This is a genomic window from Kosakonia sp. 1610 (genome assembly GCF_050435845.1).
GTDB classification, from domain to species: domain Bacteria; phylum Pseudomonadota; class Gammaproteobacteria; order Enterobacterales; family Enterobacteriaceae; genus Kosakonia; species Kosakonia cowanii.
Genome location: NZ_JBNDKZ010000005.1, coordinates 230687 through 286985 on the forward strand (window position 1 = coordinate 230687; position 56299 = coordinate 286985).

Below are 56299 nucleotides of genomic sequence, written 5' to 3' on the forward strand. Positions count from 1 at the left end.
AAAACGGGTGATGATCGGCAGCAGCACGTTGCGCCCCAGATCGGATGGCACCGCCATGCGCAGCTCGCCCTGCGGTTCGTTATCGCCGCTGTGCAGGCTCTCTGCTCCGGCACGCACCACCTCCAGCATCTCCTGGGCGAAGGGGAGATACTTTTCGCCTTCGGCGGTTAAGCGCAGGCTACGGGTCGAGCGCACAAACAGGCGCTTATCGAGATCGCGCTCCAGGCGGTGCACCGCTGCGCTGACCTGGCCGGGGAGCAGCCCGGCTTCGCGCGCGGCGTTAGAAAAACTGCCCAGCAGCGCCGAGCGAACAAACAGCGTGACATCTTCCAGCCGAATCATCATCTCTCCGAACGGCAAATAACAAGCGCTTCTGTTGTGCCAGAAAAGCGGGCGCAGGCAAACCGCATTTTCACTTTGCGAGTGAAAGTGTTGCCGTTTTTCACTAATTTATCTTCGCTGGCGTTGCGTTTATCCTCGGCGACTCTACGGGACGGTGCGCCCCACGTTATTTGAATGTTCGCCAGGAGAGAAAAATGACCCTTGATGAAGCCGTAATTTCCCGCCATACCGTCAAAGCCTTCGACCCCGCTCAGCGCGTGCCGCAGGAGAAGATCGACACCCTGCTCAACGTGCTGCAAAACAGCCCCTCTTCCGTTAACTCGCAGCCGTGGCACTTTGTTGTTGCCTCAAGCGAGGAGGGACGCGCGGCGATGGCGAAATCCGCCACCAGCAACTTCATCTATAACAAACCGAAAATTGCCGATGCCTCACACGTGATTGCGCTCTGCATGCGCAGCGATCTCGATGAAGCCCACCTGCAAGAGGTGCTGGCACAGGAGGAGAAGGATGGCCGCTTTGTGGCTGACGGCGCGAAAGCGGGTCAGGATAAGGGCCGCCGCTCCTATGTCGATCTGCACCGCTATGAGCAGCGCGATCTGCCGCAGTGGATGGAGAAACAGGTCTATCTGGCGCTCGGCGGCCTGCTGCTCAGCGCAGCGATGCTCGGCATCGATGCCACGCCGATGGAGGGATTTGACGCGCGTGAACTCGACCTGGCGCTGGGCCTGCGCGAGAAAGGGCTGACCAGCGTCGTGCTGGTATCGCTCGGCGTGCGCAGCGAGCAGGATTTTAACGCCGCGCTGCCTAAATCCCGCCTGCCGCGCGACGAGATCTTCACCTTTATCTAAAAATGGAAGCCCGGTTCACCGGGCTTCTTATTTGTTGCATTCTCTTGCAGGCCAACCAGTCCATCACCCGCATTTCCCTACTTTCCCGCTTTGACCAGGACATTGCATGCGGTAGTTTTTTACCCTATTTGCATAATTTAACGTTCAGTCTGGAAGAGGCAGAAACTCTATCTGAAGTTAATCGTCTCTGACGATGTACTGATCGTGTCGTTTAAGGAGAGATAAATGAAATGCCCTGTTTGCGGCGCTGCGGGACTCAAACATGACACCCGCAACATTGAATACCGTTACAAAGGGAAAGTGACTACGCTCACTGCCATCGCAGGCGAGTACTGCGACGCATGTGGAGAGATCATTTTTGACCGTCTGAACGGTGAACATTACTCAAAACAGGTTGCAGCTTTTGTCCGCAAAGTTAACGCCGAAGAAGTTGATCCTCAGTTTATTGCCACCATCCGAAAGCGGTTTAATCTCGATCAGCGCCAGGCGGCAGAGATGTTTGGCGGCGGCGCAAACGCCTTTAGCCGATACGAAACCGGGCGTGTTGCCCCGCCAAGACCTTTAGTTTTGCTCTTTAAGGCGCTGGACAAGCATCCAGAGCTTTTCGAGGAACTAAAACATGCCTGAAAGCCCGGTTCACCGGGCTTTTTGCTTGTCTGCCCGGCGAACCGGGCATGAACGGGGTTAGATCGTCGCTTTCGCGGCGTTGAGCCCCGGAACGAGGATCACTTTGCGGCAATCTTCTGCATGCTTATCGAAGATCTCATAGCCGCGGGCGGCCTCTTCGAGCGGCATATGGTGCGTTACAATCTCTTCCGGTTTGAGATGGCCGGACTCAATCAGCGGCAGCAGGTCTGGCAAGAATGAGTGGACGTGAGTCTGCCCCATTTTGAAGGTCAGCCCCTTATCGAAGGCGTCGCCAAACATAAAGGCGTGAATAAACCCGGCGTAGACGCCCGGCACGCTGACAATCCCACCGCGCCGCACGGCGGCAATCGCCTGGCGCAATACTTTGCCGCTGCTGCCCTCGATTTTCAGGGTGCTGAGCACCGTTTCGGTGGTGCTGCCTTTGGCTTCAAAGCCCACGGCATCAATCACCGCATCAACGCCGCGATGTCCGGGCGTGTTTTCGATAATCCACGCCGCCGGATCGTCATTCTTATCAAAGTTGATGGGAATAACGCCGTAGCGGTCGCGGGCGAAGGCGAGCCGGTAGTCGCTGTCATCGATCATGAAAATCTGTTCAGCCCCTTCCAGACGGGCGCACGCCGCCGACAGCAGCCCGACAGGGCCCGCGCCGTAAATCGCCACGCTTGAGCCCTGTTTAATTTCGGCGTTTTTTACCGCCTGCCAGGCCGTGGGCAGAATATCGGAGAGGAACAGCACCTTCTCGTCAGAGAGCGTATCCGGCACTTTAAACGGCCCGGTATTGGCCTTCGGCACGCGGACATACTCCGCCTGGCCACCGGGAATACCGCCATAGAGATCGCTGTAGCCAAACAGCGCCGCCGGCGGAGTAATGCCTTTTCGGTTTAGCGCTGCACCTTTGCCTTCGTTCGTTTCCGAACAGGCGGAGTATTGATGGAGCTTACAGAAAAAACATTCGCCGCAGGCGATAACAAACGGGATCACCACCCGGTCGCCCTTGCTGACCGCATGCACGCCAGCCCCGGTCTCGACCACTTCGCCCATAAACTCATGGCCGAAGATGTCACCGTGATGCGTACCGGGGATTTTGCCGTGATAGAGGTGCAGATCCGAGCCGCAAATTGCCGTTGCGGTCACGCGGAGGATAATATCATCCGCCGCCTGGATAATCGGATCGGGGTGGTTATCGACGCTGACTTTATGTGAACCGTGATAAGTAAGTGCTCTCATGTACCGTGTTCCCCATGATTTCAGACAGGACTGATAAGCATAGAACAGCCTGGGGAAGCACGGCGAAGCGGCACTACATCTTATCCACCCAGTGGCAGGCAACATGATGCCCGGAAGCCACTTCACGCAGCGCTGGTGCCTGTTCACGGCAGATCTCCGTGGCGTGCGGGCAGCGCGACGAAAAGCGGCAGCCCGGCGGCGGTCGCGAAGGGTCAGGGATCTCGCCCTGCACCGCCGCTACCGGCTCACGCAGCGGATCGAGAGTCGGCACAGCAGCCAGCAGCGCACGGGTATAGGGGTGCAGCGGCTGGTTGAAGAGCGTGTCGCGGCTGGCGGTCTCCACCAGTTGCCCGAGATACATCACCGCCACGTCATCGCACAGATGTTCGACCACGCCGAGATCGTGGGAGATAAAGAGAAACGTGACGCCGAAGTCGTCGCGAAGATCGGCGAACAGGTTAATAATCTGCGCCTGAATGGAGACATCCAGCGCCGAAATCGGCTCGTCGGCAATAATAAAGTCGGGGTTGAGGATCAGCGCGCGGGCAATGCCAATTCGCTGGCGCTGGCCGCCGGAAAACTCATGGGGAAAGCGGTTGTAGTGCTGCGGTGCCAGCCCGCAAATCTTCATCACCGCAATAACCTTGTCATACAGCTCTGCGCGGGTGCAGAGCTTATGCTCCAGCATCGCTTCACCAATCGCATCGCCGATGCGAATGCGCGGATTGAGCGAGCTGTAGGGATCCTGAAACACCAGCTGAATTTTCGGTCGCAGGGCGCGCAGCGCCTTCGCCGGGAGATCGCCCAGCTCCTGGCCGCGATATTTCACGCTGCCCGCGGTTTTGTCGTACAGCCCCAGCAGCGTACGTCCGACGGTAGTTTTGCCGCTGCCGGATTCGCCGACCAGGCCAAAAATGGTGCCAGGGCGAATGTTAAAACTGACGCCATCAACCGCGCGCACCTCTCCGGTCTGCTGACCAAACAGCCCGTCGCGCAGCGGGAAGTACTTCTTCAGGTCGTTAACTTCAATCACATACTCTGCGCTCATGCCTGCGGCTCCGTTAACGCACTGTGAATACAGGCCGCCTGCCGGGTCTCGTCGCCCACCAGCGGCGGAATGCCGCGCCGACAGGCGTCGGTCGCGCGCTCGCAGCGATCGTAAAATGCGCACCACGGTGGCAGTTCAGCCAGATCGGGCACCTGGCCGGGAATCGAGTAGAGCCGACGCCGCCGCTCGCCCGGCACCGGACGCGAGGCGATCAGCCCTTTGGTGTAGGGGTGCAGCGGATGACGTAACACGTCGGCGGTTGGTCCCTGCTCAACAATCCGCCCGGCGTACATCACCACCACATGCTCCGCCATCTGCGCGATCACGCCCAGATCGTGAGTGATCAACATCAGCGCCATATCGTGCGCCTGCGCCTGGTCGCGCAGCAGCCGCAGGATTTGCGCCTGCACGGTGACATCCAGCGCGGTAGTTGGCTCATCGGCGATTAACAGCTTCGGCTGGCAGCTCAGTGCCATAGCTATCATGATGCGTTGCAGCATGCCGCCGGAGAGTTGATGCGGATAGCTGCTCATCAGGCTCTCTGCCCGCGCCAGCCCCACTTCAGCAATTAATTGCGTTGCGCGCTGCCAGGCCGCTTTCGGCGACAGTCCGCGATGGCGGATCAGCGGTTCGCACAGCTGCTCACCGATGGTCAGCACCGGGTTGAGGGCGGTCATCGGCTCCTGGAAAATCATCGCCAGCTGGTTGCCGCGCAGATCGGCCATTTTCGACGGCTTCAGGCGCAGCAGATCCTCGCCCTGAAAGCGGATTTCCCCGCCGTCGATGCGCGCCGCCTGCGGTGGCAGCAGGCCCATCAGCGACATCGCCGTGACGCTTTTTCCACAGCCGGATTCACCGACCACGCCGATAGTCTGCCCGGCCTGAATGGCAAAGGAGACCTCCTGCACGGCGCGTACGCGCCCCTGCTCTGCGGCGAAAGAGACGGAAAGTTGGTTAAACGTGACCAGCGGTTCGCTCATTTCAGGCTCCGTTTCATTTTCGGATCGAGCGCATCGCGCAGGCCATCGCCCAGCACGTTAATGGCAATCACGGTAATAAAAATGGCGATCCCTGGCGGCATCCACAGCCACGGACGGCGTTGAAAATCGATCAGGCTGTTAGCGGCATCCATCATATTGCCCCACGATGGCGTCGGCGGTACTACGCCCATGCCAAGGTAGCTGAGCGCCGACTCCATCAGAATGGCGTTCGCCACCGCCATGGTCGCCATCACCACCAGAATCGGCACCGTGTTGGGCAACAGGTGACCAAACAGACGACGGCGCGAGGAGAGGCCCAGCACTTGGGTTGCCAGCATAAAATCGCGCTCGCGCAGGGAGAGGATCTGCCCGCGCACCAGCCGCGCCAGCTTCGGCCACTCCAGCAGGCTGAGCATCACCACCACCATGTAAATACGCGACTCGGCGGGGAAATCGAGCTCCGACAGCATCGCCCCGGCGACAATCAGCAGCGGCAGGCTTGGGATGGTCATCACCAGATCCGCCAGCCGCATAATCACTTTATCGGTCCAGCCGCCCGCATAGCCCGACAGCGCGCCAAGCAGGTAGCCGAGCGCCACGGAGAGCAGCATGGTCAGCAGGCCAATAATCAGCGAGATACGTCCGGCCAGCAGCAGGCGGGTATAAACATCACGCCCGAGGAAGTCGGTGCCCAGCCAGTGCTCAGCACCAGGAGGTTTGTTGATCATCAGCGCATCGGTGGCGTCGTTTTTCCACGGCGACCAGATTGGCCCGACAATGCACCAGACAGCCATCACAATCAGCGCCAGCAGGCAGAGCATCGCCAGCCGGTTGTGACGCAGCGCACGCCACGCCTGTCGCCACGGTGACGGCGTCGCCTGAGCCAGCGCCGGGATCTCTGCTTTGCGCAGACGGCGGTTGGTTGAGAAGAGTGAACCCAGCATCATCACCTCACCCGGATACGCGGGTCAGCCCACGCGTAGAGCACATCGGCAATCAGGTTGCCGACAATGGTTAATACCGCCAGGAAGAGGGTGAAACCCATCAGCACGGGGTAATCCCGCGCGGCCAGCGAATCGATATGAATATGCCCGGCACCCGGCCAGTTAAACACTTTTTCAGTGATGATCGCCCCGGAAAAGAGCCCCGGCAGCTCAAAACCGAGCAGAGTGATAATCGGCAGCAGGGCATTGCGCAGCGCGTGTTTGAAGATCACCGTGCGCTCGCGCAGCCCTTTGGCGCGGGCGGTGCGGATAAAGTCCATCTTCACCACATCGAGCATGCTGGCGCGGAAGTAGCGCGTCAGGCTGCCCGCCTGCAACATCACCAGCGCCAGCACCGGCAGCGCCAGATGCGCGGCAACCTGCATCACCCACGCCCAGCCGCTTTCATCGCTGCCGGTATTGGTCATGCCGCCCACCGGCAGCCAGTGCAGATCGACGGCGAACCACTTAATCAGCAGCAGGCAGAGGAAAAAGGTCGGAAAGGACATGGCGGCGAAGACCACCACGCTCACCACGTGGTCAAACAGCGAATTGGGTTTCAGCGCTGAAGCAATGCCGACCGCGAGGCCGATCCCCCAGTAGAAGACCAGCGCCACGCTTGCCAGCAGGAAGGAGTTCCAGATGTACTGGTTCAGCAGTTGGCTGACCGGGATCTGGTATTGCAGCGAGAAGCCGAGATCGCCGCGCAGCAGCTGGCCGAGCCAGTGCAGATAGCGGGTAAAAAGGGGCTGATCGAGGCCGTAAATCGCTTTCAGTTCAGCGGCGCGGGCGGCGGTCAGGGTGATATTGCCGTCGATAAAGTCGCCGGGTGTTTTGGCGAACAGCATAAAGATGATCAGTGAAGCCAGCAGCAGCATTGGCACGGTTTGCAGCAGCCGCCTGAGGATAAAGTTTCCCATAACGCTCTCATGCCCGCCGCCGGGCAGTCCCGGCGGCGGTGAAGGTCTTACTTAACGATTTTGACATCCGGCAGGCTGCCGGTCAGGCCGTTATAGATGTCCGGTTTGAAGCCGGTCACGCGGGCGCTGCTCGCCGACAAAATCTGGCGGTAGCCAAGGAGAATCACCGGCGGATCGTCGGCCAGCACTTTATAGAGCTGGTGGTAGATCGGTTTGCGTTTCTCAACATCCAGTTCGGCGTTGCCTTCGTTAATCAGCTTATCGACCTGCGGATTGTTATAGCCCGACTCTTTCGATTCCGTGCTGTAGTAATCCCAGACGCCATCATGGGGATCGTTCAGCGTGCTGGTGCTAAACGAGGCGAGATCATAGTTGCCCGCTTTGCGCTGGGACATCAGAGCGTTGAAGTCCACCACCTGCGGTTTCAGCAACACGCCAATCTGCTGCCAGTTCTCTTTGGCGATAGGGATCAGCGCATCGTTGAGCACTTTTTTGCTCACCAGCAGCGTCAGTTCGAGGCGTTTGCCATCTTTTACGCGGATGCCATCCGGGCCCGGTTTCCAGCCTGCTTCATCAAGCAACTTTTTCGCCTGTGCCGGATCGTACTTGTAGGGGTTTACGCCATCGGCGTTATAGGCCCAGGAGATAGGCGCGATCGGCTCAATCGCCACTTTGCCGTAGCCCTGATAGACCACATCAATCAGTTTCTGGCGATCGAGGCCATAAATCAGCGCCTGACGCACTTTCGCATCCTGCAACGCCGGGCGATGCACGTTGAACTCCACTTTGCTGTAGTCGCTGGAGCCGTAGAGGTTGATATTGGCGAAGCCCAGCATTTTGAGCTGCTCAATATCATCCGGGCGCGAGGTAAAGGCGTCGTAATCGGTCTCGCCGGTCTGGAAAAGCTGGAAGTTGGTCGACGGGTTGGTCACGCGATAGATAAAGCGCGGCGTCGGCGGTGTACCACGGTAGAAATGGGTATTGGCGTGGAAGCGGATCTCCTGGCCCGGAATGTATTTGTCGTAGACGTACGGCCCGTTACCGAGCGGCTTGCCGTGCAGCGTGCGTAAATAGTCGAGATTGCCGCGCTGATACCCTTTGCCGTAATAGGCTTTCGACAGCACTGGCCCGCCGATTTTCGCCAGCGTCGTCGCGCCCGGCTGGGTGGTGGTCACTTGCAGCGTGTGGGCATCGATCACTTTCAGGCCGCTGACGCTCTCCGCTTTGCCCGCTTTATACTCCGCGCCGCCCGCGATATTCGCTAACGTGATATCGGTATCGCCGTCATATTTCGGGTCATAAAGCACGGTTAAGGTGAACGCCACATCTTCTGCGGTGAGCGGTGAACCGTCGCTAAAGGTCAAGTTGGGGCGCAGCTTGATGGTGTAGACCTTATTGTCCGGGCTGATGGTCCAGCTCTCAGCCAGGCCCGGCACCAGCTTGCCGTGGCTATCCCAGTCGATCAGGCGTGAGAAGATGACGTTAGTGACGTTCTCATCCCAACCGTTAACGAAAAAGTAGGGGTTAAAAATGCCCTGCGGCTCAGAGATGCCGGCCACAACGGTATCTTTACGTAATTTCGCCGCCGTCGGGATCTGGCTGGCATCCGTTGCGGGTGTGATGCCCTCTTTTAAGGGTTCATCGGCGAAAGAGGCGGTGGAAAACGCCACCATGCCGCTGAGCAACGCAATTTTCAGCGCAAGGGTGAAGTGCGTGGGCTTTGTTGTTAAGCGATTCAGTAACCTGGCCAAAATTGCTCCCTCATCAAGTCATTGCATGTAATTTACAAATCATGACGAAAGATAAGAGTCGCACTTCAACCTGTCTAACAACGAAAACGTATGGCTTATAGCAAACTGACCTTAGCAATCTTATGGCTAACCAGCTGACTTTTTTAGCTAAGGATTTACCTGGCTATCCTCTATAAAGACCACGCAATAAATCACGCGGATGGTGCCCGGCCGACCGGTGGGAGAGTGTGACAATGGCTTAGCAAGCTGGTTAGTCAGCCAGGCGTAATAAAAATACCCGCTTGAGATTATTTATTGAACAGGCCATTATTATTTGCAGACAAAAAGAAAAAACAGAAGAATATTCTTAACGAAAGCGCAATTCCTGCTAATTATCTACAGAGAGATTATTATCACTAAAAGCTTTTTTCCATGAGATAATAAATTCCTGGTTTTACTTATCGCTTTATTACTGCCTGAATCACGCTATTCTGGGGCTGAATACACAATTTTATGTGACACAGATCACATAAAATTGTCTGTTTGCCGCTAACCCTTTTTTTGCCGATTTGAAAAAAGCAGCAACAAAAAATATCTTACTTAATAGACCAGGAGGTTGCTTTAACCATTTAACGATGAGGGTTAAATAAATGGCATCACAACAGTGCCGCATGGGGAATAGTAATAAAAACAATCACACTTCAGGAATATTAATTACTCTTTATCATGCCCGCCGCGACATCATTTGCTTTGGTATAGTAGGTTTTATGTTGGCGATACTGAGTACATTTTATTACCCTCAACAATGGCTAACATCACTCACCATCAGCTCTGCAGAAAAATTTTCTCTTTATCCCCTGATGGCCTGTATACAAAACTTTTATGGTGCTGAAGTGGTAATTGAAGCTGACGATTTTTTTAATGACTACCTTATTTACTTAAAAAGAGTTATCGCTCGCGGTGAGTGGCAGGATATCTATCTTGATGATTCCAACCCTAATCAAATTAGAATATCCCTACTCTCGTGGTTTGCCGGCGCGCAGAATACGTCAATTCAGTTGGTGCTGCAGCAAGCGAACAATGAGCAGCAGAGCATGATTAACGAAATCAGTAAATGTTATTTAGAAGATATTAACCACACGTTTTACCGTATAGATAAAGAGTCTTATCAACTCTATCCCGTGCGAATGCGCTACAGCATCAGGATGTTTGTTGCTACTGCCATGGGAGTGATTGGCGTCAGTTTATTTGTTCTGCTCAGGGAAAAATGGCGGCAACTTGCCAGAGACTTTTACTATCAAAGAAACGAGGACGTTATGGAACGGAATAGCCATGAGCCGGATCGGTTCAAAGAAAATTGTACTGAAGAGAAATACTGGCAAGACGAAGAAGGCAATAAGAAAAAAAGGGTTGCAGACGGAACTATTGCAGCAATAACCATCTATTTAATCATGTTGGTCGTCAGCTTAATTTGGCTCGGTCTGGAAATTTACACCGGGCTTTAAAAAGGAAATACCTCTCATACTTGCAGGTATAAATAAAGGGAGTTTTTGTATGTCTGCTGAGATCATCGTCTTTAGCTATTCCTGGCCTGCGCTCCTGGCCATCACCGCATTTTTTGAAAAAAACAGTTTTATCGTTATAAAAATATACCAGGATGAGCAAAAGCTTTTAGAGGCCCTGCATAAAAACACCTCACTCCCCTTAATCATTGATGCGTCACCGCACCGCAAGGTATTACTTATTGCAGCGGTCGCCTCAACGTCACGCCTGCGCGCCGTTTTCTTTACCGCGCGTAAAATCCATCTCAATGACAAAGTCGTTGCTGAATTTTATTTTGAAGAGAAGCGCTGCATAACGCATTCGAAACTGATTACCCTGACGCGTGCAGAGATAGAGACAGCGATGCGTGTGGATCGCTCACCGGTCTGCCTCTCGCCGGGTATTATGCGACCAAGAATGATGAATCTGCTCTATGACAGGCAAACGTTATATAAAGAGATTCAAGACAAAATCTATCACCGGCTTTATTTGCTGGGTGCAACGCCCAATGAGATTAATACCCTGCGACTGCTTATTGCTGGTTTCTCCATACAAAAAATAGCGGAATTAAAGAACCTACAGATTAAGACCATATATGCCTACAAATCACAACTCGCGCAAAAAATTGAGCACACCATGTCTTCCCGTGAGTTGATTCGCGTATTAAGCGTTGAGGATAAAAATCAGGATAACGAGTGCCTTAACCATTTGTATAAGACCCGCTGTAATAATGAGAGAGCGCTCTGCGAAACCTGCCCGCTTTACCATTTCTGCTATGACTCAGAATCTGACAAGTGTAATTTACCCTGCCATGAAGGATGTAAAACAGGGACAGATGAGAACCCTCCCTGATCACGTTATTTAATCTGATAGTGAAATCAGGGGCTTTATAACTCACGGGCATCTCGCTATATTCCACTCATTATTTCTGCGCTTTCAGAACGCATTCGCCTGGGCATTAGGGATTATTCCAGCCTTCTTTTTTGCATTGAAGGTAGTGCCCAGACGAATGCTTTTTATTTTCTGCACGCCTGCCTGTTTCAGGTTTTCTCATCAGCATGATTTTTAATCAGGCTGACCGCCACCACCTCTATCTCGCGCAGCGTCATATATTTCAGCCGATCCCCATCAAGCTCCAGTCGGACTGTGCGAAATACACGCCCATCCGTCAGGGAGACCAGCGGACAATAGAGGCGGCTGGCGAGGTTAGTAATGCCAGCGACTTTCCAGAGGCTCTCTCTCTTTTCCACGGCTATTCTCCTTGGCTCTGCGGCGGCCTGCCAAAAAAAAGCCGGTCCACAGACCGGCAAATCTAACAAGTCGTACAAGTCAGACCATCAACGCAGGGGTATATGAAAAAACGCACTCTCAATTCAGTAACAGGCTGCCATTTGCATGGTGTGGCAGCAGGGTGAGAACCATTCAATATCATCGGAATAACGTCGGCTTTCTGGCTTAAACGGCACGCTGTAGCTGGTCAGCCGTGAACGGTTATCGCTAAGCCCCATAAAACAGGTGCAGCAGGATGCACACAGATCGCAAGAGAGGGGGCACTCTGACAGGTTGCGGAAATAGTCGTGATGCCGCAGCCCATCAGGGTCGATTCTTTTTTGCTTTTCGCCGGCGATGCGGACGAAATGTCTGGCCACAGCATTGCGGCCAGTGGGAAGAAGGGGGGTAAATGAATCCGTCGACACCTGTACGATTGCAGCGGATATTGGCTTCTGAATATGTGAATCCGCAGGCATGGCGACCATCATAATAATAAAAGCGAACAGGATTTTTATCCCTGAATCACATATATTCGAGTGCCGCATAGCTACCTTCCTTATTAAAAGAATGGATTTTACAGGTACGACTCGATACCGATTAAGCTCCCTTAAAATCGATGTATGATAGGTTTGTTTATTTTCTATTACATTTCAATAGCGAAGGATGAGTTTGGGAAAGGTTAACCGCCGAAGAGAGTATTCTTATCCGCTATAAAATAAAAAGCCTCCGTCTGGAGGCCCATTTATTTAGCGTTTTCTTACGTCCGGAATAATTAAATCCCCACGAACGCGATATGTCCCTAATACGCTCTGCGTTTTTTCATTGAGCCACGACACAATACGCGCGGCCATTGCATCCATTGAATATTCAATCGCCGGAATCGTCGGAATACCCGGCAGATGCAGCGAGCCGGCGAGGCTGAAGACCATAATATCTTCCGGCACCGACTTATTAAACGCCTGTAACTGCGGGATCACGCGCTGCGCTTCCTGCTCATCGGCAACCAGTAAGGCGTTGAAGTTAAGCGTGGTGGCATTGTTCAGCAGCACCTGCAGCGCCACGGATGATGAGGTGTCATCCATAAACACCAGGTTGCGGTTAAAGGGCAGGAAATTGTTTTCCAGCGCCAGTTTATAACCGTGCAGCACCTGTTCGGCGGCGGCATTATGCGGGTGAATAAGCGCGATCTGACGACGGCCCTGGCTTGTCAGGTAGTTGCAGGCGGTTTCGGCGGCAAAGGCGCGATCGAACTGAATGCTGTTAAGGGTGGTATCGGCAGACTCGACGCAATCCACGAGAATCACATTTTCGTCGTCAATAGATAGCGGAAAACGGGCACCAATAATCAGCACGTCGTCACACAGCCCGCAGGTGAGTTCATCCAGCGCGCTCATCACCTCCGTTTTGGTGTTAGCAAAGCGCAGCAGCAGGTGCTTCTGGCTCTGGCTGAGATGCTTCTCTAGTGCGTAAAGATAACCAGTGGTCTGGTTAACGTTCTCCTGAGCGCAGATCACGCCGATGCAGCCTGTCGACTGGCTGAGCAGCGACTGGGCGATAACATTGGGCCGATAGTTCAGCTCGTCGACCGCTTTCAGTACCGCGAGACGGCTGGCTTCCTTCACGCCGCGCGAACCGCTCAACACCCGTGAGACTGTGGCTTTCGACACCCCAGCTAAACGTGATACGTCGTTGATTGTAGACATCTTTCTCCCCTGGCAGGCGCAAGGTGCGCCCGCAAAAAACAGACACTGCAATGGCTAATCTATAACCACCGCGAGTATAGCCGTTTCTTTTTTTCATGGAAACCGATTTTCCATTTGCGCCGTTTTGCCTGTTCAAATGGCGCAATTTCGTGACGGAAATCCAATAACTCAGCCTTATTATTTACAGATATTGACAGCTATCACACTTCTATGGCGAATCCATGGAAACCGGTTTCCATATGATATCCAATCGTCTCCGCAATAACTTTTTACACTTCGAGGACGGTTAACGATGTTCAGGATCATGTTGTGTTGCTCAGCCGGTATGTCCACCAGTCTGCTGGTCAGAAAAATGGAAGAGGCGGCGAAAGCCCGCGATATCCCGGTTGAGATCGACGCGTACGGCGTAGCTGAGTTTGATCTGCAGTTTCCACGCTACCAGGTCGTGCTTCTCGGTCCACAAGTTAAATACATGTTAAAAACACTGGCAGAAAAGGCCGCCGCCCAGGGCATTCCGGTACAACCCATCAACCCGATGGATTACGGCATGCAACGTGGCGACGAGGTACTGGACTATGCTCTGTCGCTGATTGAAGCGGCACATTAAAAGGTGTTCTTATGAGTTCCCTCTACCAATCCATGATTACGGTGATTGAGCAAAGCATCACGCCGCTGGCCGGTCGTCTTGGTCAGCAAAAGTACGTTATCGCCATCCGCGACGGCTTTACCGCCGCGCTGCCGTTTATGATCATCGGCTCGTTTATGCTGGTGTTTATCTTCCCGCCCTTTTCAGCGGATACCACCGTCGGCTTCGCCCGCGCGTGGCTTGATTTCTCGACCGAATACCGTGAACAGCTGATGTTGCCATTTAACCTCAGCATGGGGGTGATGACCTTTTTCATCTCTGTCGGCATTGGTGCCAGTCTCGGTCGCCAGTTTAATCTCGACCCGGTAATGACCGGCCTGCTGGCGTTTATGGCCTTTCTGCTGGTCGCCGCGCCTTACAAAGATGGCACCATCTCGACGCAGTATCTCTCGGGGCAGGGTATCTTTACGGCGCTGATCACCTCGATCTACTCGTCACGGGTTTATGCCTGGCTGAAGCAGCACAAGATCACTATTCGTCTGCCGAAAGAGGTGCCGACCGGCGTGGCCCGCTCGTTTGAGATCCTCATTCCGGTGCTGGTGATTATTGGCACGCTGCACCCGCTCAACCTCTTTATCGAAGCGCAAACCGGCATGATTATGCCGCAGGCGATTATGCACCTGCTTGAGCCGCTGGTTTCCGCCTCCGACTCGCTGCCCGCGGTGCTGCTCTCTGTGCTGCTGTGCCAGATTTTCTGGTTCGCCGGCATCCACGGTTCGCTGATTGTCACCGGCATCATGAACCCGTTCTGGATGGCCAACCTCTCCGCAAACCAGGCCGCACTGGCGGCGGGAGCGGCGTTACCGCACGTCTATCTGCAGGGTTTCTGGGATCACTATCTGCTGATTGGCGGCGTCGGCTCCACGTTACCGCTGGCCTTCCTGCTGCTGCGCAGCCGCGTCGCCCATCTGCGTACCATCGGCAAAATGGGCGTGGTGCCGAGCTTCTTTAATATCAACGAACCGATTCTCTTCGGTGCGCCGATCATCATGAACCCGATGCTGTTTGTGCCTTTTGTCTGCGTGCCGCTGATTAACGCCGTGCTCGCCTGGACCGCCACCAAAATGGGGCTGCTGGCACAGGTCGTTTCCCTGACGCCATGGACAACGCCTGCGCCAATCGGTGCTTCATGGGCGGCAAACTGGGCCTTTAGCCCGCTGGTAATGTGTTTGATCTGTATGGTGATGTCCGCCCTGATGTATCTGCCTTTCCTGCGCGCTTATGAGCACTCGCTGATGAAAGCAGAAGAGGAAAAAGCCGCGCAGAGCAGCGCCCCGATGGCGGAAACCGTCAGCAGTAATTAAAAGGAGTCGGTAATGAAATATGAATTTCCCGCAAACTTCTGGTGGGGCAGCGCCTGCTCTGCGCTGCAAACCGAAGGGGAAAGCGAACAGGGCGGTAAAAGCGCCACCACGTGGGATGCCTGGTTTGCCCGTCAGCCGTGGCGTTTTCATCAGCAGGTGGGGCCGCAGCAGACGTCGACCTTCTACCGCCACTGGCAGCAGGATATCGCCCTGCTCAAAGAGCTTAAGCACAACAGCTTTCGCACCTCACTGAGCTGGGCGCGCCTTATCCCGGACGGTACCGGCGAGGTGAACCCGCAGGCGGTAGCGTTTTATAACAGCGTGATTGACGAACTGCTGGCGCAGGGCATTACGCCGTTTATTACCCTGTTCCACTTCGATATGCCGATGGTGATGCAGGAGAAGGGCGGCTGGGAGAGTCGGGAAGTGGTCGACGCCTTCAGCCGCTATGCGCAGATCTGCTTTGAGCTGTTCGGCGATCGCGTGCATCACTGGTTCACCTTCAACGAGCCGATTGTGCCGGTGGAAGGCGGTTATCTTTACGATTTCCACTACCCGAACGTGGTCGATTTTAAACGTGCGGCCACGGTGGCTTACAACACGGTTCTGGCTCACGCCAGCGCGGTGCGCGCCTTTCGTGCCGGGCATCATCCCGGTGAGATTGGCATCGTGCTCAACCTGACGCCCTCTTATCCGCGCTCGCAGCACCCGGCGGATGTGAAGGCGGCGCACTACGCTGACTTACTGTTTAACCGCAGTTTTCTCGACCCGGTACTGCGTGGCGAGTATCCCGCTGACCTGGTGGCGCTGCTGAAAGAGCACAATCAGCTGCCCGCCTGCCAGCCGGAGGATATTGCGCTGATTGCAGAAGGGAAGATCGATCTGCTCGGCATCAACTATTACCAGCCGCGGCGGGTAAAGTGCCGGGAGAGCGCGGTCAATCCCGATTCACCGTTTATGCCGGAGTGGTTGTTTGATTATTACGATATGCCGGGCCGTAAAATGAACCCTTATCGCGGGTGGGAAATTTATGAACCGGGTATTTACGATATTCTCACCAACCTGCGCATTAATTACGGTAACCCACGCTGTTTTATTTCCGAAAACGGTATGGGCGTCGAGAATGAACAGCGCTTTATTGAAAATAGCCAAATAAACGATAGCTACCGAATTAATTTCGTTCGCGATCACCTTATCTGGCTGCATAAAGGGATTAGCGAAGGCAGCAACTGTCTTGGCTACCATATGTGGACCTTTATTGATAACTGGTCGTGGTGTAATGCCTATAAAAACCGCTACGGTTTCGTGCAATTAGATCTCGACACCCAACAACGCACCGTTAAAAAAAGCGGAGAGTGGTTTGCCGCCACCGCTGAGAATAATGGTTTCACTACTCAGGATTAAAAATTATGGTCGCACTTGAAGAGGCGGTAATGGAGATTATCGTCAACGCCGGGCAGTCGCGCAGCCTCTGCTTTGAAGCCCTGCGCTCCGCGCGTGAAGGCAACATCGATGAAGCGAAACTGCTGTTGAAAGAGGCCGATGGCTATGCCCGCCAGGCACACCAGATGCAAACCAAATTAATCGAACAGGATGCTGGCGAAGGCCGTCAGCCGATGACCTTAATTATGGTGCATGCGCAGGACCATTTAATGACGTCGTTATTAGCTCGTGAATTATCTGAGGAGATCGTTCAGCTTTATCAGCGTAACTGAATGGAGAAGTGATTACGGTAAATCTTAATACGTCTGTACCCAACTTAATAAAATAAAGCAGTCTGTTTTGATGATGGCAATATTCCACTCTGTAACAGAGCGGAAGGTTATTGTCTGAGAACAACTTACTATATTGAGATAACCATGAAGATAAATAAAAAACTTCCAGTGGCGCTGGCGGTTGCGGCTACACTTTGCTCTGGTTCCGCCCTCGCCCAGGAGTTTACGCAAGAGCAAATTGACGCCATTGTCGCAAAAGCGGTGGATAAAGCGCTGGCGGAACGCCAGGCGAAAATGGACGCCGCAATGAATAAAAAAGCCGATGTGGTAGTTGAGCCGCAAAGCGCGGCGCAAACGCCCGATTTGGCGATCCCTTACGGCGTGAAATTTACCGGTTATGCCCGCTATGGCGCGCATTACCAGTCCGGCGATCAGAAATATGTCGGCGTTGATGGCTCCTACAACGGTGCGTCGGCAATTGGTCGTCTTGGCAACGAAGGCAACGGCGGCGAATTCCAGCTCTCGAAAGCGTTCAAAGGTGATAACGGCGCGATCTGGGACATCAACGTGATGTTCGATCACTGGGGCGATGAAGTTAACCTGAAAAAAGCCTACGCTGGCGTGACTAATCTGCTGGCCTCCAACCCTAACGCCTACTTCTGGGCGGGACGTGATTTCCACCAGCGTCCGCAGCAGGGGATCAACGACTACTTCTGGATGAACCACGACGGCCAGGGCGCGGGGGTGAAAAACTTCGATATTGGCGGCGTGCAGTTTGACGTTGCGGCCGTTGGCTCCATCGAATCCTGTAGCCCGGAAGTGCTGGAGGATGAATCCAACCCATCGCGCATCACCTGTACCGGCAGCTCTAACGTTGGCGATAAAGGCAACTATGCGGTCACCTCGAAAGTGCACGGCATGAAAGTCGGCCCGCTCGATCTGGAGATTTATGCCAACTACGGCTTTGACTCGAAAGCGGTGGATCGCGACGAGCGCCTGCACGCCTGGCAGGGCGGCGCGGTGCTGAGCCATACCTACGATAGCGGCATCAACAAGCTGATCGCCCGCTACTCTGATAACTCGGACAACAGCGTCTTTAACAAAACCGACGATCTGAAGGCCATCTACACCAGTTTTGAAGGGACCTATAAATTCACCCAGCAAACCCAGGTGGATTACCTGCTCGCCTTCCATGATTACGACAACAGCCGCATAAAAACGGATAACCGCCGCAACTATGGCGCGATTGTTCGCCCGATGCACTGGTGGAACGATGTGCACTCGACCTGGCTGGAGCTGGGCTACCAGCGCGTGGATTATGATGATGGCGGCGACAACCACGGCTGGAAAGCCACGCTGTCGCAGAACATCTCTATCGCGATGGGGCCGGAGTTCCGCCCGATGCTGCGCTTCTACGTAACCGGCGGCGAAGTGGATAACAAACGCACCGCGCGCGTTAACGGCACCAACGATACCTCCCTCGACTCGCTCAACATCGGCGCGATGTGGGAAGCCTGGTGGTAAGGTAACAGCCCGGAGGCGGTTCCCCTCATGCCGCCTCCGGTTCCTGTCCGGGCCTGTGTTATGCTTCTTAACCTGTTAATAAGTTATCAACGGGTTAGCGATGAGTTCGACGAAAAAAGGGATGCTCTGCGTGCTCGCAGCGGCAGTGCTGTGGGGCAGTTCCGGCGTATGTGCGCAGTTTATTATGGAGAAGAGCGCCATCTCTGCGCAGTGGTTGACCATGACGCGTCTGCTGTTTACCGGCGTGATCCTGCTTACGCTGTCGTTTGTCCACGGCGACAAGATTTTTACCATTCTGAAAAACCGTAAAGACGCGCTGAGCCTGCTCTTCTTCTCGCTGTTTGGCGCGATGGTGGTGCAACTGAGCTTCCTGGTGACCATCGAGAAATCCAACGCCGCCACCGCCACAGTGCTGCAATTCCTCTCGCCGACGATTATCGTCGCGTGGTTTGCGCTGGTACGCAAAGCGCGCCCGACGCTGCTGGTCTCAGCGGCGATCATGACCTCGTTAATCGGCACCTTCCTGCTGGTGACGCACGGTAATCTCACCTCGCTCTCCATCTCCTCCGGCGCGCTGGTGTGGGGGATTATCTCCGCCTTCTCCGCCGCCTTTTACACCACGTACCCTTCGGCGCTGATTGCCCGTTACGGCACGCTGCCGATTGTCGGCTGGAGTATGTTGCTGGCGGGGTTAATGCTGACGCCGTTCTATGCCGGGCAGGGGAGTGATTTTGTCATCGATGGCGCGCTGTTGATGGCCTTTTTCTACCTGGTGGTGATTGGTACGGCGGTGACCTTTAGCCTTTATTTGAAGGGCGCGCAGATGATTGGCGGCTCGAAAGCGAGCATTTTAAGCTGCGCCGAACCGCTCAGCAGCGCCCTGCTTTCGGTGGCGCTGCTCGGGGTGGTCTTCACATTGCCGGACTGGCTCGGCACGCTGTTGATTGTCTCGTCGGTGTTGCTTATCGCGCTGGATTCACGCCGCAAGGTGCGCGCCGCATAACGAACGCCGGTGCATTGCCCGATGGCGGCTGCGCCTTATCGGGCCTACGCGAATTGTAGGCCGGGTAAGCAGAGCGCCACCCGGCACATTGCCCGATGGCGGCTGCGCCTTATCGGGCGTGCGCGAATTGTAGGCCGGGTAAGCGCAGCGCCACCCGGCATTTTGAGATTCAGGCTCTGACCTTCACTTTTGCCGCCACCAGCAGCGCGGTGAGCAGCATCAGGCCGCCGGAGAGCATCAACGGCGAGAGCAGGCCGTAATGATCGAGGGCGAAGCCGCCAATCGCCGCGCCGCAGGTATTCGCCAATTGAATAACTGCCACCTGAATTGAACCGGCTTTCTCCGCCTGGTCGGCAAGGGTACGGGTGATCCACGTTGACCAGCCCACCGGAATCAGGGCGAAACCCAGCCCCCAGACAATGGCGATCCCCGCCGCAACTACCTTATCGCTGCCCCACAAAATCAGCACCAGCGCGCTTATCGCCAGCGTCAGCGGCGCAAGGGCCAGCGTCATTTTCACCGAGCGCTTCATCACCACTGACGAGAACGAAGTACCCACGAAACTGGCGATACCAAAACTGAGCAGCACCAGCGTCAGCCCATCGACGCTGAAACCGGCAAGGGTCGTATAGACCGGGCGAATGTAGGTAAAGAAGGAGAACTGGCCGGCGAAGACCATGAAAATCGCCAGCATCCCCGCCGCAACGCCGGGGCGTTTCAGCAGGCCAAACATATTCTGGTGCTGCTCGGTCTGCCCTGGCAGCGACGGCAGCGCGATCCACACCCAGATAATACAGGCCACGCCCATCAGCGCTGCGCCGTTAAAGACGTTACGCCAGCCGATAATCCCGCCAAGAAAACTGCCCAGCGGCGCGGCAATCACCAGCGCAATCGACACCGCGCCAAAGATGACCGACAGCGCTTTCGGCACCGTGCGCATCGGCACTAAACGCATGGTCAGCGAGGCCGACATCGCCCAGAAGCCGCCAAGCGCCAGCCCGAGGCAGGCACGCCCGACTAACAGCAGGGTAAAACTGGTGGCAAACGAGACCAGCAGGCAGGAGAGGGTCAGCAGCAGCGCAAAGGCGAACACCACATAGCGGCGGTCGGTGGTGCGAATAATGCTGGTAATAAACAGGCTGGCGAACATCGCCACAAAGGCAGTCACGGTGACGGTTTGCCCGGCAAGCCCTTCGGAAACGCCCAGATCCAACGCCATTGGCGTCAGCAGGCTGACCGGCAGAAACTCAACGGTGATCAAGCATGCTACACAGAAGGCCACGGCGAAAACGGCGGACCAGTTCGGCCGCGTGACCGGATCGGCTGAAGATTGCGCCATACTTTGCTCACTCATTGATTACCTGCTTAATTGTTAAACGTGAAAGTCGCGCAGTGTAACATTCATAAAGTGTGACGCAATTAACAATTCGGCAACTCTTCAGCATCGCTATCAGTGCAGCCAATAGACGCCCTCTTCCGGTGCGAAGAGCGCGTTATAACGCATCTGAAAATTGCTCAGTTCGGCTTTATCCGGATCGATTTCACGCAGAAAGCCGAGCGCCAGGCGTAATTGTGCATCGGTGATCGGTGCCGCAAGCCGTGCTTTCTGCATCAGGCGGTGCCAGTAGTGAAAATTTTGCTCACCGCTATCGACAATCGCCACCTGCCAGATCAGCAGCAGCTGCGCCGCGTTTTGCAGGTGCGCTTCATCGGGACGCGCTAAATAGCGCAGAAATTCATTGCCCGCGGTTTTGCCCATCTGATCAATCATCGACTCCACCGGCACGGGTTGAATATTAAGCCGGTCGGTAAGACGGCGGATCGCACGGCGGGAATCGGAGGTTAATACCCGAAAACCAATCACAAAGACCACCACCAGCGTGGCCAACATCAACCAGATCATACGTTCTCCCGCAGCGAAAAGAGGCTCATCATACGGGCAAATCGGCGTCGACTAACAGCGCTAAGTGCGCTCAAACACCTAAATCAGGGGTTTGTACCTGCCGCTTTTTTTCGTGACAATGGACACCATTTTTCTTACATCTCCCTTATGAGGCACCATGATTTCACTGGATGAGATTTTTTCCGTCCGCCAGCAGCTGCGCGATTTGATGCACGCCGGGGAGTTTGAAGCCCTTACCCGCTACTACGCGGCCGCCGAGGCGCGCTGGCAGCAGGATCGCGATGATGCGTTTTTTCCCATCATCAGCCAGTACACCTTTCTCTTTACCCCGCAGTTGTATAGCGAAGAGAAGATCGTCGAACTGCTGACTGCCTGGCATCAGCAGCAGCCGCAGGCCCATTACCCCTGTGCGATGCTGGCTCAGCGCTGGCTTAATATCGCCGGCGACGCGCGCGGCGGCCACTACGCTGACCGGGTGACCGCCACCCAGTGGAGCCGTGCCCGCATCAGTAGCGATCTGCTCTTTTACTGGGCGGCGAAGGCCATCTCCCTGAATAACCAGACCCCTTTTCTCTATTACCTACTGCTGACGGCGAGCGGGCACTTTAACCAACCCGCGTGGTTCGAGGAGCCGCATCAGCCGATAGCGCTTGATCTGAGCGCTTATTCAGACGCAGCGCTGGCCTTTGCCCGCGAAAAAGGCGGTTTACCGCTCTCCAGTGAGCCGATTTACACCGGTCTGCCCGTGGCCGACGAGCAGGAAGCGGAGATGGCGCCGCTTTACTGGCTCAACCGCGCGCTGGAGTGCGACCCGGAAAGCATGCCGGTGCGCGAGCAGTTTATCTATTACCTCTACCCGCGCTGGTACGGCGATGATGAGCATGTCGCCATCGATAACTTTTTAGCCAGCAACTACTGCACCACGTTGCCGGAGCTTAAGCGCAACAAGCTCTACAGCGTGAAGTGGCTGGATAAGCTCGGCAACCCCGAGTACTGGCCCGATAAGCACAGCGGCAAAGCGATCGGCGCGTTCGATGAGGAGTTCCAGCAGATGCTGGCCCTGCCGATGGAGCCGGAAGATAAGGCGGCGCTGCACCTCACCTGCCTGGATACCTACGTCCATTTCCTGCTGGACGACGATTACACCTTCTACGCCCATAGCCCGCTCTTCGCGCGGCGCATTTATGAGAGCATTGAGTTTATGCTCAACCACGGTTCAGTCCGGCTGCTGTTTGCCCAGGAAGGGGCATTGCTCTTCTGGCTGCTGTCGGTGCTGTGCCATAAAGAGTACGCGCTGCAAGATGAGAAGGGGCTCTTCCCGCGCTATATCGCGCTGACCGGCGCGCGCTGCGAAAACGACACCGAGCTGCTGCTGAGCGCCTATCTGCGCTTGCAGACGCTGGAAGGTGTGCATCTTCCTGGCCCGGCTGAGCCGTGGCTTGCGCGCCTGAAGCAGACGGACGATCGCATCGGGCCGGACAAGCTGAACGTGCTGCTCAACCGTCTCTGCTTCTTCCAGCAGAAAGCGCAGGCGCAAGAGTTTTTAACGCTGCTCGCCGAACATGACGTGATCCCCGCGCTGCTGCTGTTAAGCGATATTCACAGTGGTCTGGCACCGGTTGCGGCGACCAATTTGCTGATTACGCCCTCCGCAGAGTCGGCAACCGCAGCGCTTGATCGCGCCTGCCAGAACCGCTCGCCGGAAGCGCTGTTCCGCAAAAGCCGCATTCTGGAAGCGCAGCACGGAAGAGAGGCCCAGCCCGAGCGCCTGAAGCTGTTAGAAGAAGCGACCCGCCGCGGACACGCGCTGGCGCATTATGATTATGCCTGTGCGCTCTTCTGGTCGCGCGATGTGGAGCATCAGCGGCTGGCGGTGGAAAAAGTGTGTGCGGAGGTGCTGCTTGAGTCGCGAGTTGAAGAGGAGAAGCTGGCCTATATCGCCTATCTCTACGCGTTTGGCGTGCTCAATCAACGCGGCGGTATGCGTAAAAATGTCTGGCTGTTTATCCGCTGGATCAACTACGCCATCGAGCTTTGGCTGGACGAGCACTACCAAAAAATGCAGCAGTTCTTCGAATCGCGCTACGTTAACTTTTTAGTGGTTCGCTTCCTGGCGAAGCGGGATAAGAAGCGGGCACCCGAGTGGCAAGTGGATTTACTGGGCAAGCTTGGCGTACTGGAGGATGAGTAATGTCTTATATCGGTTATATCCTGTTCATCGTAGTACTTGTGGTCGTCGGCGTGAGAACCAATAAGAAGTCGCGCTACTACCTCAGCACTCCGCTGCCGCGCAAAAAATAGAGCGTAGCGCGCCGCCTTAACGGGCGGCGTGCCGCTTTAGCGCTTACTCAAAAAAGAGCCCCAGCTTGTTGAACACGCCGGGATCGCTCTGGTGACGGATGATCTGCACCACATCTTCCAGCTTGTCGATCTGGCTTATCATCTGCTCAAGACGCTGATCGTTGGCGACCTGGAGCCAGATGCGGCTCTGCTCGCCGTTCTGGAGCGGTAAACAGAGAATGCCCTCCACGTTGAATGCCCGGCGGGCAAATAGCCCGCAGACGTGGGTCATTACGCCCGGGTGGTTACGCACGGTGAGTTCAAGAATGACGTTATCAGTGCTCTGCATGGTTTATTCCCCCACCATTTCTGTATTCGCCGCGCCCGGCGGCACCATCGGGTAGACTTTCTGTTGTGGATCGATGCGCACATGCACCAGCGCAGGTCCTGGGCGGTCAATAATCTCCTGCAACGCGGCCTGCGGATCGGCGGCGGCGTTTAAATCGCAGGTGTGCAGGCCAAACCCGGCGGCAATCTGCACAAAGTTAACCATGCCCGGATAGGTCGCGGCAAAGACGCCGGATTTGTAGAACAGGCTCTGCTGTTGATGCACCAGCCCCAGCGCCTCGTTATTCATCAGGATGATTTTGACATCGAGATTGTTTTCCGCCGCCGTCGCCATCTCCTGAATATTCATCATCAGGCTGCCGTCGCCGGAGAAGCAGATCACCTTCCGCTCCGGGTTCGCCAGCGCCGCGCCGATCGCCGTCGGCAGACCAAAGCCCATGGTGCCGAGGCCGCCAGAGGTGAGCCACTGGCGCGGGCGATTGAGCGGATAGGCTTGCGCCGTCCACATCTGATGCTGCCCAACGTCGGTAGTGATAATCGCCTCATCATCAACGCAGGCTGCCACCGCGTTAATCAGCCCATAGTGGCTTAAGGGATCGCTGTTCTGCGCAATGGAGGAGGGAAACTCCGCTTGCAGCTGTTCGACGGTGTTGCGCCAGGCGTGGCGCGCGCTTGCCTCAATCTGCGGAATCAATACATCCAATACTTCGCCGACATCACCCTGGATCGCGACATGCGCCTGCTTCACTTTCCCCAGCTCGGCGCGGTCGATATCGACATGAATAATCTTCGCATTCGGGCAGAACTGCTCGGTTTTGCCAATCGCCCGGTCATCAAAACGCGCACCCAGCACAATCAGCAGATCCGCCTCTTGCAGAATGAAGTTGGTGCTGCGCGCGCCATGCATGCCAAGCATGCCGAGGGAGAGCGGGTGGTGTTTCGGCAGCATGCCGAGCGCCATCAGCGTCATAGTCGTTGGCAGGCTGGCTTTCTCCGCCAGCAGGCGAATTTGCTGCGGCGCATTGATCACCCCGCCGCCCAGGTAGAGCACCGGGCGCTGCGCGGCATTGATCATCTCCGCTGCGGCACGAACGTCATGCGCATTCCACGCCGGAGCCGGGGCTTTAACGCCCGGTTCCGGCAGCTCGCTTAAGGTGATCTCCGCAGTCTGCACATCTTTAGGAATATCTATCCACACCGGGCCTGGGCGGCCAGACTGCGCAATGCGAAACGCATCGCTGATAACCTGCGGCAGTTCGGCAATGTCGCGGACCAGATAGTTGTGTTTAGTGATGGGGATAGAGATGCCGTAAGTGTCCACTTCCTGAAACGCGTCGGTGCCGATCATTGAAGCGGGCACCTGGCCGGTAATGCAGACCAGCGGAATGGAGTCGAGGCGCGCGTCGGCGATAGCGGTGACCAGGTTCGTCGCCCCTGGCCCGCTACAGGCGAGACAGACCGCCGGTTTTCCCTGCGTGCGCGCCATCCCCTGGGCGATAAAACCGGCACCCTGTTCGTGGCGGGCCAGCACGTGGCGAATCTGCGTACTTTGGCTCAGGGCATCGTACAGCGGCAGCACGGTGCCACCCGGAATGCCGGTAACGGTGGTGATGCCCTGACGCTCGAGTAAATGAACAATCAGCTGCGCGCCAGTGTAGCGCGTGGATTGAGGAGTGCTTTCCGAACTTGCCATGCTCCAGTCCTTCTTATTCTGGGCCGACTTTCCGGGAGGGATAAAACAAGAAACCCCGCCCGGTTTGCGCCGGCGGGGTTTTGGAATCGTGTGTTGTTCCGGACCCTACGGCGCATTGCCGACGACCACCACCACACGCACGACGACCACCGCGGCGTTGTGCGCGGTTTTTAGTAGGTTCATCGGTTTAGTGGCAGCGTTCATGGGGGACCTGTTGTTGTGTGAACAATTTTTATGTCATTAACGAGATTTATACAAACACAGGAATCATTCGCCGACAACTGCTTTTTACGCACCGGCAGCAAAGTGGGCCATTGATCACATTTCTTATTGCCGAAATGACAACAAAAAACCCCGCCGGAGCGAGGTTTTTTTGCAGCTTTTTGCGGCTGGTGACCGCAAGCACACTGCGTTACGTCAACAGCGGAACTATACGCTATATCGTCCGGTTGCGCAATTTTTACACATAATCATCCGCATTAAGTATGGCTCAATGGCGCAAAAACAACCAATAATTACTGTATATAAATACAGTACTCGCATATACTGATGTTGCGCATCTGTGTGGGGGCCGCAACTACGGCGCGCTAAGTCCTGGCTGAAACGGGTGGTGCCGTCAGCGCCTTAACCCCTTGAGAGCACACTGCGTTACGTCAACAACACGGCTGATAACAGGCAGCGGAAAGGTAAGTCAGCCGGTGCTCCTTTACCTGAGGAGATGCGTATGGGCCAGACGGAGATGGTTATCCTGATCCTGAAACTCATTGTTGCCTTGTTGCAACTACTTGAAGCAGTCCTGAAGTTTGTTCGTTAACTCAGGTTCAAGTCGCACCAAAGGGGGGCGGGCAACCGCCCCTCTTTACTATTCGCGTTCTGGCGCGCCTTGCGCCGGTCATGTTACATTTCGGTGACATTTCCCGTGCGCAGGTCGCCATGACGCTTTCGGTTTTCTGCATTCTGCTCTTCGCCGCACTGCTCCACGCCAGCTGGAACGCCATTGTCAAAGCGGGCAGCGATAAGCTCTATTCCGCCATTTCCGTGAGCGGATTTGCCGCGCTAATTGCGCTGATATTGCTCCCTTTTTCTCCCCAGCCAACGCTTGCCAGCGCGCCCTATCTCGCCCTCTCCTGTGCTCTGCAAGTGGTTTATACCGTGCTGGTCGCCAAAACCTACCAGGTCTCAGAGATGAGCCAGACCTACCCGCTGATGCGCGGCACCGCGCCGCTGCTGGTGGCGTTAGTCAGCGTGCTGTTTCTCGGTGATGCCCTGAGCGCGGTGGCGTGGAGCGGGATTGCGGTGATCTGCCTGTCGATTCTCGGCATGGCATTTAACGGGCGCAGCCAGTCGCGCACCGGGATCTGGCTGGCGCTGCTCAACGCCTGCTTTATCGCCAGCTATACGCTGGTGGATGGCACCGGCGTGCGTCTCTCTGGCACGGCGCTCGGGTACACCCTCTGGACCTTCTTCCTCAACGGTTTCTGCCTGCTGCTATGGGCGATGGTGGCGCGCCGCCACGCGGTTTCTCGTTATCTGGTGGCTAACTGGAAATCAGGGCTGCCGGGCGGCATCGGTACGCTCGGCTCCTACGGCCTGGCGCTATGGGCGATGACGCAAGCGCCGCTGGCGGTAGTGGCTGCGCTGCGCGAAACCTCAATACTTTTCGGCGCGCTGTTAGCCTGCTTTGTGCTCAAAGAGCGCGTGGCAGGCGTGCGCGTTGTCGCCGCCTGCGGTATTGCCGCCGGTGCGATCCTGCTGCGCCTTTCGTAGATCATTCTGGCAACAAAAGTTGCCGATAATTGTTTAGAAATCCTGCCTGGCAGCCTTTGCCAATTAGTGAGTCACCTGGTGGCTCACTCCGCGCCTTGTGGTAGATTCCTCCGCAACCTGGGCTGCATTGCAGCCATATATTCTATAATTCTTCACTTTTGAAAAGTAATCATCGATATGAAAAGGCAGAGAAACGTCAATTTGCTATTGATGCTGGTGCTTCTGGTCGCGGTCGGCCAGATGGCGCAAACCATCTATATTCCGGCGATGGCCGATATGGCGCACGATCTGGCGGTGAGTAAAGGGGCGGTGCAGAGCGTGATGGCGGCCTACCTGCTGACCTATGGCGTCTCGCAACTCTTTTACGGCCCGTTGGCCGACAGAGTGGGGCGCCGTCCGGTGATCCTCGCGGGCATGTCGATTTTCATGCTGGCGACGCTTATCGCTATCACCACTAACAGCTTACTGGTGCTGATCCTCGCCAGCGCCCTGCAGGGCGTCGGCACCGGCGTCGGCGGCGTAATGGCGCGCACCCTGCCGCGCGATCTCTATGCGGGCAGCGAGCTTCGGCATGCCAATAGCTTGTTAAATATGGGTATTCTGGTCAGCCCGCTGCTGGCACCGCTGATTGGCGGCGTGCTCAACACGCTGGTGAACTGGCGCGCCTGCTTTATCTTCTTGCTGGTGCTGTGTGTGATTGTCACCTACAGCATGGCGCGCTGGATGCCGGAAACGCGTCCGCTGGATGCGCCGCGCTCGCGGCTGATCACCAGCTATAAAACCCTGCTCGGTAACGGCGCGTTTAGCTGTTATCTGCTGATGCTGATTGGCGGCCTGGCGGGCATCGCGGTGTTTGAGGCCTGCTCAGGCGTGCTGATGGGCGGCGTACTGGGGCTGAACAGTATGATGGTGAGCGTGCTGTTTATCCTACCTATTCCAGCGGCCTTTTTCGGCGCATGGTTTGCCGGACGGCAGAATAAACGCTTCACTACGCTGATGTGGCAGGCGTCGTTAAGCTGCCTGCTGGCCGGTATCCTGATGTGGATCCCCGGAATCCTTGGCGTGATGACTATCTGGACCTTAGTGGTGCCCGCCGCGCTCTTCTTCTTCGGTGCCGGGATGCTCTTTCCGCTGGCGACCAGCGGCGCAATGGAGCCATTCCCCTTCTTAGCCGGTACGGCGGGCGCGCTGATTGGCGGCCTGCAAAATATGGGCTCCGGCGGGCTGGCGTGGCTCTCTGCGCAGCTGCCGCAAAACAGCCAGTTTAGCCTTGGGATGCTGATGACGCTGGCCGGGCTGCTGATTGTGTTGTGCTGGCTGCCGCTGGCGTCGCGCCCTGGCCACCACGAACAGGCGGTTTGACCTCATGATGGCCCGGCTTCAGGTCGGGCTTTTCGCAGGTCGGCGTAATCATCTCTTTTAGCAGCGGCGCGGGCGCAGGCCGCCATGCGCCCTCTTCACCATCATAAAACTGCGTATCGGCATTGATCGCATACGGGATTTTCGCCCGGTTCAGCTCGCAGGCCATAAAGCGGGCGAAAGCCATCTGCGAGGCGGTCGGCGCGTTTTTTATCGACTCTCCCACCGCCCAGCCACCGACCCAACTGGCGTGACCGGTTTTTTGCTGCCAGCGCAGCGCCGCAGCGATGCGCGCGCGGATCGCCGCTTTTTCTGCCGCCGTGCCGGAAGTCCACGGGTATTTGCCGTTACTTTTCAGCGGCCCCCACGGAAAGATATGCCACTCCGCCAGCAGGTAGTTCTGGCTGTGCACAGGCAGCCGCAGCGAGGCGAGATCCTCAGGCGCGGCGCGCAATCGCGGGGCGATGAAGATCATCCGCTGGGCATCAATCTGATGCAGGGTGCGCACCACATTGTCGTAAGTGCGATTTAAGGCGGGCAGATCGCGGTTCAGTTTGTCGGCGGGTTCATAAATCACATCAAAACCGAGCGTCGGATGCTCGCTGCCAAAAAATTGTCCGACGGTCGTCCACCAGGCCACCAGCTGCGCTTCGGTTTTTGCGTTGGGATCGGCTTTAAAACCATCGGCCTGATAAGCGATGATCGGCGTTACGCCGTAGGCTTCGCAGGCTTCGACCAGCTTACGCAGGTGAATCAGCCGCGCTTCGGTCATATTATCCGCCACGCGAATACGAACATGGCGAATGCCAGCGTTGTAAAAATCACGCACCACCAGCGGGTCAAATTCGCGGATGCCGCGCTCGGTACGCGCCCAGTCAACGTCCATGCCAACGCCCAACTGCTGCGCGTAACGCGCCGCCGTCAGCGGAGTATCGGCGGCATACACAGCGGTTGCCGCCAGCAACATAACAACAGCAATCAGTGGCTTTAACACGGTTGACCTTGCGAAAATCGGGGGTGATTACATGTATTTAGCATGCTTTTGCTCAGCGCGCGTAGCGGCAAAGCGTAATAAATTTTTCCCGCACTCAGAGCAGAAGCCATAACTGGCGAATATGGGTAACGGCGAACAGCAGGGCGAGAGAGAAGACGCCGAGGGCGATAAGCAGCTTGTCACGCACGCTGCCGGGCAGCGCGAAGTCACCCGCGTGCACATCCATGCGCTGCCGCAGAAGGGTATAACGCCAGAGGATACCCGCCACCAGCGCCAGCAGCGCGAGGGAGATCCAGAACGGCGTGCCCGATTGCTGCCAGTTATGCTTTACCGCCAGCGCCATCAGCGCGCCATAGCCGAACAGCGTGCGTAGCCAGGCGAGCGAGGTGCGCTCCGGCTGCAAACCGGGGTCGACAGCGCGGCGCGCTTTGCGGCTATCCGGCATAGAACACCAGCACCATCACCACTATGGCGACCGCCGCCAGCGCCATACTGATAAGCAGCAGCGTGCGGGTGTAGGGCAGATCCTCTTTTAAGCGCATCGCTTTCTCATTACGCAACCAGCGCAGATAGCCATACAGCGCCAGCGCACCGGCGAAGAGGCAGAGCAGCAGCGCCAGGGTTTCGCGGATCAGCGGCGTGGCAAACTGCGGTGCCAGCTGATCGAGGCCAACGCCCGCGGCGAGAAAGCCCAGCGCGGTGCGGATCCAGGCAAGAAAGGTGCGCTCGTTGGCCAGCGAAAAGCGGTAATCGGGCGCTTCGCCGACGCGGGAGATTTTCATCAACACTCCTTATAAAGCAGGCCGTTCGCCAGGCTAAAACGCCTGGCCCAGCCCCCAAAATAGCACCGCCAGGAGTTGAGGGGTAATAATGCGCAAAAACATCACCAGCGGATAGACCGTCGCATAGGAGAGCGCTGCCGCGCCGCTGGTGGCATGCAGGTTATTGGCGAAGGCCAGCGCCGGCGGATCGGTCATCGACCCGGCCAGCATACCGCAGAGGGTTAAATAGTTCATATTGCCGAGCATCCGCGCCAGCACACCGACGGTCAGCAGCGGAATGGCGGTAATAAAGATGCCGTAACACATCCACGTCACCCCTTCGCCGTGAGTTAGCGTGGCAAAGAAATCGCCGCCGGACTTCAAGCCGACAACCGCCAGAAACAGCACAATGCCAAGCTCGCGCAGCGCCAGGTTTGCGCTCGGCGGCATAAACCAGTAGAGCTTGCCGATGGTGCCGATACGCCCGAGGATCAGCGCCATAATCAGCGGCCCGCCCGCCAGACCAAGCTTTAAGGCCACCGGAAAGCCGGGAATAAACAGCGGCACCGAGCCGAGCAGCACACCGAGACCGATACCGATAAACACCGGCAGCATCTGCACCTGCTGTAATTTCTGCTGCGCGTTGCCCACTTCGCTGGCCACTGCCTCAATCGCCGCCGGTCGGCCAACCAGGTTGAGGATATCGCCAAACTGCAGGCTGGCGTCGGAGCTGGCAACCAGCTCCACCCCGGCGCGATTGAGGCGCGAAATCACCACGTCATAACGCTCTTTCAGCTGCAGGTCACGGATCTTTTTCCCCAGCACTTTTTCGTTGGTCACCACCACCCGCTCAACGCGCAGATCGGTGCCGCGCGTTGAGAGGGAGGTCTCGACCTCTTTGCCAATCACCAACTGGGCGTTATGCAGATCGCGCGGCAGGCCGACCAGATGCAGCAGATCGCCCGCCTGAATCACCGTGGTGGGCGAGGGCACCATCAGCAGCTCGTCCCGTTTCAGCCGTGAACAGATGATTTTGTCGCTGTTGAGCAGCGGCACATCCTGAATCGCCATATTGTTGAGGTTGCTGTTTTCCACCCGAACATTAATGGTGCGAATATGCGAGACGCCGCTATTGAGGGTGGCGTCGTGCTTGCGGGCCTCCTCATCCACATTGACGCGAAACAGCACCCGCAGCAGCCACATGCTCAGCAAAATGCCGCAGATACCGAACGGGTAGGCCATCGCATAGCTGGTGCCCATTACATCCAGCTGTTCCACCGGCAGCCACAAATCGCGCAGGATCTGCTGCCCGGCACCCAGGGCGGGCGTGTTGGTCACCGCGCCGGAGAAGATACCGAGCACCACTGGCAGCGGAATGGCGAAGAGTTTATGCAGGATCGCCGTGACCAGGCCCCCCAGCAGCACAATCAGGATGGCGAAGAGGTTGAGGCGCAGCCCCGAGACGCGCAGCGAGGCAAAGAACCCCGGCCCGACCTGGATACCGATGGTGTAGACGAAGAGGATCAGGCCGAACTCCTGCACAAACAGCAGCATCGGCCCGCTTAACGTTATTCCCAGCCGATCGGCGATGTGCCCAACAATAATCCCGCCAAACAGCACACCGCCAATGCCAAAGCCGATGCCGCGTATTTTGATGTTGCCGATCCACAGCCCAACCACTGCCACCAGCGCCAGCACGCTGACCATTAACGCTATCTCACTCATGATCGAATCCCTTTCCATGATGATTAGGCTAATTCTCGCAGAGAAGAGGGCAGTTTTATGGGCGATGGCGCACAAAGTACAGGGCTTTTCGCGCCCTCTAATGTGGCGAACCGCGCACCATATAATGTGACGCTGCTCTCAATTAACGCATAGCTGAGGCGTTTACCCGCAGGTTAAACCCTGCGCCTGCTAACTCTCTTCTGATGATTCGTGCGCTGGCAGGTTATGGCATGGTTAATGCACAACTCCACTTTTGTTAAAAACAGGGTGGCAGAATGACAAATACAACCTTAACCAGCGTAGTGGTAGCAAGCCCGTCGAAGAAATGGGTGCAACTGGCGCTGGGCTTACTGTGCATGATCTCCATCTCCAGCCCGCAATATGTCTGGGCGCTGCTGGCAAAGCCGTTTATGGCCAAGCTGGGCGTTCCGCTGGCGGAGATCCAGCTCACCTTTTCACTGCTGATTATTCTGCAAACCTTCTTTTCCCCCTTTCAGGGCAAGCTGATTGATAAGTTTGGCCCGCGCCGGTTGATTGCCATTGGCACCGTGCTGAGCGGCGCGAGCTGGATGCTGACGGCGAACATCAGCAGCCTGACGGGGCTCTATCTCTGTTACGGCGTGATCGGCGGCCTCGGCACCGGCATTGTCTATATCGGCGTGGTCGGTTTGATGGTGCGCTGGTTCCCCGAAAAACGCGGCTTTGCCACAGGGATGGTGGCGGCAGGCTACGGTATGGGCGCGATCCTCACCACGTTCCCGGTGACGCAGTCGCTGGCCGCCAAAGGGCTGGAGAGCACGCTGTGGCAGTTCGGCCTGCTGATGGCCGCCATCGGTTTTATCGCCAGCCAGGGGTTACGCGCGCCGCAGCATGCCAGCGCGCAGCCGGTGAGCAGCCCGTTGAAGATGAGCGAGAAGAGCTTCGCGCCGAAAGAGATGCTGCGCAAACCGCTGTTCTGGCTGATGTTTGTCATGATGACCATGATGTCCACCTCCGGCCTGATGGTCACTTCGCAGATGGCGATTTTCGCCGACGATTTCGGTATTACCGCCGTCACGGTGCTTGGCATGGCGGCGCTGCCGCTGGCGATGACCATCGACCGGTTTATGAATGGCTTAACGCGCCCGGTGTGCGGCTATATCTCGGACCGGATTGGGCGCGAAAACATGATGTTTGTCGCCTTCGGTCTGGAAGGGTGCGCGATGGCGCTGTGGCTGTTGTGCAAAGACGATCCGCTGCTGTTTGTGCTGCTCTCCGGGGTGGTCTTTTTCGGCTGGGGCGAAATCTTCTCGCTCTTTCCTGCCACCCTTACTGACACCTTCGGTACGCAGCATGCTACCTCAAACTATGGCTGGCTCTATATCTCGCAGGGAATCGGCTCGATTTTCGGCGGCCCGCTGGCGGCGCTGCTCTACCAGCAGACCGGTAGCTGGAACCTGGTGTTTGGCTGTGCAATCACGCTCGATATTCTCTGCGCGCTGCTCGCCCTCTTTGTGCTGAAACCGTGGCGCCAGCGCTTTTTGCAGAGCGTGCAGGCATAAATAAAAAAGGCTCCGCATGCGGAGCCTTATCTACCGGGTGGCGGCGATGCCTTAGATTGCATCCTGCCGTAGGCCTGGTAAGCGAAGCGCCATCAGGCAGTGGGGTTGTCAGTGGTTACTGACCGCTAAATCATAGGATTGATGTAACTGACGGATGCGCCCGATATCGGAATCGTTGGAGCAGAGCTCAAGGGTATTGCAGTGCGCGCTGCTGAAATGAAAAACGTCAAACTTTCGTTTCTCCAGGTTACGCGCTGCGGCACCGGGTTGCGCCGCCTGCCAGCTATCGAAACGGAACAGATTGGCTGACAGCTCAGAGATATCGCGCGTAATATCCAGCTCGGGAAAACCGTTCAGGGTGGCCTGAAGTTCATCAAAGTCCGCTTTATTTGACCAACTGACGCCACGCAACACTTCATAGCGAATCAACGGCGTAATAAACAGCGCCACATCATCGTCAGCTAGTAGCTGAGTGAGCATAGTTATCGCGGAGGTTTTCATTTCCACGGATGTTCTGCCGCTTTTATCAAATGCTGCAATCAGAAGGTTGGTATCCAGCAAAACTCTCCGTGTCATTACTCTTTCTCCTGCTGGTTGAGCAAGCGTAATAAGTTCGCTTTTGCATCCTGCTGCTCGTCGGCGCTGCTGTTCTCAAGCTTCATCTGGTTTAGATCAACGCTGAATACATCTTTCAGGATATCGGCCAGCGCGGCTTTATTCGGCGCGGCAATTTTTTTCGTCTTCACAACGCCATCACCGTCGCGATAGAGGTTATACGCTTCACCCTCTTTAAGCTGCGCGAGAACAACAGAGGAGTGCGTGGTGATGTAAAAGGTCGTATTAGGAAACAGCTTCTTGAGCAACGGCACGATATTCGCCTGCCAGGAGAGGTGCAGGTGGCTCTCTATCTCATCGATAAAGACAACGCCCTTCACCTTCTGAATATTGCTTTCATTGGTGAAATAGCCGTAGCCGGAAACAATCGCCTGAATCAGTTTGAGGATGGAGGTAAAACCGGAGCTGAGCTGGCTAATTTCTCTCACCTGGCCGTCAACTTTCAGGCTCACCCGATCGTCGCCGCTAATCTGTAAAAACTCCGGATCGATTCGCGCATCAATTTCGTGCAATAAGCGGATAACTGTCGAAATCTCCACCTCGCGGTTATCTTCACTTTTTTGCCAGCGGTTAGAAGAGCGGGCAATTGAAATAAACCACTCCTGAATACTGGCTGACATATTCATGGAGCCGAAATCCGCCTCCATCTGCCGGGTCAGCGTCTGGAAGTAATACTTTCTGCGGTTCTCAAGATTGCCCAGCGAGGTGTTAGTTACGCTTGATTGCGTCTCGATTTTTCCGCGCGCCTGGGCGCCGAGAAATACCACCGGGAACGTATTCGCGGTCAACGAGGGAAAATAACCGCGGGCAATTTGCCATAAGGGAGAATCGTTAATTTCCCGCTGAACCGTATAAGGTTCCGGGCGATTGGTGGCGACGGATTTGAACTTGAAGAAAACCTGATCGTTAGAATCGAGGGATTTTTTTACCAGCTCATTATTAAAAAACATAAACTGGAACAGCGCTTCCAGCATTTTGGTTTTGCCAACGCCGTTGGGGCCGATAAAGGTATAAATCCGCTGGTTAGGTTCAAGCCTAAGCTGCGCGCGCCCAACGCCGATAAGTCCTTCAATCTCAAGCTTTTCGCCAAGCATAGCCATCTCCTGAATGCCGCAATGGCTCCAGTGTATACCAGCCTGCAAAAGAAACAAAAAAGCCCTGCTCAGAAAGCAGGGCTTAGCGGTTTTATACGCGGTTTTAGCTATTCAACGCCGGGCGCGAGCTGATGGCAATGCGCTGCGGTTCGGCGCTTTCGGGCACGTTGCGCAGCAGATCGATATGCAGCAGGCCGTTCACGAACGTTGCGCCGGAGACTTCCATAAAATCGGCCAGCGTAAAGCTCAGGGTAAAGGGCTGGATCACCAGACCCTGATGGAGCCATTTCGGTTCGTTGGCCGGTTTTTCCGGCGTGCCTTTAATGGTCAGCCGACCATTTTCCAGCTGAATATCCAGCTCTTGCTGGCGGAAACCGGCCAGCGCAAGGGTAATGCGGTAGTGGTTGTCGTCGCTCTTTTCGATGTTGTAGGGCGGGAACGCCTGCTGATCGACATTGGTGGTTTGCAGAGCGTTTGCCAGTTTGTCGAAGCCAATCCACTGACGCAGAAGCGGGGATAAATCGTAGTTACGCATTGTGTTTCTCCTTCAAAGAAGCGAGTGAATACCTGCGAGCTTTCGGCTCACATATGCCCCCTGTCGGCGAGCATGTCGGGAGTGGGCCGCGCGAGCGACCCGACGTAATTAGTTAATTTCAATACGGCGCGGTTTTTTCTCTTCCGGGATGACGCGCTCCAGTTCGATATAGAGCAGGCCGTTCACCAGGTTGGCGCCTTTGATTTGAATATTTTCTGCCAGCTGGAATTTACGCTCGAAGTTACGCTCGGCGATGCCCTGGTAGAGATAGGAGCGCTCTTTCTGTTCAGCGGCGTGGGAGCCTTTTACCACCAGCAGGTTATCCTGGGCGGTAATATCCAGTTCGCTTTCAGCGAAACCGGCCACGGCGATAGCAATGCGGTAGTGGTTTTCATCCACTAACTCAACGTTGTACGGAGGGTAACCGTTATTGCTCTGGTTCGGGTTGTTTTCCAGCAGGTTAAACAGGCGGTCAAAACCGATAGCTGAACGATAAAGCGGGGAGAGATCAAAATTACGCATAGTTAAAGCTCCTGAAATCAGCGAGTGTGTAAGACCTTCCATAATGGACCGATCTTCATGCCATATAGCCGAACACCCTTGCGGCGTGTTCTGCGGCTACAGTGATAAAGTGTGGTTGCAGGGAATTTTTTCAAGGGCAAATTTTTGACTTTTTTTGCACTTTCTCTGACAGGGCATAGACTGGGGGTGGCCGCACAAAGGGTTAAAGTGCGAATGCCGCCACAGAGCGGAGCGCGAATGCTGTTGTTTTCGCAGGCGTAGGGCTATAAACGCCGTGACAGCATTCAGACAATAAAACAACGATGATTAATCGATGATGAAAACGCGTTTGATAGTTTCTGCACTGGTTTGCGGAGTGATGGTCTCGGGCTGTTCCAGCGTGATGTCGCATACGGGCGGCAAAGAGGGGCTTTATCCCGGCACAAAAGCGAGTTCGTCGATGATTTCCGATGACGACACCGGCATCGGTATGAAATCGCTGGTGGCGCTGGATATGCCCTTTACCGCTCTTCTCGACACGCTGTTGATACCCTGGGATCTCTTTCGCAGAGATAACTCGGTGAAAGCGAGAGTCGAAAAGAGCGAGCGGGAAAATGAGGCGATTAACTCCCTTATCCCGCCCGCGCCGATGCCGGTGCACTGATTTAGTAACCGGTCTGCGTCATCCAGAGCTGGCGGAAACCGTCGGCCTCTTCCATCCAGGCTATCTGCTTACCGTCCGGTGAGAAGACCACCGCATCCCCGGAAGGGGGGTTGGCGTGATCGGCCGTCAAAAAGGTTATCTCTCCGCTTAGTGCGTCGCACAGCGCAATGCGGTTATCCAGCACAAACCCCAGCGCCTCGCCAGAAGGGTGCCAGTTAAACGCCGACTGGATCCCCGTCTCACAGTGGGTTAGCTGCCGCGGCTCGCCGCCCGCCGGGCTGATTAACCAGAGCTGCACAACGCCGTTGTCGTCACGCATTAGAAAGGCAATCTCGCTCGCCTGCGGGTTGCTGCGTACCCAGTGGCGCGGCGTCGTGACCAGCCCCGGATAACGTCGGTGATGGGTGAAGGTGAGGCGCTGCTGCTGCACGCCTTTTGGCGGCGCGGGCAGCGTCTGCTCTGTGCCAGCCAGCGGCGCATCGCCCGCGGTTTTCCAGCCCTGCTCATCAGCAGGAAGATCGACGATAAACAACTCCGGCATTTTTTCACCGCTGGCGGAGAGCGTATCGCCAATAAACGCCAGCCGCTGGTTGCCGACCCAGCCCTCTTCATACGCACGGTTGATCTCATCGCTGCCGGGCGCAGGCGTCGGCGTCGTGCGGCTCACCAGCACGCACCAGTGGCTGCCGCCATATTCTCGCGGATGGGTGCAGGACGGCGTTACCGGGCCAAATGGCACCGCGACGCCAACGTTGCGCAGATCCAGCGCCGGGTCGCGCTCATGCATTACATGATCGTTATAGGTAAAGCTAATGTTCTGCCCGTTCGGGCTAAAGACATGCACGTGCGAGCCGCCGCGCAGCGCGCCGGGCGTGTAGGGCGCGGTGATATCCAGCGCATCAAGATTGGTTGTGCGGCCCTGCCCGGTTATTACGCCGCGCCGATGGTGGAAATCGTACTGCCAGGCGGCATCGGGGTTTTCCGGGCCGTGAATAAACACATACTTCTGCGCTTCAGGATGAACGGTCACCACGCCGACATGCGCGCCATCCGTTGCGGTGTAGATCACCTCAACGTCGCCGGAGTGAACGTTGACGCGTTCGATAGTTTTGCCGGTAAAGGAGGCGCCGGAGGGGCGCACATCGAACACCAGCCACTGGCTGTCCGCCGTCCAGGTGTTGATATTGGTCAGTTGATGATTGCGCGGGGCGAAGGTGAGCTGTTTCATGAAAGTACCCTGAAGCCATAAACAGGCCTCAGGGTATAAGATTGCGTGGCGTTAGCCTACTCGCTTCACATCGCCGACCAGCAAAATGTAGGAGAGCGCGCCAATCAGCGCCACGGCGGAGATATAGACCAGCGCCGGGCCAAAGCCGTAATCCTGCGCCAGGTAGCCAATCACCAGCGGCACGGTAATGCCGCCCAGCCCGCCGACAAAGTTAAACACCCCGCCGGTGAGGCCAATCAGGCGCATCGGTGCCAGCGACGACACCAGCGACCAGGTGATCGAGGCAAAGCCGTTGCCGAAGAAGGCCAGCGCCATCAGCGTCATAATCCACACGGGATCGTTGGTGTAGTTCGCGCCCATGATGCAGGTGGAGATAAGCAGACCGCAGATAATCGGCGTTTTACGCGCAATCCCCAGCGAATAGCCCTTTTTCACCAGCGTATCGGCGACCCAGCCGGAGAGCAGCACGCCAAAGAAGGCGGCCAGGAACGGCACGGTGGTCATAAACCCGGCTTTCAGCGCGGTGATACCTTTCTCCTGCGTCAGGTAGTTCGGGAACCAGGTGAGGAAGAACCACAGCGTTGAGGTGACGGCGAACTGGCCGAGATAGACGCCAATCAGCTTGCGGTGGAACACCAGTTTCCACTCCGCTTTGGTCAGCGGCTGGCGCGCCTCTTTTTTCACCGGCGCGTCGCCATCAATCAGGCCGCCGCCCGCTTTGATGTACTCCAGCTCCGCCTGGCTGATGTTTTTGGTCAGGCGCGGCGGCTGGTAGACCTTAATCCAGATCAGCGACCAGATAATGCCGATGCCGCCGGTGACGATAAACACCCAGTGCCAGCTCAGCAGCTCCTGGATCCAGATCAGCAGCGGGGTGAGAAAAGCCAGCCCGACAAACTGCCCGGAGGTGTAAAAACCGACCGCCGAAGCGCGCTCCTGCTCCGGGAACCAGCTGGTCACCATGCGGTTGTTGGTCGGGAAAGCGGGTGCTTCAAAAATGCCGGTAATCGCACGCAGGCCAATCAGCGACAGCAGGCCGCTGGCGAAACCCTGAAACAGCGTGGCGACCGACCAGCCAAAGATGGCGATGAAATAGGTAAGCCGTGAGCCGACACGGTCAAGAAACCAGCCGCCGGGGATCTGGCAGAGGGTATAGAGCCAGGCGAAGGCGGAAAAGACGTAGCCCATCTCCGCTTTGGTAATACCGAACTCCTCCTGAATATGGGCAGAGGCCACGGCCAGGTTGGCGCGGTCGACATAACAAATGACCACCGTGATAAAGATCATCAGCAGCGTCAAATAGCGGCGACGCCCTGTTTTTGCAGTCGTTACAGAAATATCCATAACTGTCTGTCTCCGGGTTTTGGGCATGGCGAAGCCGCTCACCATGCCCTGTTAAATACAGAGGGTGTAGGAAAAAAATTATTTTTGATGTTCTGAATGCGCTAAATAGTTTGTGTCGCAGGAAGGCGGCAAGTTTTCGAATCCCCCTGAGCTTACTGAAGTAAGTGATGGGGGTGAGAAAACGCAGCCTACGCACCGGCGGCGCAAAATATGACGAGCATTACCACTCGGCGACGGTACCGTCCGCATGCCGCCACACCGGGTTACGCCAGTCCGGCGCATTTTTGCTTAGTTCAATCACTTTCTCTTCGTCGATCTCTACGCCAAGGCCCGGCTTCATCAACGGTTTAAAGAAGCCGCCTTCCATATTGAAGTCCTCTTTGTTCTTCACGAAGTCGAGCAGTTCGGCACCTTTGTTGTAGTGAATGCCCATGCTCTGCTCCTGGAACACCGCGTTGTGCGAGACGAAGTCGATATGCAGACAGGCAGCGAGCGCCACCGGGCCGAGCGGGCAGTGCGGAGCCAGCGCCACATCGTATGCTTCCGCCATACCGGCAATTTTGTAGCACTCGGTGATGCCGCCTGCGTGGGAGAGATCCGGCTGCAAAATCGCAATGCCGCCCGCTTCCAGCACGCGCTTAAATTCGAAGCGCGAGAACATCCGTTCACCGGCGGCAATCGGAATATGGGTTTGCGCGGCCAGGCGCGGGTAATACTCCGCCTGCTCGGCCAGCACCGGCTCTTCAATAAACAGCGGGCGATAGGGCTCCAGCTCTTTAATTAATACTTTCGCCATCGGCGCGCTGACGCGACCGTGGAAGTCGAGACCAAACTCAATCTCATTGCCAAACGCTTCGCGGATCTGCGCCACGGTATTGACCGCCGCATCGACTTTGCGCGAATCATCGATAATGCCTAACTCTTCGCAGCCGTTTAATTTAAAGGTGTCGAAGCCGATGGTGCGCAGGGTTTTGATGCCATCAATCACTTCTGCCGGGCGGTCGCCGCCGACCCAGCTGTAGGCCTTGATTTTGTCGCGCACCAGGCCGCCCATCAGCTGCCACACCGGCGCATTGAGCACTTTGCCTTTGATATCCCACAGCGCCTGGTCAATCCCGGCGATGGCGCTCATCAGGATCGGGCCGCCACGATAGAAACCCGCGCGGTACATCACCTGCCACAAGTCGTTGATACGGGAGGGATCCTGGCCAATCAGGTAGTCGCCAAGCTCATGCACCGCCGCTTCAACGGTGCGCGCACGCCCTTCGATCACCGGCTCACCCCAGCCGACCACGCCTTCATCGGTTTCGATTTTTAAGAACATCCAGCGCGGCGGTAAGCGGTAAGTCGTCAGTTTGGTTATCTTCATTGCACAGCCTCTTGATACGCGTTAACAAATGCTTTCGCCTGCTCGATGGTGCGGCTTACCGGCTGTCCGGCGCGATAGAGATCGCTGCCCAGCCCGGCGCCGACGCAGCCTGCCTGTAGCCACAGGTGCAGGTTTTCTGGCGTCACGCCGCCGACGGCAAACACCGGTACGTCCGCTGGCAGAACTGCTTTCAGCGCTTTGATGTAATCCGGACCAAAGGCGGAGGAGGGGAAAATTTTCAACGCCTGCGCACCGGCTTCCAGCGCAGTGAAGGCTTCGCTGGCGGTGGCGCAGCCTGGGCAGACGGTCATGCCGTGGCTGACCGCGCGGCGGATCACCTCCGGCTGCGTATTCGGCGTGACAATCAGTTTGCAGCCCATCTCCGCCAGCCGATCAACCTGCTCCGGTTTCAGCACCGTACCGCCGCCGATCAGCGCGCGATCGCCGAAGTTCGCTACGATATCGCCAATGCTGGTCTCCCAGTCGGGGGAGTTGAGCGGGATTTCGACAGCGTCGAAACCTGCGTCGAGAATGGCGGCGACGTGCTCGCGCGCCTCATCCGGGGTGATGCCACGTAAAATGGCGATCAGCGGAAGCTTAGTTTGCCACTGCATGGGCAATCCTCCTGATACCTGCCTGAAATGCCGTGTCGCCATCCAGCGTGTTTACCGCCCGCCCGATGGCGCGAAATGCGCGCTGATAGCGAGCGGAGAGGGATGGGCTGGCGACCAGCGTGATTGCCTGCGAACCGGCGAAGCGGGCGTTCATGGTCGCCACCTCACCGCCAATCAGCAGGCCCGAAAGGAATTCGCTCACCTGTTCGCGCGCAAGGGTGCCCAGCACATGGGCGGCGCGAACTTCAAAAAGCTGCGGCAGGATTTCAGGTGACGCGAGGCCGCGCGTCAGGCCTGCGTCGAAGGCATCATCACTGGCGGTTTGCTCCGGCAACCCTGCGCCCACCAGCGAGTGGCGCAGCAGGAGATGATGCAGTTCACCCGTCATTACGGTGCGGAAATCACGGATTTGATGGTTATCAGCCTCGACCCATTTGCAGTGGGTGCCGGGCATCACATACAACGAAGCGGGGGCAAGCTCGCTGGCACCGAGCAGTTGGGTCTCTTCGCCGCGCATCACGTTGTGATTGTCATCGCTGGAGACGCACAGGCCGGGGATGATCCAGACACGCTCTTTTACCTGGGTCAGCTGCTCACCGATGCCGTCAAGCGTAGTCGGGCAGGGCAGATAGGGGGCGATTTTCCAGCCCGCATTGCTGCCGACCATGCCCGCCATTACCACCGGCGTGGTCTCGCTGCTCCAGCCCTCGGTCACTTCTGCTAACACCGCTTCGGGGGATCGGCCATTAAGTCGGGTCACACCCGCCCCAGACTGCCTGCTCTCCAGGCAAACGCCATCCTGAAAGTGCCAGGCGCGTAAGTTGGTGGATCCCCAGTCGATTGCGATGTAGCGAGCTGTCATGTAATTTCCTTCAACCTTCGTGTTGAGCTGGCGATCATGGTGAGCGCCGCCTGCTCTGCCGCTGTGCTGTCCTGATGCCGGATCGCATCGAACAGCGCCTTATGTTCCTGCAGGGTTTTCGGCATGTTCGCCTCATCCCCCATCCAGGTCCGTTCAAATACCGCCCGTTGCAGTGAGCTGATTGCCACACTCAACTGTTGCAGCACCGGGTTGTGCACCGATTGCAACACCGCTTCGTGGTAGCGGATATCGGCCTCGTTAAAGGCATCCCGATCCTGGTTGTTGGCGATCATGTCATTGAGCGCCGACTCAATATTTGCCAGGTCGCTGGAGGTGGCGCGCTCCGCTGCCCAGCGGGCGATGGCCGGTTCCACCAGGTTTCGCACTTCACTCATCGCGCTGATTAAGCGCGGGTCGTAGTCGTGCTCCAGCACCCATTGCAGCACCTCGGTGTCGAGGTAGTTCCACTGGTTACGCGGGGCGACAAACGCGCCGCGATAACGCTTCATTTCAATCAGCCGCTTTGCCATCAGCGCGCGGTAGACCTCGCGGATGATGTTGCGCGAGGTTTCAAACTCTTCGCACAGATCAGCTTCGGCGGGTAACGCCGAGCCGGGGACATATTTGCCGCTGATAATCTGGCGGCCCAGCGAGACGATAATGCGGTCGGTTTTATTCATGGTCATAACGCGTCCTTAGCAACGGTTTCTCTGCCACTACTTTATCGCCTCTGCCGCAATTTCCCTCAACATTGAAGTACAAATATGCTGACTTCCCCGCAAGAGATGCCGCAATCGTAGTACAATCACTTTGTTTTGTACTACAATTTGGATCACAAAAACGACAATTGGTAAGCAAATTGTTATCAGAACGGCGCGCGGGGCAAAAAAAAACCCGCGCAGAGCGCGGGTCGGGGAGAGTGGGACAGGCTTAGTTGAGGGCGAACTTCTCGATCGCGTAAGCAACGCCATCTTCGAGGTTGGTTTTGGTGACAAAATCTGCCGCCTCTTTCACCGACGGAATGGCGTTCTCCATCGCCACGCCAACGCCTGCGAACTCAATCATGGCGATATCATTTTCCTGATCGCCAATCGCCATAATCTCTTCCGGCTTGATGTTTAACACATCGGCAAGGGCTTTAACGCCGGTGCCTTTAGTGACGCTTTTATGCAGGATTTCCAGGAAGTAGGGCGCGCTTTTCAGCACCGTGTACTTCTCTTTCACCTCCTGCGGAATGCGGGCGATCGCCTGGTCGAGGATCGTCGGCTCATCAATCATCATCACTTTCAGGAACTGGGTCTGCGGATCCATCTTCTCCGCTTCACAGAAGACTAGCGGAATGGTGGCGACAAAAGATTCATGCACGGTATAGGGGCTGATATCGCGGTTTGCGGTGTAGAGCGTGTTGCGATCCAGCGCGTGGAAGTGCGAACCGACCTCGCGGGAGAGTTGCTCCAGATAGCGGTAATCGTCATAGCTCAGCGTGGTTTGCGCCACGGTACTGCCGTCGCTGGCATTCTGCACCAGCGCGCCGTTATAGGTAATGCAGTAGTCACCTTCCCGCTCCATATGCAGCTCTTTCATATAGCTGTGTACGCCAGCGTAAGGGCGTCCGGTGGTCAGCACGACATTGATGCCGCGTTCGCGCGCGGCGGCAATCGCATTTTTTACCGCAGGAGAGATAGTGTGGTCGGGCAGCAGCAGCGTGCCGTCCATATCGATTGCAATAAGTTTGATAGCCATGAGATCCCCAGATGAGAAGTGTTTGACCTCATGCTAACGCGATTCCGCTCAAAAAACAGCAGCGCGCCGGGGAGAAAAGGGGGAGAGAAAGGGGGATACGGGATCCCCCTTTTAATGCAGGATTACCTTAGATATCGATATTCGCCGCTTTCAGGGCGTTCTCTTCGATAAAGGCGCGGCGCGGTTCAACGGCATCGCCCATTAAGGTAGTGAAGAGCTGATCGGCTGCAATCGCATCTTTCACGGTAACGCGCAGCATGCGGCGGCTTTCCGGATCCATAGTGGTTTCCCACAGCTGATCCGGGTTCATCTCGCCGAGGCCTTTATAACGCTGAATGGAAAGGCCGCGACGGGACTCTTTCACCAGCCACTCCAGCGCCTGCTCGAAGCTGGTCACCGGCTGGCGGCGTTCGCCACGCTCGATATAGGCATCTTCTTCAATCAGGCCGCGCAGCTTCTCGCCAAGCGTGCAGAGACGACGGTATTCACCGCCGGTCACAAACTCGTGATCGAGCGGATAATCGGTATCCACACCGTGGGTGCGCACGCGAATAATCGGCTCGAACTGGCTCAGCTCGCTGTTCACCCGGACATCATATTTCCAGGTGCTGCCGTGGGCTTCGTTCTCATTCAGCACGGTAATCAGTTGGGAGACCCACTGCGTAACCGCGCGCTCATCGGCGAGATCCGCTTCCGCCAGCGTCGGCTGATAGACCAGCTCTTTCAGCAGCGCGCGCGGGAAGCGACGCTCCATGCGGCCAATCATCTTCTGCGCAGCGTTGTATTCGGAGACCATTTTCTCCAGCGCTTCACCCTGCAGCGCAGGCGCGCCTTCGGTGGTGTGCAGCGTTGCGCCGTCGAGCGCGATAGAGATCTGATACTGATCCATCGCCTCGTCATCCTTGATGTACTGCTCCTGCTTGCCTTTCTTCACTTTGTAGAGCGGCGGCTGCGCGATGTAGACGTGGCCACGCTCAACGATTTCCGGCATCTGACGGTAGAAGAAGGTCAACAGCAGCGTACGGATGTGCGAACCATCGACGTCCGCATCGGTCATGATAATGATGCTGTGGTAGCGCAGTTTATCCGGGTTGTACTCGTCGCGACCGATGCCACAGCCGAGCGCGGTGATAAGCGTCGCCACTTCCTGAGAGGAGAGCATCTTGTCGAAACGCGCTTTCTCGACGTTGAGGATTTTACCTTTCAACGGCAGGATCGCCTGGTTCTTACGGTTACGGCCCTGTTTGGCAGAACCGCCCGCCGAGTCCCCTTCCACTAAGTAGAGTTCGGACAGCGCCGGGTCACGCTCCTGGCAATCCGCCAGTTTGCCCGGCAGACCGGCCAGATCCAGCGCGCCCTTACGGCGGGTCATTTCACGCGCTTTACGCGCCGCTTCACGGGCACGAGCAGCATCAATAATTTTGCCGACGACGATCTTCGCATCGCTCGGGTTTTCCAGCAGGTATTCGGCCAGCAGTTCGTTCATCTGCTGTTCCACCGCCGATTTCACCTCGGAGGAGACCAGTTTATCTTTGGTCTGTGAGGAGAATTTCGGGTCCGGCACTTTTACCGATACCACCGCAATCAGGCCTTCACGGGCATCATCACCGGTGGCGCTGACTTTGGCTTTCTTGCTGTAACCCTCTTTATCCATATAGGCGTTCAGCGTACGGGTCATCGCCGCGCGGAAGCCTGCAAGGTGGGTACCGCCGTCGCGCTGCGGAATGTTGTTGGTAAAGCAGTAGATATTTTCCTGGAAACCGTCGTTCCATTGCAGCGCCACTTCAACGCCGATACCGTCTTTTTCGGTGGAGAAGTAGAAGATATTCGGGTGGATCGGCGTTTTGTTTTTATTGAGATACTCAACAAACGCCCTGATGCCGCCTTCATAGTGGAAGTGGTCTTCTTTGCCGTCGCGCTTGTCGCGCAGGCGAATCGACACGCCGGAGTTCAGGAAGGAGAGCTCACGCAGGCGTTTCGCCAGAATTTCATATTCAAATTCAATGACGTTGGTGAAGGTTTCGTAGCTCGGCCAGAAACGCACCATGGTACCGGTTTTTTCCGTTTCGCCCGTCACTTCCAGCGGAGCCTGCGGCACGCCGTGAGTGTAGATCTGACGGTGAACTTTGTTATCGCGCTGGATAACCAGCTCCAGTTTCTGCGACAGGGCGTTTACCACTGAAACGCCAACGCCGTGCAGACCGCCGGAGACTTTATAGGAGTTATCGTCGAACTTACCGCCCGCATGCAGTACGGTCATGATCACTTCCGCGGCAGAAACGCCCTCTTCCGGGTGAATACCGGTCGGAATACCACGCCCATCATCCTGTACGGAGACAGAGTTATCGCTGTGAATGGTGACGATAATGTCTTTACAGTACCCTGCGAGCGCTTCGTCGATAGCGTTATCTACTACCTCGAATACCATGTGGTGCAGACCGGTGCCGTCATCCGTATCGCCGATATACATACCCGGGCGCTTACGCACTGCATCCAGCCCTTTGAGGACTTTGATACTGGAGGAGTCATAAGAATTCGACATCAACGTTTCTCGCTCATTTCAACTTGGGTTAATCGGCTATTTTACCCTTTTCCACGGTGAACATCTTCGAATTTTTGTCCGACATGTCCATAACGTGTTCAGCGCTGATGGCGCTGACGAAAACCTGTGACTGGGTGGCTTTTAACCGGCTGGCTAATAGCCCGCGCTTTTCGTCATCAAGCTCCGAGGCAAAATCATCTATCAGGTATAAACAGCGTCGCCCGCTTTCACGCGTTAAGAACTCCCCCTGGGCCAGGCGCAGCGCGCACATCAGCAGTTTTAACTGTCCGCGCGAAAGGGTGTCTTCAACGGGCGCGCCATCCGCACGAATGCGGAAATCCGCTTTATGCGGGCCGTGCGCGGTGTAAGTGAGCATGCGGTCGCGCTCAAAACTGCGCGCCAGCACCTCTTCATAATCGGTCTCTTTCTCCCAGCCGCGCTGGAAAGAGAAGGTCAGGGAAAATTCCGGTAAGAACTGCCGGCAGGTGTCGGCCATATCTTCCGCGATAGCGGCGCTGTACTCCGCGCGCCAGCGGCTGATCTGCTCGGCGAGCGGCACAAGCTCTTTGTCCCACGGACGCAGCTGGCCATAATGGCTCACCTGGCGTAAGGCGGCGTTGCGCTGTTTTAACAGGCGCTTGAGGTTGCTCCAGGCGGTAAAAAAGCCGCTTTCATTGTGGAAGCATCCCCAGTCGAGAAAGGCACGACGGTATTTCGGGCCGCCGTTGAGCAGGGTAAACCCTTCGGGCGTAATAAGCTGCATCGGCATCAGCAGCGCCAGCTCCGCCACTTTATGACCGTCGGTGCCGTCGATGCGCACTTTGCTGTCGCCGAGCTTATCTTTGGTCAGGCCAATGGCGATTTCGCGCGATTCGGCCTGCAAACGCCCGTGCAGGACAAACGCCTCCTGCTCATGGCGAATAACGCGACCAATTTGCAGGCTGCGAAACGCCCGACCATGCCCGAGGGTGTAGATCGCCTCCAGCACGCTGGTCTTCCCGCTGCCGTTAGCGCCCACCAGAAAGTTAAAGCCAGGGGAGAGCGCGAGATCCGCGCTTTCGATATTGCGGAAATCTTTTATCAGTAAGCGGGTTAGCGACATGATTCACTCATTACCAGGGCGTATCGTCGCAGTTAGCCTGACTTCAGCCATCGCGCAGCAACCGCAGCGTACTGAAGTACGTGAAGATTGCGGGCGCTGCCCGAAGCCAGAGTAACCAGAAAGATAGCCCGCTATTTTCTACAACCGCATTGGCATAACGACATAGGCTGCGCTCTGGCTCGCCGCGTCTTCAATCTGCACGCTGGAAACGGAATCGGTCAGCAGAATGCGCACGTTCTCGCATTTCAGCGCGTTCAGCACATCAAGCACGTAGCTGACGTTAAAGCCGATTTCCATTTCGCTACCGCCGTAGGTGACATCGAGAAACTCTTCCGCTTCTTCCTGCTCCGGGTTATTGGCGGTGATTTTGATCTGGTTTTCGCTGACGTAGAGGCGCACACCGCGGAACTTCTCGTTAGAGAGGATCGCCGCACGGGCAAAAGCCTGCTTCAGCGAATCGCAGCCCGCTTCCAGCGTTTTGTCCGGGTTTTTCGGCAATACGCGGCGATAATCCGGGAAACGACCATCAACCAGCTTCGACGTGAAGATAAAGTCGCCGACGTGCGCGCGAATGTTATTGCTGCCGATCTGCACGCGCAGCGGCGTATCGCCACCGTCGAGCATACGCATCAGCTCAATCACCCCTTTACGCGGCACGATCACCGAATGGTTCGGCAATGTTTGCCCAATCGGCATCGAGCAGACGGCAAGGCGGTGACCGTCCGTAGCCACGGTACGCAGCTCTTCACCTTCGGTTTCAAATAGCATGCCGTTTAAGTAGTAACGGACGTCCTGGTGCGCCATCGAGAACTGCGTCGCTTCGATCAGGCGCTTCATGGTGGCCTGCGGCAGCGTGAACTCCACTTCGCTTTGCCAGTCATCCAGGTTAGGGAAATCTGCTGCGGGCAGGGTTGAGAGGGAGAAACGGCTGCGCCCGGAACGGATCAGCATGCGCTCACCCTCCAGCTGCATCGCAATTTCCGCCCCTTCCGGCAGGCCGCGACAGATGTCGAAGAATTTGCGTGCCGGTACGGTTGTCGCGCCCTGTTCATGGGGCTGGACAAGCGCCACGCGGGCAACCATCTCCATTTCAAGATCGGTGCCGGTCAGCGAAAGCGCGCCGTCGGTAACCTGAAGCAGCAGATTACCGAGAATAGGCAACGTCGGGCGTCCGCCCAGCGGGCCGCTAACTTGTTGCAGCGGCTTTAATAAGTGTTCACGTTCAACGGTAAATTTCATAGCGTCACGAAGAGAGAGTTCGGATTAAATTGGAAAAATCTTCTTTGATATCATGGCTTTCTTCACGCAACTGCTCAATCTTACGGCAGGCATGCAGTACGGTGGTGTGGTCACGGCCGCCAAAGGCATCGCCGATTTCCGGCAGGCTGTGGTTGGTCAACTCCTTGGCCAGCGCCATCGCCATCTGGCGCGGACGGGCAACGGAACGGGAGCGTCGCTTCGACAGCAGATCTGCCACCTTAATCTTGTAATACTCCGCCACCGTCTTCTGGATATTGTCGATGGTGACCAGCTTCTCCTGCAGCGCCAGCAGATCGCGCAGCGCTTCGCGCACGAAATCAATGGTGATGGCGCGCCCGGTAAAGTTGGCGTTGGCGATAACGCGGTTCAGTGCCCCTTCCAGCTCACGCACGTTGGAGCGCAGGCGCTTGGCAATAAAGAAGGCCACTTCGCCCGGCAGACGGATATCGTTCTCGTCGGCCTTTTTCATCAGGATCGCAACGCGGGTTTCCAGCTCCGGCGGCTCGATCGCCACGGTCAGCCCCCAGCCGAAGCGTGATTTGAGACGATCCTCAACACCATTGATCTCTTTCGGATAACGATCCGAGGTGAGAATGATCTGCTGATTGCCTTCCAGCAGGGCGTTAAAGGTATGGAAGAACTCTTCCTGGGATCGCTCTTTATTGGCGAAGAATTGAATATCATCGATCAGCAGCGCGTCAACGGAGCGGTAGTAGCGTTTAAACTCTTCGATCGCATTGTTTTGCAGGGCTTTTACCATGTCCTGGACAAAGCGTTCGGAGTGCATATACACCACTTTGGCATTCGGCTTACGCGCCACAATGCCGTTACCCACCGCGTGCAGCAGGTGCGTTTTACCGAGACCCGTGCCGCCATATAAAAAGAGCGGGTTGTAAGCGCCGCCGGGGTTATCTGCCACCTGGCGGGCCGCCGCGCGGGCCAGCTGGTTCGACTTACCTTCGACGAAGTTATCAAAGGTGTGTTTGACGTTGACGTTTGAGCGGTAGGTCGGTTCCGCCGGCGCGGGCACGTTGTCCCAGCCTGAACGGGCGACAGGCGCAGCGCGCGGAATCACGATCTGCGCCGCCTGAGCGGGCGCAGCCACGGTGGCAGGCTCTCTCAATGTCTGGTTGGCCGGACGAGCGCCCACTTCAAAACGCAGCTGTGGCGCGTCCGCCCCGCAAAATTCATTAAGCAGGCCGTTGATATTATTAAGGTATTTGTCTCTTACCCAATCAAGCACAAAACGGTTTGGCGCATACAAAGCCAGCGTGTTGTCACTCAGTTCCGCCTGCAACGGGCGGATCCACATACTAAATTCAGTGGCTGGTAACTCATCCTGCAATCGGGCAAGACACTGCTGCCAAAGCGAAAGTGACACGGCGGACTCCACTCGAACGTAAATCGATAAATAGTAAAGACAGAGACATTAATCTTTTTTGACACACATCGATAAGACCCAGCGGGGTGATGTGCGAACCGCTGTTTACGGTTTTTGCCCCAGAGCGATCGTGGATCGCGATCGGGACCGCGGATCATAGCGTAAACCGTCGAAGAGATCTTCTGTTTCTCACAGATTCTTCACGATTTATCCACAGGCCGATCCGGAACGCGCTAAGTGTAAACGATCCAGGCGCGGGTGCGGGAAGATTTAGGCCGCATATTGGAAAATTAAATGGTTTTCGCCGAATAATCCCATAAACGATCTAAGGAAGATCCAGGCGGATCCTTGCGCTTTGCCATTTGCCCCGTATAATTCTGCCCCCGGCGCGTCTTACTCTTTTCAGGCGCCGGAAGCCGCTTAGTTTTTGCGCAGATCTGTGCAAAAATACGTGCGCTATAAGGAAAGAGAATTGACTCCGGAGTGTACAATTATTACAATCCGGCCTCTTTAATTACCCATGGCTTGCGCGCCGGTCGTTCGATATTCGTTCGGGCATACGCAAAAGTCAGTGAATTTATTCAAGTTTAGGTAGAAATCGCCATGAAACGCACTTTTCAACCGTCTGTACTGAAGCGCAACCGTTCTCACGGCTTCCGTGCTCGTATGGCTACTAAAAATGGTCGCCAGGTTCTGGCTCGTCGTCGCGCTAAAGGCCGCGCACGTCTGACCGTTTCCAAGTAATAAAAGCTAACCCCTGAGTGGTTAAGCTCGCTTTTCCCAGGGAGTTACGTTTGTTAACTCCCACTCATTTCACATTCGTCTTCCAGCAGCCACAACGGGCTGGCACGCCGCAAATCACCATCCTCGGCCGCCTGAATTCGCTGGGGCATCCCCGTATCGGTCTTACCGTCGCCAAGAAAAATGTCAAACGCGCACATGAACGCAATCGGATTAAACGTCTGACGCGTGAAAGTTTTCGTTTGCACCAACATGACCTGCCGGCCATGGATTTTGTGGTGGTGGCAAAGAAAGGGGTTGCTGACCTCGATAACCGTGCTCTCACGGAAGCGTTGGAAAAATTATGGCGCCGCCATTGTCGCCAGGCTCAAGGGTCCTGATAGCCCTTATACGGGTCTACCAACGCCTGATTAGTCCGCTACTCGGGCCGCACTGCCGTTTCACCCCTACCTGTTCTCACTATGGAATTGAGGCCTTGCGCAGGTTTGGGGTGTTAAAAGGCAGTTGGTTGACAGTGAAACGCGTATTAAAATGCCACCCTTTACATCCGGGTGGCGACGATCCCGTCCCGCCAGGACCTTCTAAAACCAGAGAACACTAACGATGGATTCGCAACGCAATCTTTTTATCATCGCTTTGTTGTTCGTGTCTTTCATGATCTGGCAAACGTGGGAGAAGGAACAAAATCCTCCTCCGGCGCAGCAGCAGACCACGCAGACTACGACCACCGCAGCGGGTAACGCAGCCGACCAGAGCGTTCCGGCCAGTGGCCAGGGGAAACTGATTACGGTTAAAACCGACGTGCTTGAGCTGACCATCAACACCCGTGGTGGTGATGTTGAGCAGGCACTGCTCCCGACGTACCCGAAAGAGCTGGGTGCGACCGAGCCGTTCCAGTTACTGGAAACCACGCCTGAGTTTGTCTACCAGGCGCAGAGCGGTCTGACCGGCCAGAATGGCCCGGACAACCCGGCTAACGGCCCACGCCCGCTGTATAACGTCGATAAAGATGCGTTTGTACTGGCAGAAGGCCAGAACGAGCTGGCGATCCCGCTGACCTATACCGATGCGGCAGGCAACACCTTCACCAAAACCTTCACCCTGAAACGCGGTGAATATGCGGTGAACGTTGGCTACAGCGTGAAAAACGCCGGTACAACACCGCTGCAGGTGGCTACCTTTGGTCAGCTGAAGCAGACCATCAAACTCCCTTCTCACCGCGATACCGGCAGCAGCAACTTTGCGCTGCACACCTTCCGCGGCGCGGCGTACTCCACGCCGGACACCAAGTATGAGAAGTACAAGTTTGACACCATCGCCGATGACGAAAACCTGAACGTCAGCTCGAAAGGCGGCTGGGTTGCGATGCTGCAACAATATTTCGCCACGGCGTGGATCCCACGTAACGACGGCGCGAATAACTTCTACACCGCGAATCTGGGCAACGGCGTTGCGGCAATCGGCTACAAATCTCAGCCGATTACCATCGCTGCAGGCCAGACTGGCTTACTGAACAGCACCCTGTGGGTCGGCCCGGAGATTCAGGACAAGATGGCCGCTGCGGCGCCGCACCTGGATCTGACCGTGGATTACGGCTGGTTGTGGTTCATCTCTCAGCCGCTGTTTAAGCTGCTGAAATGGATCCACAGCTTCCTCGGCAACTGGGGCTTCTCTATCATCGCGATCACCTTCATCGTGCGCGGCATCATGTACCCGCTGACCAAAGCGCAGTACACCTCGATGGCGAAAATGCGCATGCTGCAGCCGAAGATTCAGGCTATGCGTGAGCGTCTGGGCGATGATAAGCAGCGTATGAGCCAGGAAATGATGGCGATGTACAAAGCGGAGAAAGTGAACCCGCTGGGCGGCTGCTTCCCGCTGCTGATCCAGATGCCAATCTTCCTTGCGCTCTACTACATGCTGATGGGCTCCGTTGAGCTGCGCCATGCGCCGTTCGCGCTGTGGATCCACGATCTCTCTGCGCAAGACCCGTACTACATCCTGCCGATCCTGATGGGCGTAACGATGTTCTTCATTCAGAAGATGTCGCCGACCACCGTGACCGACCCGATGCAGCAGAAGATCATGACCTTTATGCCGGTCATCTTCACGGTGTTCTTCCTGTGGTTCCCGTCAGGTCTGGTGCTGTACTACATCGTCAGCAACCTGGTAACCATTCTGCAGCAGCAGCTGATTTACCGTGGTCTGGAGAAACGTGGTCTCCATAGCCGCGAGAAGAAAAGCTCTTAATACGCGTCATTCTTTAAGCTGCATGTGCGTTGGCTGCACTTGCTCCCCCCAGTTGTTTACTGATGTAAACTTCTGGGGACTCACAAGCTTGCCGCCTTCCTGCAACTTAAATTATTTTGCGTATTACTGGTAAGATTCAGACAAGGCGGTCAACTGACCGCCTTTCTTATTTTGAGATTTTGGAAAATAAACCATGAGCCATAACGACACTATCGTCGCCCAGGCAACCCCACCGGGACGCGGTGGTGTGGGCATCCTGCGTATCTCCGGCCTGAAAGCGCGCGACGTCGCGCAGGCGGTGCTGGGCAAGCTGCCGAAACCGCGTTATGCCGACTATCTTGCGTTTCAGGACGCCGATGGCAGCGCCCTCGATCAGGGCATTGCGCTGTGGTTCCCTGGGCCCAACTCCTTTACCGGTGAAGATGTGCTGGAGCTACAGGGCCACGGCGGCCCGGTGATCCTCGATCTGCTGTTAAAGCGCATTCTGACGCTGCCCGGGCTGCGTATCGCTAAACCGGGCGAGTTCTCTGAACGCGCGTTTCTCAATGACAAGCTCGACCTGGCGCAGGCAGAAGCGATTGCCGACCTGATTGACGCCAGCTCCGAGCAGGCCGCGCGCTCGGCGCTCAACTCTTTGCAGGGCGCGTTTTCCGCCCGCGTTAATCATCTGGTGGAAGCACTCACTCACCTGCGCATCTACGTTGAAGCGGCAATCGACTTCCCGGATGAGGAGATCGACTTTCTCTCCGATGGCAAAATCGAAGCGCAGCTTAATGATGTGATAAGCGATCTCGATGCGGTTCGCGCCGAAGCGCGCCAGGGAAGCCTGCTGCGTGAAGGGATGAAAGTGGTGATTGCCGGGCGTCCAAACGCCGGGAAGTCGAGCCTGCTTAACGCGCTGGCCGGTCGCGAAGCGGCGATCGTCACCGATATCGCCGGTACCACGCGCGATGTGCTGCGTGAACATATCCATATCGACGGGATGCCGCTGCACATTATTGATACCGCCGGGCTGCGCGAAGCCAGCGACGAAGTAGAGCGCATCGGGATTGAGCGTGCCTGGCAGGAGATCGAACAGGCGGACCGAGTGCTGTTTATGGTTGACGGCACCACCACCGACGCCGTCGATCCGGCGGATATCTGGCCTGACTTTATCGCCCGTTTACCCGCAAAATTGCCGATCACCGTAGTGCGCAATAAAGCAGACGTCACCGGAGAACAGCCGGGGATCAGCGAAGTGAACAATCACTCACTTGTTCGCCTCTCTGCGCGCACCAACGAAGGGGTGGACGTGCTGCGTCAGCATCTCAAGCAGAGCATGGGTTTCGACACCAGCATGGAGGGCGGCTTCCTTGCGCGTCGTCGTCATTTACAGGCGCTGGAAATGGCGGCTGAGCACCTGCAACAGGGCAAAGCGCAGCTGCTGGGTGCCTGGGCGGGCGAGCTGCTCGCAGAGGAGCTGCGCCTGGCGCAGCAGAGCCTGAGCGAGATCACCGGCGAATTTACTTCTGATGACCTGCTGGGCAGGATTTTCTCCAGCTTCTGTATTGGTAAATAATCCCTCATCCCACGGCTGGCGGGCGTTTTAGCGCTCGTTAGCCGTCATTTCATCACTTTTTCCGAAAGTGTTCCCTATTGACGAAAGAAAGTGTAAATATCACGCCTTAGGACTTTTCAGATGGGACTTTTAGCATTAAAACCTATTCATCACAGGCGATAATGTCGATTATCGATTTGATTCACGCAGCCCATTATCACGGAGCGAAAAATGGCGACACACTTTGCAAGAGGGATCCTTTCAGAAGGCCATCTTGTCTCGACCCGGCTCCCTCAGGCGTGCCTTGATGCCGCAGGGCAGCTACCGGAACATCGCCGCTCCCGTTATATCGCTTCCCGGGCGCTGCTCGCCGAGATGATGTTTATGCTTTATGGCATCAGCGAACTGCCGGAGATGGTGGTTGAGGAGAGCGGACGACCGCGCTTCGCCGACAGCAGCCTGCCGAGCTTTTCACTGGCCTACGCCGGGAATTTGGTTGGCGTTGCCATCACTACCGAAGGCGAGTGCGGCCTTGATATGGAGCTACAGCGCGCGACGCGCAGCTTCCATAGCCCGCACGGGCATAAATACACCTTCAGCAACAATGAGCAGTTGTGGATAAACAACCAGAACGATGCCAGTGAAGCGCAAACGCAGCTGTTAACGCTACGCCAGAGCGTGATGAAGCTGATTCACCAAATGCAGGACGACCCGATGCAGCTCCAGCTACTGCCCGGCTCCGGGCGGCTTCGCGTCACGCGCCATGCGCAGGTAGAAGTGATGTGCGATGCCGAAGATGTGCTGATTTGGTCAGTTGCGGTCGCGCCTGCGATTGAGAGCCTGCGCATCTGGGAGTTCGATAGCCAGAAAGGGTGGCACTACCTGACTGATGTGCTGACCCGCGCCAACGATCCGGCTTCCCGCCTGATGCGTTTCACCAGCCTGCCCGCCGAAAAAGCGCTGATCTGAATAAGTGTTGGGATAAGTCTTTCCCTCCCCCAAATTGGGAGAGGGAGAAGGGATTAATGCGCGTCGATAAAGACGATTTTCAGCAGGAACAGCAGCGCCACGATCACCACGCACGGGCTAAGCTCACGCAGACGTCCGG

General features: G+C 56.3%; 57 protein-coding genes and 1 other annotated feature (2 of these 58 cut by a window edge). Of the genes, 22 read left to right on the forward strand and 35 right to left on the reverse strand.

The features are described from left to right. Positions 1–342, reverse strand: the start of a protein-coding gene (locus tag ABIC80_RS15865; RefSeq protein WP_429177826.1) for a LysR substrate-binding domain-containing protein. It extends 594 nt beyond the left edge of the window; the window shows 342 of its 936 coding nt (coding positions 1–342); the start codon lies at positions 340–342; its stop codon lies off the left edge, out of view. 194 nt (positions 343–536) lie between these two features. On the opposite strand from ABIC80_RS15865, the gene nfsB reads away from it, so the two are divergent. Both nfsB and ABIC80_RS15875 read left to right on the forward strand, forming a co-directional pair. Further along, positions 537–1190, forward strand: coding sequence for an oxygen-insensitive NAD(P)H nitroreductase (nfsB, locus tag ABIC80_RS15870; protein WP_429177782.1), 654 nt, complete (start codon positions 537–539; stop codon positions 1188–1190). Positions 1191–1415: 225 nt separating this feature from the next. Beyond that, entirely contained in the window at positions 1416–1817 is a 402-nt protein-coding gene (locus ABIC80_RS15875; protein ID WP_042715055.1) for a type II TA system antitoxin MqsA family protein, read from the forward strand. 57 nt (positions 1818–1874) lie between these two features. Here the strand turns inward: ABIC80_RS15875 and ABIC80_RS15880 are convergent, their stop codons facing one another. The 6 genes from ABIC80_RS15880 to ABIC80_RS15905 form a co-directional block, all read right to left on the reverse strand. Then, positions 1875–3068 carry a zinc-dependent alcohol dehydrogenase gene (locus tag ABIC80_RS15880; protein WP_042715056.1) on the reverse strand — a complete coding sequence of 398 codons (1194 nt, stop codon included), beginning with the start codon at positions 3066–3068 and terminating at the stop codon, positions 1875–1877. A gap of 73 nt (positions 3069–3141) precedes the next feature. Beyond that, positions 3142–4116 (reverse strand): ABC transporter ATP-binding protein, encoded by a 975-nt coding sequence (locus ABIC80_RS15885; protein ID WP_054802734.1) that lies wholly within the window; start codon positions 4114–4116, stop codon positions 3142–3144. Beyond that, the gene (locus tag ABIC80_RS15890) at positions 4113–5096 is read right to left on the reverse strand and encodes an ABC transporter ATP-binding protein (RefSeq protein WP_263753641.1); all 984 of its coding nucleotides are present in this window, start codon (positions 5094–5096) and stop codon (positions 4113–4115) included. Before ABIC80_RS15890 ends, ABIC80_RS15885 begins: the two co-directional genes overlap by 4 nt. Continuing rightward, positions 5093–6040 (reverse strand): oligopeptide ABC transporter permease, encoded by a 948-nt coding sequence (gene opp4C / locus ABIC80_RS15895; RefSeq protein ID WP_200135116.1) that lies wholly within the window; start codon positions 6038–6040, stop codon positions 5093–5095. The genes ABIC80_RS15890 and opp4C overlap by 4 nt, the downstream gene beginning before the upstream one ends. Positions 6041–6042: 2 nt before the next feature. Next, positions 6043–6999, reverse strand: a complete 957-nt coding sequence (locus ABIC80_RS15900) for an ABC transporter permease (RefSeq protein WP_094422692.1) — start codon at positions 6997–6999, stop codon at positions 6043–6045. Positions 7000–7046: 47 nt separating this feature from the next. After that, positions 7047–8672: an ABC transporter substrate-binding protein gene (locus ABIC80_RS15905; protein ID WP_376746596.1), complete on the reverse strand. Its 1626-nt coding sequence runs from the start codon at positions 8670–8672 to the stop codon at positions 7047–7049. 707 nt (positions 8673–9379) lie between these two features. Between ABIC80_RS15905 and ABIC80_RS15910 the strand changes: the two genes are divergently transcribed. Beyond that, the gene (locus tag ABIC80_RS15910) at positions 9380–10234 is read left to right on the forward strand and encodes a hypothetical protein (RefSeq protein ID WP_429177783.1); all 855 of its coding nucleotides are present in this window, start codon (positions 9380–9382) and stop codon (positions 10232–10234) included. Between the two features lie 49 nt (positions 10235–10283). Beyond that, the gene (locus ABIC80_RS15915; RefSeq protein WP_042715068.1) at positions 10284–11123 is read left to right on the forward strand and encodes a helix-turn-helix transcriptional regulator; all 840 of its coding nucleotides are present in this window, start codon (positions 10284–10286) and stop codon (positions 11121–11123) included. Positions 11124–11311: 188 nt separating this feature from the next. Here the strand turns inward: ABIC80_RS15915 and ABIC80_RS15920 are convergent, their stop codons facing one another. From ABIC80_RS15920 to ABIC80_RS15930, 3 genes are all read right to left on the reverse strand, one after another. Then, entirely contained in the window at positions 11312–11521 is a 210-nt protein-coding gene (locus ABIC80_RS15920; RefSeq protein ID WP_042715070.1) for a hypothetical protein, read from the reverse strand. 123 nt (positions 11522–11644) lie between these two features. After that, positions 11645–12088 (reverse strand): hypothetical protein, encoded by a 444-nt coding sequence (locus tag ABIC80_RS15925; RefSeq protein WP_429177784.1) that lies wholly within the window; start codon positions 12086–12088, stop codon positions 11645–11647. Positions 12089–12289: 201 nt separating this feature from the next. After that, positions 12290–13246, reverse strand: coding sequence for a LacI family DNA-binding transcriptional regulator (locus tag ABIC80_RS15930; RefSeq protein ID WP_042715073.1), 957 nt, complete (start codon positions 13244–13246; stop codon positions 12290–12292). Positions 13247–13538: 292 nt separating this feature from the next. On the opposite strand from ABIC80_RS15930, the gene ABIC80_RS15935 reads away from it, so the two are divergent. The 6 genes from ABIC80_RS15935 to ABIC80_RS15960 all read left to right on the forward strand — a co-directional run bounded on the left by ABIC80_RS15935 (position 13539) and on the right by ABIC80_RS15960 (position 19438). Beyond that, a complete protein-coding gene (locus ABIC80_RS15935; RefSeq protein WP_042715075.1) occupies positions 13539–13853 on the forward strand; it encodes a PTS sugar transporter subunit IIB in 315 nt (104 codons plus the stop codon). An 11-nt stretch (positions 13854–13864) separates the two neighbouring features. Then, the gene (locus ABIC80_RS15940) at positions 13865–15196 is read left to right on the forward strand and encodes a PTS sugar transporter subunit IIC (RefSeq protein ID WP_042715077.1); all 1332 of its coding nucleotides are present in this window, start codon (positions 13865–13867) and stop codon (positions 15194–15196) included. Positions 15197–15208: 12 nt separating this feature from the next. After that, positions 15209–16600 (forward strand): glycoside hydrolase family 1 protein, encoded by a 1392-nt coding sequence (locus ABIC80_RS15945; RefSeq protein WP_429177785.1) that lies wholly within the window; start codon positions 15209–15211, stop codon positions 16598–16600. 5 nt (positions 16601–16605) lie between these two features. Next, positions 16606–16911 (forward strand): PTS lactose/cellobiose transporter subunit IIA, encoded by a 306-nt coding sequence (locus ABIC80_RS15950; RefSeq protein ID WP_094422682.1) that lies wholly within the window; start codon positions 16606–16608, stop codon positions 16909–16911. A 144-nt stretch (positions 16912–17055) separates the two neighbouring features. Then, positions 17056–18435, forward strand: coding sequence for a carbohydrate porin (locus ABIC80_RS15955; RefSeq protein ID WP_042715082.1), 1380 nt, complete (start codon positions 17056–17058; stop codon positions 18433–18435). A 100-nt stretch (positions 18436–18535) separates the two neighbouring features. Next, a complete protein-coding gene (locus tag ABIC80_RS15960; protein WP_042715084.1) occupies positions 18536–19438 on the forward strand; it encodes an EamA family transporter in 903 nt (300 codons plus the stop codon). A gap of 169 nt (positions 19439–19607) precedes the next feature. On the opposite strand, the gene nepI is transcribed toward ABIC80_RS15960, so the two are convergent. Next, the gene (gene nepI, locus ABIC80_RS15965; RefSeq protein WP_429177786.1) at positions 19608–20792 is read right to left on the reverse strand and encodes a purine ribonucleoside efflux pump NepI; all 1185 of its coding nucleotides are present in this window, start codon (positions 20790–20792) and stop codon (positions 19608–19610) included. Positions 20793–20888: 96 nt separating this feature from the next. Next, the gene (locus tag ABIC80_RS15970) at positions 20889–21341 is read right to left on the reverse strand and encodes a DUF1198 domain-containing protein (protein WP_054803550.1); all 453 of its coding nucleotides are present in this window, start codon (positions 21339–21341) and stop codon (positions 20889–20891) included. Between the two features lie 157 nt (positions 21342–21498). Here ABIC80_RS15970 and ABIC80_RS15975 point away from each other — a divergent pair, with 157 nt between their 5' ends. Then, on the forward strand, positions 21499–23532 hold the full coding sequence (locus tag ABIC80_RS15975; RefSeq protein WP_429177787.1) for a DUF4034 domain-containing protein: 2034 nt from the start codon (positions 21499–21501) through the stop codon (positions 23530–23532). Positions 23533–23685: 153 nt separating this feature from the next. Here the strand turns inward: ABIC80_RS15975 and ilvN are convergent, their stop codons facing one another. The 3 genes from ilvN to ivbL form a co-directional block, all read right to left on the reverse strand. Then, positions 23686–23970 (reverse strand): acetolactate synthase small subunit, encoded by a 285-nt coding sequence (gene ilvN, locus ABIC80_RS15980; RefSeq protein ID WP_076769298.1) that lies wholly within the window; start codon positions 23968–23970, stop codon positions 23686–23688. A 3-nt stretch (positions 23971–23973) separates the two neighbouring features. Next, complete coding sequence (gene ilvB, locus ABIC80_RS15985; protein WP_042715094.1) at positions 23974–25662, reverse strand: acetolactate synthase large subunit; 1689 nt, start codon at positions 25660–25662, stop codon at positions 23974–23976. Between the two features lie 105 nt (positions 25663–25767). Further along, entirely contained in the window at positions 25768–25866 is a 99-nt protein-coding gene (gene ivbL / locus ABIC80_RS15990) for an ilvB operon leader peptide IvbL (protein WP_124966939.1), read from the reverse strand. 520 nt (positions 25867–26386) lie between these two features. Here ivbL and tisB point away from each other — a divergent pair. The 3 genes from tisB (at position 26387) to emrD (ending at position 28791) form a co-directional block, all read left to right on the forward strand. After that, positions 26387–26476, forward strand: coding sequence for a type I toxin-antitoxin system toxin TisB (gene tisB / locus ABIC80_RS15995; protein ID WP_054803546.1), 90 nt, complete (start codon positions 26387–26389; stop codon positions 26474–26476). Between the two features lie 119 nt (positions 26477–26595). Further along, the gene (locus ABIC80_RS16000) at positions 26596–27429 is read left to right on the forward strand and encodes an EamA family transporter (RefSeq protein WP_429177828.1); all 834 of its coding nucleotides are present in this window, start codon (positions 26596–26598) and stop codon (positions 27427–27429) included. Positions 27430–27606: 177 nt separating this feature from the next. After that, on the forward strand, positions 27607–28791 hold the full coding sequence (gene emrD, locus ABIC80_RS16005; protein WP_200135094.1) for a multidrug efflux MFS transporter EmrD: 1185 nt from the start codon (positions 27607–27609) through the stop codon (positions 28789–28791). Here emrD and ABIC80_RS16010 read toward each other — a convergent pair. The 4 genes from ABIC80_RS16010 to ABIC80_RS16025 all read right to left on the reverse strand — a co-directional run bounded on the left by ABIC80_RS16010 (position 28694) and on the right by ABIC80_RS16025 (position 32268). Next, positions 28694–29782, reverse strand: a complete 1089-nt coding sequence (locus ABIC80_RS16010) for a cellulase family glycosylhydrolase (RefSeq protein WP_429177788.1) — start codon at positions 29780–29782, stop codon at positions 28694–28696. The genes emrD and ABIC80_RS16010 overlap by 98 nt on opposite strands. Positions 29783–29876: 94 nt before the next feature. Further along, on the reverse strand, positions 29877–30227 hold the full coding sequence (locus tag ABIC80_RS16015; RefSeq protein ID WP_429177789.1) for a DUF202 domain-containing protein: 351 nt from the start codon (positions 30225–30227) through the stop codon (positions 29877–29879). Further along, positions 30217–30564 carry a YidH family protein gene (locus ABIC80_RS16020; RefSeq protein WP_305207187.1) on the reverse strand — a complete coding sequence of 116 codons (348 nt, stop codon included), beginning with the start codon at positions 30562–30564 and terminating at the stop codon, positions 30217–30219. The genes ABIC80_RS16015 and ABIC80_RS16020 overlap by 11 nt, the downstream gene beginning before the upstream one ends. A 33-nt stretch (positions 30565–30597) precedes the next feature. Then, positions 30598–32268 (reverse strand): putative transporter, encoded by a 1671-nt coding sequence (locus tag ABIC80_RS16025; protein WP_429177790.1) that lies wholly within the window; start codon positions 32266–32268, stop codon positions 30598–30600. Positions 32269–32543: 275 nt separating this feature from the next. Here ABIC80_RS16025 and oxlT point away from each other — a divergent pair, with 275 nt between their 5' ends. Then, the gene (gene oxlT / locus ABIC80_RS16030) at positions 32544–33809 is read left to right on the forward strand and encodes an oxalate/formate MFS antiporter (protein WP_263753629.1); all 1266 of its coding nucleotides are present in this window, start codon (positions 32544–32546) and stop codon (positions 33807–33809) included. A gap of 108 nt (positions 33810–33917) precedes the next feature. On the opposite strand, the gene ABIC80_RS16035 is transcribed toward oxlT, so the two are convergent. From ABIC80_RS16035 to ibpA, 4 genes are all read right to left on the reverse strand, one after another. Then, positions 33918–34385: a PIN domain-containing protein gene (locus ABIC80_RS16035; protein ID WP_429177791.1), complete on the reverse strand. Its 468-nt coding sequence runs from the start codon at positions 34383–34385 to the stop codon at positions 33918–33920. After that, a complete protein-coding gene (locus ABIC80_RS16040; protein ID WP_429177793.1) occupies positions 34385–35518 on the reverse strand; it encodes an AAA family ATPase in 1134 nt (377 codons plus the stop codon). Before ABIC80_RS16040 ends, ABIC80_RS16035 begins: the two co-directional genes overlap by 1 nt. Before the next feature lie 103 nt (positions 35519–35621). Beyond that, positions 35622–36053, reverse strand: coding sequence for a small heat shock chaperone IbpB (gene ibpB, locus ABIC80_RS16045; protein WP_042715111.1), 432 nt, complete (start codon positions 36051–36053; stop codon positions 35622–35624). A 108-nt stretch (positions 36054–36161) separates the two neighbouring features. Then, positions 36162–36575: a small heat shock chaperone IbpA gene (ibpA, locus tag ABIC80_RS16050; RefSeq protein WP_042715112.1), complete on the reverse strand. Its 414-nt coding sequence runs from the start codon at positions 36573–36575 to the stop codon at positions 36162–36164. Further along, positions 36569–36640, reverse strand: a sequence feature (ROSE (Repression Of Heat Shock gene Expression) occurs in the 5'-region of heat shock genes and acts as an RNA thermometer to modulate expression.). (Overlaps the previous gene by 7 nt.) A gap of 248 nt (positions 36641–36888) precedes the next feature. Between ibpA and ABIC80_RS16055 the strand changes: the two genes are divergently transcribed. Further along, a complete protein-coding gene (locus ABIC80_RS16055) occupies positions 36889–37218 on the forward strand; it encodes a YceK/YidQ family lipoprotein (RefSeq protein ID WP_042715115.1) in 330 nt (109 codons plus the stop codon). Between the two features lies 1 nt (position 37219). Here ABIC80_RS16055 and ABIC80_RS16060 read toward each other — a convergent pair whose 3' ends face one another. The 11 genes from ABIC80_RS16060 to dnaA form a co-directional block, all read right to left on the reverse strand. Then, on the reverse strand, positions 37220–38446 hold the full coding sequence (locus ABIC80_RS16060; protein WP_429177795.1) for a DUF3748 domain-containing protein: 1227 nt from the start codon (positions 38444–38446) through the stop codon (positions 37220–37222). Between the two features lie 51 nt (positions 38447–38497). Beyond that, a complete protein-coding gene (locus ABIC80_RS16065; protein ID WP_124966930.1) occupies positions 38498–39835 on the reverse strand; it encodes an MFS transporter in 1338 nt (445 codons plus the stop codon). 175 nt (positions 39836–40010) lie between these two features. Beyond that, on the reverse strand, positions 40011–41159 hold the full coding sequence (dgoD, locus tag ABIC80_RS16070; RefSeq protein WP_305207181.1) for a galactonate dehydratase: 1149 nt from the start codon (positions 41157–41159) through the stop codon (positions 40011–40013). Beyond that, positions 41156–41773, reverse strand: a complete 618-nt coding sequence (locus tag ABIC80_RS16075; protein WP_094422665.1) for a 2-dehydro-3-deoxy-6-phosphogalactonate aldolase — start codon at positions 41771–41773, stop codon at positions 41156–41158. Before ABIC80_RS16075 ends, dgoD begins: the two co-directional genes overlap by 4 nt. Beyond that, the gene (locus ABIC80_RS16080) at positions 41757–42635 is read right to left on the reverse strand and encodes a 2-dehydro-3-deoxygalactonokinase (RefSeq protein WP_429177797.1); all 879 of its coding nucleotides are present in this window, start codon (positions 42633–42635) and stop codon (positions 41757–41759) included. Before ABIC80_RS16080 ends, ABIC80_RS16075 begins: the two co-directional genes overlap by 17 nt. Further along, positions 42632–43321 (reverse strand): D-galactonate utilization transcriptional regulator DgoR, encoded by a 690-nt coding sequence (dgoR, locus tag ABIC80_RS16085; RefSeq protein WP_312605406.1) that lies wholly within the window; start codon positions 43319–43321, stop codon positions 42632–42634. Before dgoR ends, ABIC80_RS16080 begins: the two co-directional genes overlap by 4 nt. Before the next feature lie 244 nt (positions 43322–43565). Next, the gene (gene yidA, locus ABIC80_RS16090; protein ID WP_042715125.1) at positions 43566–44378 is read right to left on the reverse strand and encodes a sugar-phosphatase; all 813 of its coding nucleotides are present in this window, start codon (positions 44376–44378) and stop codon (positions 43566–43568) included. A gap of 127 nt (positions 44379–44505) precedes the next feature. Continuing rightward, complete coding sequence (gene gyrB / locus ABIC80_RS16095; RefSeq protein ID WP_042715126.1) at positions 44506–46920, reverse strand: DNA topoisomerase (ATP-hydrolyzing) subunit B; 2415 nt, start codon at positions 46918–46920, stop codon at positions 44506–44508. 28 nt (positions 46921–46948) lie between these two features. Continuing rightward, entirely contained in the window at positions 46949–48022 is a 1074-nt protein-coding gene (gene recF, locus ABIC80_RS16100) for a DNA replication/repair protein RecF (protein WP_042715128.1), read from the reverse strand. A gap of 138 nt (positions 48023–48160) precedes the next feature. After that, positions 48161–49261: a DNA polymerase III subunit beta gene (gene dnaN / locus ABIC80_RS16105; protein WP_042715130.1), complete on the reverse strand. Its 1101-nt coding sequence runs from the start codon at positions 49259–49261 to the stop codon at positions 48161–48163. A gap of 4 nt (positions 49262–49265) precedes the next feature. Then, the gene (dnaA, locus tag ABIC80_RS16110) at positions 49266–50663 is read right to left on the reverse strand and encodes a chromosomal replication initiator protein DnaA (protein ID WP_094422659.1); all 1398 of its coding nucleotides are present in this window, start codon (positions 50661–50663) and stop codon (positions 49266–49268) included. Between the two features lie 603 nt (positions 50664–51266). On the opposite strand from dnaA, the gene rpmH reads away from it, so the two are divergent. The 6 genes from rpmH to ABIC80_RS16140 all read left to right on the forward strand — a co-directional run bounded on the left by rpmH (position 51267) and on the right by ABIC80_RS16140 (position 56160). Continuing rightward, the gene (gene rpmH, locus ABIC80_RS16115) at positions 51267–51407 is read left to right on the forward strand and encodes a 50S ribosomal protein L34 (RefSeq protein WP_000831330.1); all 141 of its coding nucleotides are present in this window, start codon (positions 51267–51269) and stop codon (positions 51405–51407) included. A 17-nt stretch (positions 51408–51424) separates the two neighbouring features. After that, positions 51425–51784: a ribonuclease P protein component gene (rnpA, locus tag ABIC80_RS16120; RefSeq protein ID WP_076769290.1), complete on the forward strand. Its 360-nt coding sequence runs from the start codon at positions 51425–51427 to the stop codon at positions 51782–51784. After that, a complete protein-coding gene (yidD, locus tag ABIC80_RS16125; RefSeq protein ID WP_076769289.1) occupies positions 51748–52005 on the forward strand; it encodes a membrane protein insertion efficiency factor YidD in 258 nt (85 codons plus the stop codon). The genes rnpA and yidD overlap by 37 nt, the downstream gene beginning before the upstream one ends. Before the next feature lie 2 nt (positions 52006–52007). Continuing rightward, positions 52008–53654, forward strand: coding sequence for a membrane protein insertase YidC (yidC, locus tag ABIC80_RS16130; RefSeq protein ID WP_200580263.1), 1647 nt, complete (start codon positions 52008–52010; stop codon positions 53652–53654). 193 nt (positions 53655–53847) lie between these two features. Then, positions 53848–55212, forward strand: a complete 1365-nt coding sequence (gene mnmE, locus ABIC80_RS16135) for a tRNA uridine-5-carboxymethylaminomethyl(34) synthesis GTPase MnmE (RefSeq protein ID WP_094422653.1) — start codon at positions 53848–53850, stop codon at positions 55210–55212. A gap of 210 nt (positions 55213–55422) precedes the next feature. Then, on the forward strand, positions 55423–56160 hold the full coding sequence (locus tag ABIC80_RS16140; RefSeq protein WP_200135081.1) for a 4'-phosphopantetheinyl transferase family protein: 738 nt from the start codon (positions 55423–55425) through the stop codon (positions 56158–56160). A 53-nt stretch (positions 56161–56213) separates the two neighbouring features. Here the strand turns inward: ABIC80_RS16140 and ABIC80_RS16145 are convergent, their stop codons facing one another. Next, positions 56214–56299 carry the final stretch of an NCS2 family permease gene (locus tag ABIC80_RS16145; protein ID WP_042714859.1) on the reverse strand. Its footprint extends 1252 nt past the window's final position, so the window shows 86 of its 1338 coding nt (coding positions 1253–1338); its start codon lies beyond the right edge, outside the window — the gene reads right to left on this strand; the stop codon is at positions 56214–56216.

Bases quoted from the DNA above. Each gene is read 5' to 3' on its own strand.
- ibpB (WP_042715111.1), bottom strand. From the start codon at position 36,053: ATGCGTAACTACGATTTATCCCCGCTTCTGCGTCAGTGGATTGGCTTC.
- dgoD (WP_305207181.1), bottom strand. From the start codon at position 41,159: ATGAAGATAACCAAACTGACGACTTACCGCTTACCGCCGCGCTGGATG.
- ABIC80_RS16140 (WP_200135081.1), top strand. From the start codon at position 55,423: ATGGCGACACACTTTGCAAGAGGGATCCTTTCAGAAGGCCATCTTGTC.
- gyrB (WP_042715126.1), bottom strand. From the start codon at position 46,920: ATGTCGAATTCTTATGACTCCTCCAGTATCAAAGTCCTCAAAGGGCTG.
- ilvN (WP_076769298.1), bottom strand. From the start codon at position 23,970: ATGCAGAGCACTGATAACGTCATTCTTGAACTCACCGTGCGTAACCAC.
- ivbL (WP_124966939.1), bottom strand. From the start codon at position 25,866: ATGAACGCTGCCACTAAACCGATGAACCTACTAAAAACCGCGCACAAC.
- ABIC80_RS16035 (WP_429177791.1), bottom strand. From the start codon at position 34,385: ATGACACGGAGAGTTTTGCTGGATACCAACCTTCTGATTGCAGCATTT.
- ABIC80_RS15945 (WP_429177785.1), top strand. From the start codon at position 15,209: ATGAAATATGAATTTCCCGCAAACTTCTGGTGGGGCAGCGCCTGCTCT.
- ABIC80_RS16000 (WP_429177828.1), top strand. From the start codon at position 26,596: ATGACGCTTTCGGTTTTCTGCATTCTGCTCTTCGCCGCACTGCTCCAC.
- dnaN (WP_042715130.1), bottom strand. From the start codon at position 49,261: ATGAAATTTACCGTTGAACGTGAACACTTATTAAAGCCGCTGCAACAA.
- ABIC80_RS15880 (WP_042715056.1), bottom strand. From the start codon at position 3,068: ATGAGAGCACTTACTTATCACGGTTCACATAAAGTCAGCGTCGATAAC.
- yidA (WP_042715125.1), bottom strand. From the start codon at position 44,378: ATGGCTATCAAACTTATTGCAATCGATATGGACGGCACGCTGCTGCTG.
- ABIC80_RS15875 (WP_042715055.1), top strand. From the start codon at position 1,416: ATGAAATGCCCTGTTTGCGGCGCTGCGGGACTCAAACATGACACCCGC.
- ABIC80_RS16020 (WP_305207187.1), bottom strand. From the start codon at position 30,564: ATGAAAATCTCCCGCGTCGGCGAAGCGCCCGATTACCGCTTTTCGCTG.
- ABIC80_RS16040 (WP_429177793.1), bottom strand. From the start codon at position 35,518: ATGCTTGGCGAAAAGCTTGAGATTGAAGGACTTATCGGCGTTGGGCGC.
- ilvB (WP_042715094.1), bottom strand. From the start codon at position 25,662: ATGGCAAGTTCGGAAAGCACTCCTCAATCCACGCGCTACACTGGCGCG.
- ABIC80_RS15935 (WP_042715075.1), top strand. From the start codon at position 13,539: ATGTTCAGGATCATGTTGTGTTGCTCAGCCGGTATGTCCACCAGTCTG.
- ABIC80_RS15960 (WP_042715084.1), top strand. From the start codon at position 18,536: ATGAGTTCGACGAAAAAAGGGATGCTCTGCGTGCTCGCAGCGGCAGTG.
- tisB (WP_054803546.1), top strand. From the start codon at position 26,387: ATGGGCCAGACGGAGATGGTTATCCTGATCCTGAAACTCATTGTTGCC.
- mnmE (WP_094422653.1), top strand. From the start codon at position 53,848: ATGAGCCATAACGACACTATCGTCGCCCAGGCAACCCCACCGGGACGC.
- ABIC80_RS15905 (WP_376746596.1), bottom strand. From the start codon at position 8,672: ATGGTGGCGTTTTCCACCGCCTCTTTCGCCGATGAACCCTTAAAAGAG.
- ABIC80_RS15975 (WP_429177787.1), top strand. From the start codon at position 21,499: ATGATTTCACTGGATGAGATTTTTTCCGTCCGCCAGCAGCTGCGCGAT.
- nfsB (WP_429177782.1), top strand. From the start codon at position 537: ATGACCCTTGATGAAGCCGTAATTTCCCGCCATACCGTCAAAGCCTTC.
- ABIC80_RS16015 (WP_429177789.1), bottom strand. From the start codon at position 30,227: ATGCCGGATAGCCGCAAAGCGCGCCGCGCTGTCGACCCCGGTTTGCAG.
- ABIC80_RS15885 (WP_054802734.1), bottom strand. From the start codon at position 4,116: ATGAGCGCAGAGTATGTGATTGAAGTTAACGACCTGAAGAAGTACTTC.
- recF (WP_042715128.1), bottom strand. From the start codon at position 48,022: ATGTCGCTAACCCGCTTACTGATAAAAGATTTCCGCAATATCGAAAGC.
- yidD (WP_076769289.1), top strand. From the start codon at position 51,748: ATGGCGCCGCCATTGTCGCCAGGCTCAAGGGTCCTGATAGCCCTTATA.
- emrD (WP_200135094.1), top strand. From the start codon at position 27,607: ATGAAAAGGCAGAGAAACGTCAATTTGCTATTGATGCTGGTGCTTCTG.
- ABIC80_RS16075 (WP_094422665.1), bottom strand. From the start codon at position 41,773: ATGCAGTGGCAAACTAAGCTTCCGCTGATCGCCATTTTACGTGGCATC.
- dgoR (WP_312605406.1), bottom strand. From the start codon at position 43,321: ATGACCATGAATAAAACCGACCGCATTATCGTCTCGCTGGGCCGCCAG.
- ABIC80_RS16080 (WP_429177797.1), bottom strand. From the start codon at position 42,635: ATGACAGCTCGCTACATCGCAATCGACTGGGGATCCACCAACTTACGC.
- ABIC80_RS15970 (WP_054803550.1), bottom strand. From the start codon at position 21,341: ATGATCTGGTTGATGTTGGCCACGCTGGTGGTGGTCTTTGTGATTGGT.
- ABIC80_RS15915 (WP_042715068.1), top strand. From the start codon at position 10,284: ATGTCTGCTGAGATCATCGTCTTTAGCTATTCCTGGCCTGCGCTCCTG.
- ABIC80_RS15925 (WP_429177784.1), bottom strand. From the start codon at position 12,088: ATGCGGCACTCGAATATATGTGATTCAGGGATAAAAATCCTGTTCGCT.
- ABIC80_RS15930 (WP_042715073.1), bottom strand. From the start codon at position 13,246: ATGTCTACAATCAACGACGTATCACGTTTAGCTGGGGTGTCGAAAGCC.
- ABIC80_RS16025 (WP_429177790.1), bottom strand. From the start codon at position 32,268: ATGAGTGAGATAGCGTTAATGGTCAGCGTGCTGGCGCTGGTGGCAGTG.
- ABIC80_RS16065 (WP_124966930.1), bottom strand. From the start codon at position 39,835: ATGGTGAGCGGCTTCGCCATGCCCAAAACCCGGAGACAGACAGTTATG.
- ABIC80_RS15955 (WP_042715082.1), top strand. From the start codon at position 17,056: ATGAAGATAAATAAAAAACTTCCAGTGGCGCTGGCGGTTGCGGCTACA.
- opp4C (WP_200135116.1), bottom strand. From the start codon at position 6,040: ATGCTGGGTTCACTCTTCTCAACCAACCGCCGTCTGCGCAAAGCAGAG.
- rpmH (WP_000831330.1), top strand. From the start codon at position 51,267: ATGAAACGCACTTTTCAACCGTCTGTACTGAAGCGCAACCGTTCTCAC.
- ABIC80_RS15890 (WP_263753641.1), bottom strand. From the start codon at position 5,096: ATGAGCGAACCGCTGGTCACGTTTAACCAACTTTCCGTCTCTTTCGCC.
- ibpA (WP_042715112.1), bottom strand. From the start codon at position 36,575: ATGCGTAATTTTGATCTCTCCCCGCTTTATCGTTCAGCTATCGGTTTT.
- ABIC80_RS15950 (WP_094422682.1), top strand. From the start codon at position 16,606: ATGGTCGCACTTGAAGAGGCGGTAATGGAGATTATCGTCAACGCCGGG.
- ABIC80_RS15910 (WP_429177783.1), top strand. From the start codon at position 9,380: ATGGCATCACAACAGTGCCGCATGGGGAATAGTAATAAAAACAATCAC.
- ABIC80_RS16060 (WP_429177795.1), bottom strand. From the start codon at position 38,446: ATGAAACAGCTCACCTTCGCCCCGCGCAATCATCAACTGACCAATATC.
- nepI (WP_429177786.1), bottom strand. From the start codon at position 20,792: ATGAGTGAGCAAAGTATGGCGCAATCTTCAGCCGATCCGGTCACGCGG.
- ABIC80_RS15900 (WP_094422692.1), bottom strand. From the start codon at position 6,999: ATGGGAAACTTTATCCTCAGGCGGCTGCTGCAAACCGTGCCAATGCTG.
- yidC (WP_200580263.1), top strand. From the start codon at position 52,008: ATGGATTCGCAACGCAATCTTTTTATCATCGCTTTGTTGTTCGTGTCT.
- ABIC80_RS16055 (WP_042715115.1), top strand. From the start codon at position 36,889: ATGATGAAAACGCGTTTGATAGTTTCTGCACTGGTTTGCGGAGTGATG.
- ABIC80_RS15940 (WP_042715077.1), top strand. From the start codon at position 13,865: ATGAGTTCCCTCTACCAATCCATGATTACGGTGATTGAGCAAAGCATC.
- oxlT (WP_263753629.1), top strand. From the start codon at position 32,544: ATGACAAATACAACCTTAACCAGCGTAGTGGTAGCAAGCCCGTCGAAG.